The 47,842-nt window shown below is 71.1% G+C and carries 53 protein-coding genes; 35 read left to right on the forward strand and 18 right to left on the reverse strand.

What is annotated here, in order from left to right:
* Positions 1-320, forward strand: a 320-nt coding sequence (locus ABD207_RS28090; protein WP_344016008.1) for a tyrosine-type recombinase/integrase, incomplete at its 5' end; no start/stop codon positions are given.
* Positions 321-386: 66 nt separating this feature from the next.
* Here the strand turns inward: ABD207_RS28090 and ABD207_RS28095 are convergent.
* Positions 387-1,052, reverse strand: coding sequence for a hypothetical protein (locus ABD207_RS28095; RefSeq protein WP_344016009.1), 666 nt, complete (start codon positions 1,050-1,052; stop codon positions 387-389).
* Positions 1,053-1,508: 456 nt separating this feature from the next.
* Here ABD207_RS28095 and hemL point away from each other — a divergent pair, with 456 nt between their 5' ends.
* The 8 genes from hemL to ccsB all read left to right on the forward strand — a co-directional run bounded on the left by hemL (position 1,509) and on the right by ccsB (position 10,123).
* Positions 1,509-2,825, forward strand: coding sequence for a glutamate-1-semialdehyde 2,1-aminomutase (gene hemL / locus ABD207_RS28100; RefSeq protein WP_344016010.1), 1,317 nt, complete (start codon positions 1,509-1,511; stop codon positions 2,823-2,825).
* A 50-nt stretch (positions 2,826-2,875) separates the two neighbouring features.
* A complete protein-coding gene (locus ABD207_RS28105) occupies positions 2,876-3,529 on the forward strand; it encodes a histidine phosphatase family protein (RefSeq protein ID WP_344016055.1) in 654 nt (217 codons plus the stop codon).
* Positions 3,530-3,835: 306 nt separating this feature from the next.
* Entirely contained in the window at positions 3,836-5,068 is a 1,233-nt protein-coding gene (locus tag ABD207_RS28110; protein ID WP_344016056.1) for a polysaccharide deacetylase family protein, read from the forward strand.
* 99 nt (positions 5,069-5,167) lie between these two features.
* On the forward strand, positions 5,168-5,590 hold the full coding sequence (locus ABD207_RS28115; protein WP_344016011.1) for a hypothetical protein: 423 nt from the start codon (positions 5,168-5,170) through the stop codon (positions 5,588-5,590).
* Positions 5,591-5,709: 119 nt separating this feature from the next.
* The gene (locus ABD207_RS28120; RefSeq protein WP_344016012.1) at positions 5,710-6,363 is read left to right on the forward strand and encodes a TlpA family protein disulfide reductase; all 654 of its coding nucleotides are present in this window, start codon (positions 5,710-5,712) and stop codon (positions 6,361-6,363) included.
* A 1-nt stretch (position 6,364) separates the two neighbouring features.
* Positions 6,365-7,138, forward strand: a complete 774-nt coding sequence (locus ABD207_RS28125) for a cytochrome c biogenesis CcdA family protein (RefSeq protein WP_344016013.1) — start codon at positions 6,365-6,367, stop codon at positions 7,136-7,138.
* A gap of 4 nt (positions 7,139-7,142) precedes the next feature.
* Entirely contained in the window at positions 7,143-9,017 is a 1,875-nt protein-coding gene (gene resB / locus ABD207_RS28130; RefSeq protein ID WP_344016014.1) for a cytochrome c biogenesis protein ResB, read from the forward strand.
* Complete coding sequence (ccsB, locus tag ABD207_RS28135) at positions 9,014-10,123, forward strand: c-type cytochrome biogenesis protein CcsB (RefSeq protein ID WP_344016015.1); 1,110 nt, start codon at positions 9,014-9,016, stop codon at positions 10,121-10,123. Before resB ends, ccsB begins: the two co-directional genes overlap by 4 nt.
* Positions 10,124-10,185: 62 nt before the next feature.
* On the opposite strand, the gene ABD207_RS28140 is transcribed toward ccsB, so the two are convergent.
* Positions 10,186-10,644, reverse strand: a complete 459-nt coding sequence (locus ABD207_RS28140; protein WP_344016057.1) for a nucleoside deaminase — start codon at positions 10,642-10,644, stop codon at positions 10,186-10,188.
* 364 nt (positions 10,645-11,008) lie between these two features.
* On the opposite strand from ABD207_RS28140, the gene ABD207_RS28145 reads away from it, so the two are divergent.
* From ABD207_RS28145 to ABD207_RS28155, 3 genes are read left to right on the forward strand one after another with little or no spacing between them, the layout of a single operon-like run.
* Entirely contained in the window at positions 11,009-11,971 is a 963-nt protein-coding gene (locus ABD207_RS28145) for a helix-turn-helix domain-containing protein (RefSeq protein ID WP_344016016.1), read from the forward strand.
* Positions 11,919-12,032 (forward strand): DUF397 domain-containing protein, encoded by a 114-nt coding sequence (locus ABD207_RS28150; protein WP_344016017.1) that lies wholly within the window; start codon positions 11,919-11,921, stop codon positions 12,030-12,032. Before ABD207_RS28145 ends, ABD207_RS28150 begins: the two co-directional genes overlap by 53 nt.
* A gap of 5 nt (positions 12,033-12,037) precedes the next feature.
* Positions 12,038-12,229: a DUF397 domain-containing protein gene (locus tag ABD207_RS28155; RefSeq protein WP_344016018.1), complete on the forward strand. Its 192-nt coding sequence runs from the start codon at positions 12,038-12,040 to the stop codon at positions 12,227-12,229.
* Positions 12,230-12,691: 462 nt separating this feature from the next.
* Here the strand turns inward: ABD207_RS28155 and ABD207_RS28165 are convergent, their stop codons facing one another.
* The gene (locus ABD207_RS28165; RefSeq protein ID WP_344016019.1) at positions 12,692-13,057 is read right to left on the reverse strand and encodes a PLD nuclease N-terminal domain-containing protein; all 366 of its coding nucleotides are present in this window, start codon (positions 13,055-13,057) and stop codon (positions 12,692-12,694) included.
* Between the two features lie 67 nt (positions 13,058-13,124).
* On the opposite strand from ABD207_RS28165, the gene ABD207_RS28170 reads away from it, so the two are divergent.
* The gene (locus ABD207_RS28170) at positions 13,125-14,576 is read left to right on the forward strand and encodes a menaquinone biosynthesis decarboxylase (protein WP_344016020.1); all 1,452 of its coding nucleotides are present in this window, start codon (positions 13,125-13,127) and stop codon (positions 14,574-14,576) included.
* Entirely contained in the window at positions 14,573-15,478 is a 906-nt protein-coding gene (gene mqnP, locus ABD207_RS28175; RefSeq protein WP_344016021.1) for a menaquinone biosynthesis prenyltransferase MqnP, read from the forward strand. Before ABD207_RS28170 ends, mqnP begins: the two co-directional genes overlap by 4 nt.
* A gap of 57 nt (positions 15,479-15,535) precedes the next feature.
* On the opposite strand, the gene ABD207_RS28180 is transcribed toward mqnP, so the two are convergent.
* A complete protein-coding gene (locus tag ABD207_RS28180; protein WP_344016022.1) occupies positions 15,536-15,817 on the reverse strand; it encodes a GntR family transcriptional regulator in 282 nt (93 codons plus the stop codon).
* Positions 15,818-16,296: 479 nt separating this feature from the next.
* Here ABD207_RS28180 and ABD207_RS28185 point away from each other — a divergent pair, with 479 nt between their 5' ends.
* On the forward strand, positions 16,297-16,584 hold the full coding sequence (locus tag ABD207_RS28185; protein WP_344016023.1) for a hypothetical protein: 288 nt from the start codon (positions 16,297-16,299) through the stop codon (positions 16,582-16,584).
* A gap of 18 nt (positions 16,585-16,602) precedes the next feature.
* On the opposite strand, the gene ABD207_RS28190 is transcribed toward ABD207_RS28185, so the two are convergent.
* Both ABD207_RS28190 and ABD207_RS28195 read right to left on the reverse strand, forming a co-directional pair.
* Complete coding sequence (locus ABD207_RS28190; protein WP_343998192.1) at positions 16,603-16,947, reverse strand: hypothetical protein; 345 nt, start codon at positions 16,945-16,947, stop codon at positions 16,603-16,605.
* A complete protein-coding gene (locus ABD207_RS28195) occupies positions 16,944-17,537 on the reverse strand; it encodes a rhomboid family intramembrane serine protease (protein ID WP_344016024.1) in 594 nt (197 codons plus the stop codon). Before ABD207_RS28195 ends, ABD207_RS28190 begins: the two co-directional genes overlap by 4 nt.
* Positions 17,538-17,626: 89 nt before the next feature.
* On the opposite strand from ABD207_RS28195, the gene ABD207_RS28200 reads away from it, so the two are divergent.
* From ABD207_RS28200 to ABD207_RS28240, 9 genes are all read left to right on the forward strand, one after another.
* Positions 17,627-18,316, forward strand: coding sequence for a UbiX family flavin prenyltransferase (locus ABD207_RS28200; protein ID WP_344016026.1), 690 nt, complete (start codon positions 17,627-17,629; stop codon positions 18,314-18,316).
* 74 nt (positions 18,317-18,390) lie between these two features.
* The gene (locus tag ABD207_RS28205; protein ID WP_343998195.1) at positions 18,391-18,849 is read left to right on the forward strand and encodes an Lrp/AsnC family transcriptional regulator; all 459 of its coding nucleotides are present in this window, start codon (positions 18,391-18,393) and stop codon (positions 18,847-18,849) included.
* 48 nt (positions 18,850-18,897) lie between these two features.
* Positions 18,898-20,061 carry an aminofutalosine synthase MqnE gene (gene mqnE, locus ABD207_RS28210; protein ID WP_344016027.1) on the forward strand — a complete coding sequence of 388 codons (1,164 nt, stop codon included), beginning with the start codon at positions 18,898-18,900 and terminating at the stop codon, positions 20,059-20,061.
* A gap of 258 nt (positions 20,062-20,319) precedes the next feature.
* Positions 20,320-20,970, forward strand: coding sequence for a UdgX family uracil-DNA binding protein (locus ABD207_RS28215; RefSeq protein WP_344016028.1), 651 nt, complete (start codon positions 20,320-20,322; stop codon positions 20,968-20,970).
* Positions 20,971-20,986: 16 nt separating this feature from the next.
* Positions 20,987-21,511 (forward strand): GNAT family N-acetyltransferase, encoded by a 525-nt coding sequence (locus ABD207_RS28220; protein ID WP_344016029.1) that lies wholly within the window; start codon positions 20,987-20,989, stop codon positions 21,509-21,511.
* 164 nt (positions 21,512-21,675) lie between these two features.
* Complete coding sequence (locus ABD207_RS28225; RefSeq protein WP_344016030.1) at positions 21,676-22,041, forward strand: DUF4229 domain-containing protein; 366 nt, start codon at positions 21,676-21,678, stop codon at positions 22,039-22,041.
* A gap of 165 nt (positions 22,042-22,206) precedes the next feature.
* On the forward strand, positions 22,207-22,293 hold the full coding sequence (locus ABD207_RS28230; RefSeq protein WP_344016058.1) for a putative leader peptide: 87 nt from the start codon (positions 22,207-22,209) through the stop codon (positions 22,291-22,293).
* 88 nt (positions 22,294-22,381) lie between these two features.
* On the forward strand, positions 22,382-23,704 hold the full coding sequence (locus ABD207_RS28235) for a dicarboxylate/amino acid:cation symporter (protein WP_344016032.1): 1,323 nt from the start codon (positions 22,382-22,384) through the stop codon (positions 23,702-23,704).
* Between the two features lie 327 nt (positions 23,705-24,031).
* Entirely contained in the window at positions 24,032-24,715 is a 684-nt protein-coding gene (locus ABD207_RS28240; RefSeq protein ID WP_344016033.1) for a TetR/AcrR family transcriptional regulator, read from the forward strand.
* On the opposite strand, the gene ABD207_RS28245 is transcribed toward ABD207_RS28240, so the two are convergent.
* Both ABD207_RS28245 and ABD207_RS28250 read right to left on the reverse strand, forming a co-directional pair.
* Entirely contained in the window at positions 24,685-25,530 is an 846-nt protein-coding gene (locus tag ABD207_RS28245; protein WP_344016034.1) for a MaoC family dehydratase, read from the reverse strand. The genes ABD207_RS28240 and ABD207_RS28245 overlap by 31 nt on opposite strands.
* A 4-nt stretch (positions 25,531-25,534) precedes the next feature.
* Entirely contained in the window at positions 25,535-26,836 is a 1,302-nt protein-coding gene (locus tag ABD207_RS28250; RefSeq protein ID WP_344016036.1) for a 3-oxoacyl-ACP reductase, read from the reverse strand.
* 92 nt (positions 26,837-26,928) lie between these two features.
* Here ABD207_RS28250 and ABD207_RS28255 point away from each other — a divergent pair, with 92 nt between their 5' ends.
* Together ABD207_RS28255 and ABD207_RS28260 are read left to right on the forward strand one after the other, a co-directional pair.
* The gene (locus ABD207_RS28255) at positions 26,929-28,215 is read left to right on the forward strand and encodes an acetyl-CoA C-acetyltransferase (RefSeq protein WP_344016037.1); all 1,287 of its coding nucleotides are present in this window, start codon (positions 26,929-26,931) and stop codon (positions 28,213-28,215) included.
* Between the two features lie 254 nt (positions 28,216-28,469).
* Positions 28,470-30,398, forward strand: coding sequence for an AMP-dependent synthetase/ligase (locus ABD207_RS28260; RefSeq protein ID WP_344016038.1), 1,929 nt, complete (start codon positions 28,470-28,472; stop codon positions 30,396-30,398).
* Between the two features lie 66 nt (positions 30,399-30,464).
* Here ABD207_RS28260 and ABD207_RS28265 read toward each other — a convergent pair whose 3' ends face one another.
* From ABD207_RS28265 to ABD207_RS28280, 4 genes are all read right to left on the reverse strand, one after another.
* Positions 30,465-31,376, reverse strand: a complete 912-nt coding sequence (locus tag ABD207_RS28265; protein ID WP_344016039.1) for a LysR family transcriptional regulator — start codon at positions 31,374-31,376, stop codon at positions 30,465-30,467.
* Between the two features lie 180 nt (positions 31,377-31,556).
* Entirely contained in the window at positions 31,557-32,252 is a 696-nt protein-coding gene (locus ABD207_RS28270; protein ID WP_344016040.1) for a class I SAM-dependent methyltransferase, read from the reverse strand.
* A gap of 44 nt (positions 32,253-32,296) precedes the next feature.
* Entirely contained in the window at positions 32,297-32,611 is a 315-nt protein-coding gene (locus tag ABD207_RS28275) for an AzlD domain-containing protein (protein WP_344016042.1), read from the reverse strand.
* Positions 32,608-33,291, reverse strand: coding sequence for an AzlC family ABC transporter permease (locus tag ABD207_RS28280; RefSeq protein ID WP_344016043.1), 684 nt, complete (start codon positions 33,289-33,291; stop codon positions 32,608-32,610). The genes ABD207_RS28275 and ABD207_RS28280 overlap by 4 nt, the downstream gene beginning before the upstream one ends.
* A gap of 68 nt (positions 33,292-33,359) precedes the next feature.
* Between ABD207_RS28280 and ABD207_RS28285 the strand changes: the two genes are divergently transcribed.
* Positions 33,360-33,935 carry a helix-turn-helix domain-containing protein gene (locus tag ABD207_RS28285; protein WP_344016044.1) on the forward strand — a complete coding sequence of 192 codons (576 nt, stop codon included), beginning with the start codon at positions 33,360-33,362 and terminating at the stop codon, positions 33,933-33,935.
* Positions 33,936-34,284: 349 nt separating this feature from the next.
* On the opposite strand, the gene ABD207_RS28290 is transcribed toward ABD207_RS28285, so the two are convergent.
* A complete protein-coding gene (locus ABD207_RS28290; RefSeq protein WP_004984723.1) occupies positions 34,285-34,488 on the reverse strand; it encodes a cold-shock protein in 204 nt (67 codons plus the stop codon).
* A 321-nt stretch (positions 34,489-34,809) separates the two neighbouring features.
* On the opposite strand from ABD207_RS28290, the gene ABD207_RS28295 reads away from it, so the two are divergent.
* Both ABD207_RS28295 and ABD207_RS28300 read left to right on the forward strand, forming a co-directional pair.
* A complete protein-coding gene (locus ABD207_RS28295; protein WP_344016045.1) occupies positions 34,810-35,658 on the forward strand; it encodes a menaquinone biosynthetic enzyme MqnA/MqnD family protein in 849 nt (282 codons plus the stop codon).
* A 98-nt stretch (positions 35,659-35,756) separates the two neighbouring features.
* Positions 35,757-37,616, forward strand: a complete 1,860-nt coding sequence (locus ABD207_RS28300) for a serine/threonine-protein kinase (protein ID WP_344016046.1) — start codon at positions 35,757-35,759, stop codon at positions 37,614-37,616.
* On the opposite strand, the gene ABD207_RS28305 is transcribed toward ABD207_RS28300, so the two are convergent.
* Positions 37,609-38,196, reverse strand: coding sequence for a hypothetical protein (locus ABD207_RS28305; protein ID WP_344016047.1), 588 nt, complete (start codon positions 38,194-38,196; stop codon positions 37,609-37,611). The genes ABD207_RS28300 and ABD207_RS28305 overlap by 8 nt on opposite strands.
* A gap of 387 nt (positions 38,197-38,583) precedes the next feature.
* Between ABD207_RS28305 and ABD207_RS28310 the strand changes: the two genes are divergently transcribed.
* The 4 genes from ABD207_RS28310 to ABD207_RS28325 all read left to right on the forward strand — a co-directional run bounded on the left by ABD207_RS28310 (position 38,584) and on the right by ABD207_RS28325 (position 41,866).
* Positions 38,584-38,817 (forward strand): hypothetical protein, encoded by a 234-nt coding sequence (locus ABD207_RS28310; protein ID WP_344016048.1) that lies wholly within the window; start codon positions 38,584-38,586, stop codon positions 38,815-38,817.
* A 207-nt stretch (positions 38,818-39,024) separates the two neighbouring features.
* Entirely contained in the window at positions 39,025-39,837 is an 813-nt protein-coding gene (locus ABD207_RS28315) for a prepilin peptidase (RefSeq protein ID WP_344016049.1), read from the forward strand.
* Positions 39,838-39,993: 156 nt separating this feature from the next.
* Positions 39,994-41,193, forward strand: coding sequence for a cyclic dehypoxanthinyl futalosine synthase (mqnC, locus tag ABD207_RS28320; RefSeq protein ID WP_343998209.1), 1,200 nt, complete (start codon positions 39,994-39,996; stop codon positions 41,191-41,193).
* A 7-nt stretch (positions 41,194-41,200) separates the two neighbouring features.
* A complete protein-coding gene (locus tag ABD207_RS28325) occupies positions 41,201-41,866 on the forward strand; it encodes an imidazolonepropionase-like domain-containing protein (protein ID WP_344016050.1) in 666 nt (221 codons plus the stop codon).
* A gap of 19 nt (positions 41,867-41,885) precedes the next feature.
* Here ABD207_RS28325 and ABD207_RS28330 read toward each other — a convergent pair whose 3' ends face one another.
* Positions 41,886-42,902 (reverse strand): chitinase, encoded by a 1,017-nt coding sequence (locus tag ABD207_RS28330; RefSeq protein ID WP_344016051.1) that lies wholly within the window; start codon positions 42,900-42,902, stop codon positions 41,886-41,888.
* A 290-nt stretch (positions 42,903-43,192) separates the two neighbouring features.
* On the opposite strand from ABD207_RS28330, the gene ABD207_RS28335 reads away from it, so the two are divergent.
* A complete protein-coding gene (locus tag ABD207_RS28335; protein WP_343998212.1) occupies positions 43,193-43,888 on the forward strand; it encodes a demethylmenaquinone methyltransferase in 696 nt (231 codons plus the stop codon).
* Between the two features lie 39 nt (positions 43,889-43,927).
* Here the strand turns inward: ABD207_RS28335 and ABD207_RS28340 are convergent, their stop codons facing one another.
* Both ABD207_RS28340 and ABD207_RS28345 read right to left on the reverse strand, forming a co-directional pair.
* On the reverse strand, positions 43,928-44,272 hold the full coding sequence (locus ABD207_RS28340; protein WP_344016060.1) for a PASTA domain-containing protein: 345 nt from the start codon (positions 44,270-44,272) through the stop codon (positions 43,928-43,930).
* A 120-nt stretch (positions 44,273-44,392) separates the two neighbouring features.
* On the reverse strand, positions 44,393-44,899 hold the full coding sequence (locus tag ABD207_RS28345; protein ID WP_344016052.1) for a GNAT family N-acetyltransferase: 507 nt from the start codon (positions 44,897-44,899) through the stop codon (positions 44,393-44,395).
* Positions 44,900-44,946: 47 nt separating this feature from the next.
* On the opposite strand from ABD207_RS28345, the gene ABD207_RS28350 reads away from it, so the two are divergent.
* Positions 44,947-46,281 carry a geranylgeranyl reductase family protein gene (locus ABD207_RS28350; protein WP_344016053.1) on the forward strand — a complete coding sequence of 445 codons (1,335 nt, stop codon included), beginning with the start codon at positions 44,947-44,949 and terminating at the stop codon, positions 46,279-46,281.
* Between the two features lie 575 nt (positions 46,282-46,856).
* Here the strand turns inward: ABD207_RS28350 and ABD207_RS28355 are convergent.
* The gene (locus ABD207_RS28355) at positions 46,857-47,681 is read right to left on the reverse strand and encodes a C40 family peptidase (protein ID WP_344016054.1); all 825 of its coding nucleotides are present in this window, start codon (positions 47,679-47,681) and stop codon (positions 46,857-46,859) included.
* Positions 47,682-47,842: the final 161 nt, after the last annotated feature.

The following is a 47,842-nucleotide window of genomic DNA, read 5'->3' on the forward strand; positions in this document are numbered from 1 at the left end:
CCGCCGGCGTGATCCCTCCCCGCGAGCGCGGCGCGAGGTACCTCCAGGCGGCCCGGGAGGAGGGGATGCACGCCCTCCGGCACGCCTACGCCTCCGTGCTCCTGGACGCGGGGGAGAGCATCAAGGCGCTCTCGGAGTACCTCGGCCACTCGGACCCGGGCTTCACGCTGCGGACGTACACGCACCTGCTGCCGTCCAGCGAGACCCGTACCCGCAAGGCGATAGACGACGCCTTCACCGAGGCCCCGGCAGCAGAGGCTCAGGGCACATCAGTGCCTCCGAAGAAACCCATGTGCCCTCAATGTGCCCTGGCCGCCTGACGGCCTCCCTCGGACACTAGCGAGGGCGGGGTCCGAAAACCCCACCTGACCCTGCGAAACCCCAGGTCAGGGCCACACCAGGCAATACGGCTGATGCCCCGCCTCATGCAGCCGATGCGAGAAGTCCTGCCACTCGTGCAGCAGCTGGTAGACGTTGAAGGCGTCGCGGGGGCCGCCGCGGTCCGGGACCGTGGACCAGATGAAGGCCGCCGCGCCGACCGCCTCCTCGCCGATGCCGCGCAGCGGGTCGACGACCGTCATGGGCAGCTTGACCACCGCGTAGTCGGGGTGCAGCACGACCAGCTCCAGCGGGGGCACCTTGTGCAGGGGCACGCCCTCGATGCCGGTCAGCACCATGGCCGCCATGGTCTCCGGCTTGATCTTGGTGAACATGCCGCCCATGCCGAGCTCGTCGCCGCCGAGTTCCTCGGGACGCATCGAGATCGGGACGCGGGCTGCCGTGGCGCCGTCCGGCGCGCCGAAGTACTTGTACGTCACCCCCACCCGACCACCATTCCTGCTCCCCGGTCCCAGCCGATCGATCCGTCCGTGTATACGTCCGTCGAGCCGCTCGGGTTCGCTCGGAACTCCATGTGTCTGACGGGACTCGTTCGTGCCTGCCGCGTTCGCCGCCTCGTCCGCGTGCTGGGTCTCGCGCCGGTGCCTTCCCCGCCGGGCACGTCGAGGACCCAGGTCATCAGTCCCCTCGCCCAGTCCGCCACCGCGATGCATATCTCCACCCGACTGCTTTTCTAGGACGCGCGGCCCCCGCCGCGCAACCCGATCATCGTGTCAGTGACCTCCCCCACGGCCGCCCGCCGAAACGTGCGGTGAAACATCAGTCCGCGGGATCTTCGCGGCCCGCGGCCGCACCGGGCCGTGTGAGCTGCGTATATCAGACGCCAGTTTCGCAGATCACACGGCGGTGGTGGGGGTTGGAGGCCGCAGAGATCCGCGCGGTGGCCGAGAACGATCGGTGCGGTCGCTCTCCGCAGTCGCACGGCCGGCTCCGTCCGGGCCCGCCCCCGGCCACGCGCCTGCCACGCGCCTGCCACGCGCCCTCCCCTGAGCGCCCCTGGACCCTCTCTCCAGCGCCCCTGGCCTACCCTGAACAACGTCCCTCGCACTCGGCACCGGAGCCCTCCGAGAGCCCGAGAAGTCGACAGAAGGTCGGAGAAGTCGCAGGTCATGAGCGAACTGCCATATGCATACGAAGCCCCCGCCTCGCAGGCGCTGTTCGATCGGGCCGCGGCCGTCACTCCCGGTGGCGTCAACTCACCGGTGCGTGCCTTCCGTGCCGTCGGCGGTACGCCCCGGTTCATGGTGTCCGGAAACGGGCCGTATCTGACCGACGCCGACGGGCGTGAGTACGTCGACCTCGTCTGCTCCTGGGGTCCGATGATCCTGGGGCACGCGCACCCCGAGGTGATCGCCGCCGTGCAGGAGGCCGTCGCCCGCGGCACGTCGTTCGGCACGCCCGGCGAGGGCGAGGTCGCGCTCGCCGAGGAGATGGTCGCCCGGATCGAGCCGCTGGAGCAGGTGCGGCTGGTCTCCAGCGGCACCGAGGCCACCATGTCGGCGATCCGTCTGGCCCGCGGCTTCACGCAGCGCAGCAAGGTGATCAAGTTCGCCGGCTGCTACCACGGGCACGTCGACTCGCTGCTCGCCTCCGCCGGCAGCGGTGTGGCGACCTTCGCGCTCCCCGACACCCCGGGCGTCACCGGCGCCCAGGCCGGCGACACCATCGTGCTGCCGTACAACGACCTCGAGGCCGTGCACGCGGCGTTCGCCGCCCACCCCGGCGAGATCGCCTGTGTGATCACCGAGGCCTCGCCGGGCAACATGGGCGTGGTGCCGCCGCTGCCCGGGTTCAACCAGGGGTTGAAGGACGCCTGCGAGAAGAACGGCGCGCTGTACATCTCCGACGAGGTGATGACCGGCTTCCGTACCAGCCGGGCCGGCTGGTACGGCGTCGACGGTGTACGCCCGGACCTGATGACCTTCGGCAAGGTGATGGGCGGCGGCTTCCCGGCCGCGGCGTTCGGCGGGCGGGCCGACGTCATGGCGCACCTGGCCCCCGCCGGGCCCGTCTACCAGGCCGGCACCCTCTCCGGTAACCCGGTGGCCACCGCCGCCGGACTCGCCCAGCTGCGGCTGCTGGACGACGCGGCCTACCGGAAGATCGACGCCGTCTCGGCGCAGATCCAGTCCCTCGTCAGCGAGGCGCTCACCAAGGAGGGCGTGGCGCACACGCTGCAGAACGCCTCCAACATGTTCTCCGTCTTCTTCACCGACCGGCCGGTGCGCAACTACGAGGACGCCAAGGCGCAGGAGTCCTTCCGCTTCACCGCCTTCTTCCACGCGATGCTGGAGAACGGCGTGTATCTGCCGCCGTCGTCCTTCGAGTCGTGGTTCGTGTCCACCGCGCACGACGAGCAGGCCGTCCAGCGGATCGCCGACGCCCTGCCGGCGGCGGCCCGAGCGGCAGCGGAGGCCACCGCGTGAGCGCCGAGCAGAAGAAGGACCTGGGCGCCGACGTCACCGTCGTCCACCTGATGCGGCACGGCGAGGTCGAGAACCCGACCGGCGTGCTCTACGGGCGGCTGCCCGGCTATCACCTCTCGGAGCTGGGCCGGCGCATGGCCGACCGGGTCGCCGAGCACCTGTCCGGCCGCGACATCGTCCATGTCGGGGCCTCCCCGCTGGAGCGGGCGCAGGAGACGGCCGAGCCGATCGCCAAGGCGCACGGGCTGGACATCGTCACCGACGAGCGGCTGATCGAGGCGGCGAACGTCTTCCAGGGCAAGACCTTCGGGGTCGGCGACGGCGCCCTGCGCCGGCCGGAGAACTGGAAGCACCTGGTCAACCCGTTCAAGCCGTCCTGGGGCGAGCCGTATGTCGACCAGGTGATCCGGATGATGGGCGCGCTCAACGCGGCGAAGGACGCGGCCCGCGGCCACGAGGCGGTGCTGGTCAGCCACCAGCTGCCGATCTGGATCGTGCGGTCCTACGTCGAGCGGCGGCGCCTGTGGCACGACCCGCGCAAGCGCCAGTGCACTCTCGCCTCGCTGACGAGCTTCACCTTCCAGGGCGACAAGATCGTCTCCGTCGGCTACGGCGAACCGGCTCGCGACCTCGTCCCCCCGCACCTCCTCGCCGGCGCAAAGCGCCCGAAGGGCGGAGGCGGCGGCAAGGCATTCGGCGCGTAGCGCCCACCGCAGGCCAGGGTCGCACCTGCCGCTTCGGGGCCCGGCGGACCTTGCGCCCGCCGGGCCTCCGCTTCCGCCACGGGCCGTGTGTCCTGCGGACTGACCGGGAGGGCGTGGCGGCGGGTCCAATCGGGCGTAGCTCCCCTACTTGCCGCAAGTGCGGCGACTCAAGGTCGCCGCACGCCCCGTTCGTTGCAAAATCTCCCCAATTGAGTGGAACCTCCACCTCTGTCACGGCCTCTGACTGAGTGACCAGCAGATGATGTGACGAACGGGGAGGCCATGCGCACTCTCACCCGCAGGGGAATGCTCGGGCTCGGCGCGGGCGCCGTGGCCGCAGCCTCGTTGGCCGGTTGCGGAGGCCTCACCGGCTCGGACGGTTCGACCCACGCCGGCGGTTCCCGCGGCGGCGACGAAGGGCCGGGCGCCGCGCCCGAACCCTCCAGAACCGCCCGCCCGATCGGCGACGGCTCCACCTCCTTCACCGGCCGGCAGCCCCATCAGCCGGAGAAGCCCGTGCCGCTGGAGCCGGGTCAGGCCCCGCCCCAGTTCGTCGTGTTCTCCTGGGACGGCGCCGGCGAGGTCGGCAACGGTCTCTTCCCCCGCTTCCTGGATCTCGCCAAGGAGCACGGCGCGTCCATGACCTTCTTCCTCTCCGGCCTGTATCTGCTGCCCGAGTCGAAGAAGCGCCTCTACGACCCGCCGAACAACCCGCGCGGCGCCTCCGACATCGGCTACCTCACCGACGACCACATCAAGGACACGCTGAAGAACATCCGCCGTGCCTGGCTCGAGGGCCATGAGATCGGCACCCACTTCAACGGCCACTTCTGCGCCGGCACCGGCAGCGTCGCCAACTGGACGCCGAAGCAGTGGCGCAGCGAGATCGACCAGGCGAAGTCCTTCGTCAAGCAGTGGCGGACCAACACTGGCTGGACCGACCTGCCGTCCCTGCCCTTCGACTACGACAAGGAGCTGGTCGGCGGCCGTACGCCCTGCCTGCTCGGCCAGGAGAACCTGCTGCCCGTCGCCCGCGAGCTGGGCTGGCGCTACGACGCCTCCTCGCCCGGCGGCCGCCAGACCTGGCCGGTGAAGAAACAGGGCATATGGGACCTGCCGCTGCAGCAGATACCGTTCCCGGGCCGCTCCTTCGAGGTCCTGTCGATGGACTACAACATGCTCGCCAACCAGTCCCTCAACTCGACCAAGGCACCCGCACACAACTACCCGGGCTGGCGGAAGCAGGCCGCCCAGGCGTACATATCCGGCTTCAAACGGGCATACGAGACAAACCGCGCACCCCTCTTCATAGGCAACCACTTCGAGGAGTGGAACGGCGGCATCTACATGGACGCCGTGGAGGAGGCCCTGAAGCACATGGCGCGGGAGAAGGAGAAGGGCGGCGACGTGAGGCTCGTCTCCTTCCGCCAGTTCGTCGACTGGCTCGACGTGCAGAAGCCCGAGGTGCTCGGGCAACTCCGCAAGCTGGAGGTCGGTCAAGCGCCGGCCGGCGGCTGGAGCAACCTGGCTGAGCTGTAAGGCTCTCCGTCCGAAATCCTCTCGATCTTGGTCGCCGACTCACGTAAGGTGATCAATGACCATCAAACACTTGATCGAGGGGGGAATATGCGCACTTCCATGCGTAAGCGCACCGCCGCCGTCTTCACAGCCACCGGCATCCTGGCCGCAGGCGCTCTGACCGCAGGCGCAGGCACAGCCGCGGCGGCGAGTCCGACCGACGTCGACTTCTGGGTGTCCGACATGGACAGCAGCGGGTCCCGCTCCGTGCTCGTCGTCCACAAGGGCCGTGCTGTCGGGGCGGCCTACTGGGAGGCCGACGGGGACCGGTTGAAGGCCGTTGACACGCATGCCGACGGCTACGGCGTCGCCGCGTACCTGGGCACCAGCCCGGTGCGGGAGGCCAGCACTTACGGGCACAAGTCCCCGTACACGGCCACAAAGGGTGGCAACCTGCAGGAAGGCAAGACGTACACATTCTGGGTCTGCTTCGGCGGCAACTCAGGGCAGCTCTGTTCCAAGGTGTACAAGGTCAAGTCGTAGCGAGCCGGAGCCGCTGGGGCACCGTCCTGCAGATCGGCTAGAAGGCCGGTCCGTTTAGGTCGAATCCCGGGCAAGGGGGGTGCGCAAGATCGCCGGAACGGCCATGCGAAACTTTTCACATGAGTTCCGCCAGTCGCGCCCCCCAGCGCCCGAGCCGCGCCGCCCGCGTCGGCCGTGACCGCCGTGCGAGCGTCCGCCGCCGTGTCGCCCTGACCGCCGGTGCCGCCGTGGCCGCACTGCTCGTCACCGCGTGCGGCGAGGGCGGAACCTCCGGCGGAGGCGGCGACACCAACTTCGTCACCGGCACCGACGGCATCTCCACCGCCGCCAAGGGCGAGCGCGCCGCGGCCCCCGAGCTGTCCGGCGAGACCGTCGACGGCAAGCAACTCGACGTCGCCGACTACAAGGGCAAGGTCGTCGTGCTGAACGTCTGGGGCTCCTGGTGCAACCCGTGCCGGGCGGAGGCCAAGTACTTCACCAAGGTCGCCAACGACTACGCCGGCAAGGGCGTGCAGTTCGTCGGCATCAACACCCGCGACACCAACATCCGGGCGGCCCGGGCCTTCGAGGAGGACTTCGACGTCCCCTATCCGAGCCTGTACGACCCCACGGGCAAGCTGATGCTCCGCTTCCCGAAGGGCACGCTCAACCCGCAGACCGTCCCGTCCACCCTCGTCCTGGACCGGGACGGCAAGATCGCCGCCCGCTCCCTGTCCCCGCTCAGCGAGGAACGGCTGCTGAAGATGCTCAAGCCGGTCGTCGCGGAGAAGTGACGTGACGTCCCTGCACACGCTCGCCGCCGCGGTGGATCCCAACACCACCGTGCTCAACGGTGCCCTGCTGGTGGCGCTGCCGATCGCCCTGCTCGCGGGACTGGTCTCCTTCTTCTCCCCCTGCGTGCTCCCCCTCGTCCCCGGCTACCTCTCCTACGTCACGGGTGTGTCCGGCACCGACCTGGGCGAGGCCCGGCGCGGCCGGATGGTCGCCGGCGCCTCCCTGTTCGTGCTCGGCTTCACCGCCGTGTTCGTCTCCGGCGGGGCGTTCTTCGGCTACTTCGGGTACACGCTCCAGGAGCAGAAGGGCGTCCTGACGAAGGTCCTCGGCGTCCTCATGATCCTCATGGGTGCCTTCTTCATGGGCCTGATGCCCTGGATCACGCAGCGGGAGTTCCGTTTCCACAAGCGCCCCGCGGCCGGTCTCGTCGGGGCCCCCGTCCTGGGCGCGCTGTTCGGCATCGGCTGGGCACCCTGCACCGGTCCGGCCCTCGCTTCCGTACTGACCCTCTCCGCCCAGCAGGAGAGCGCCGGGCGGGGCGCCATACTGACCGTCGCGTACTGTCTGGGACTGGGCGTGCCCTTCGTGCTCACCGCCGTCGCCTTCCGCAAGGCGCTCGGCGCGTTCGCCTGGGTCAAGCGGCACTACGTGTGGGTCATGCGCATCGGCGGCAGCATGATGATCGTCACCGGTGTGCTGCTGCTGACCGGCGCGTGGGACAGCCTCGTGGCGCAGATGCAGACCTGGTCCAACGGCTTCACTGTGGGGATCTGACCCGATGAGCAACACCACGACGGACGACACCACGAAGGCCGGTGACGACCAGGACCTGGGCGCGGCCGGCGCCCAGCTGTCCACCGCCCCCGACGAGGAGGCGCCGAACCTGCCCTCCCTGGGCGTGATCGGCTGGGCCCGCTGGTTCTGGCGGCAGCTCACGTCCATGCGGGTCGCCCTGCTGCTGCTCCTGCTGCTCTCGCTCGGCGCGATCCCCGGCTCGCTGATCCCGCAGACCGGGATCGACGAGACCAAGGTCGCCGACTTCCGTGAGCGGCACGAGGTCCTCGCCCCGATCTACGACAAGCTCGGGCTCTTCCACGTCTACAGCTCGGTGTGGTTCTCCGCGATCTACATCCTGCTGTTCGTCTCCCTGATCGGCTGCATCGTCCCGCGCACCTGGCAGTTCATCGGCCAGCTGCGCGGCCGTCCGCCGGGCGCGCCCCGGCGGCTGACCCGGCTGCCCGCCCACACCACCTGGCGCACCGAGGCCGACCCGGAGCAGGTCCGCGAGGCCGCCCTCGCCCTGCTGAAGAAGCGCGGCTTCCGCGCCCATCTCTCCGGTGACGCGGTCGCCGCCGAGAAGGGCTATCTGCGCGAGGTCGGCAACCTCGCCTTCCACATCGCGCTGATCGTGATGCTGATCGCCTTCGCCTGGGGCCAGCTGTTCAAGTCCGAGGGCAACAAGCTGATCGTCGAGGGCCACGGCTTCGCCAACACGCTCACCCAGTACGACGACTTCAAATCCGGCAGCCTCTTCACCACCGACGACCTCGAACCCTTCAGCTTCGACCTGAAGGACTTCAAGGGCACCTACGAGCGCACCGGCCCCAACAAGGGCACCCCGCGCACCTACGAGGCCGACCTCACCTACAGCGAGGGCGCCTACGGCAAGCAGAAGAAGACCACCGTCAAGGTCAACGAACCTCTGAAGATCGGCGGCGCCAAGGTCTACCTGGTCAGCCACGGCTACGCGCCGGTCGTCACGGTCCGCGACGGCAAGGGGAAGATCGTCTTCCAGGACGCGGTGCCGCTGCTGCCGCTCGACGCCAATGTCACCTCCTCCGGAGTGGTCAAGGTCCTCGACGGCTACCGCAACCCCGAGGGCAAGAAGGAGCAGCTCGGCTTCCAGGCCTTCTTCGTGCCGACCTTCGGCGGCTCGGCGACCGGCACGATGCTCTCCCAGTTCCCGGCCCTGGACTATCCGGTCCTCGCGCTCAACGCCTACCACGGCGACCTGAAGGCCGACTCCGGCATTCCGCAGAGCGTGTACCAGATGGACAAGTCCAAGATGAAGGAGTTCAAGGGCCCCGACGGGAAGCTGCTGAAGAAGCTGCTGCGTCCCGGCGAGACCATGAAGCTCCCGAACGGTGCGGGCTCGGTCACCTTCGAGAAGGACATCAAGGAGTGGGCCGGCTTCCAGGTCGTCCAGGAGCCCGGCGGCGGCTGGGCCCTCGGCGGCGCCATCGTCGCCATCGGCGGCCTCGCCGCGTCCCTGTTCATCCAGCGCCGCCGTGTCTGGGTGCGGGCCGCCGAGGGCGCCGACGGGGTGACCGTCGTCGAGATGGCGGGCCTCGGCCGCAGCGAGTCCGCGAAGGTGCCGGAGGAACTCGGCGACCTCGCCGAGGCCCTCTACGCACAGGCCCCGGGTGCCCCCGACTCCGAGGACCGCGACACGGACGAGCCCGAGGACCGTGACACGGATGAGTCCACGGACGGCGCCACGGACGCCGCCTCGACCCCCGACACCGACAGCGACCCTGACCCCGGCCCCGCTCCCGATCCCGACCCCGCAACCGCTCCCGGACCGGACGACGCATCAGCGAAGACACCCGACAACCGCAACCCTGCATCTGCCGAAGGGGCTGAGCAGCAGTGACTCTCGCCGCCGCGACCAACGAGAGCCTCGCGGAGATGAGCAATGTGCTCATCTACTCCGCGATGGCCGTCTACACCCTGGCCTTCTTCGCATACATCGCCGAATGGCTCTTCGGCAGCCGCAGCAAGGTCGCCCGCACGGCCGCCGCGCTCACCCCGGGCGCGGAGTCCAAGAAGGCGCCCGCGGTGACGGTGAAGCAGGCGGGCGGCACTGCCGTACTGGAGCGGCCCAAGGTCGTCGTCCGCGCCACGGCCGGCACCCGGGACGTACCGGACGGCCCCGGCGCCCACGGCGGTGACGAGCAGGGCGACCTCTACGGCCGTATCGCCGTGTCCCTCACCGTGCTCGGCTTCCTGCTGGCCTTCGGCGGGGTGCTCACCCGGGCGCTGTCCGTGCAGCGGGCGCCCTGGGGCAACATGTACGAGTTCAACATCACGTTCTCCACCGTCGCCGTCGGCGTGTACCTCATGCTGCTGGCGCTGAAGAAGAACGTGCGCTGGATCGGGCTGTTCCTGATCACCTCGGTCCTCCTCGACCTCGGCCTCGCTGTCACTGTCTTGTACACCGCCAGCGACCAGTTGGTTCCCGCCCTCCACTCGTACTGGCTCTACATCCACGTCTCCACGGCGATCCTGTGCGGCGCGGTCTTCTACCTGGGCGCGGTCACCACGATCCTCTACCTCTTCAAGGACTCCTACGAGAGCAAGCTGGCCGGCGGCGGCAAGCCCGGCAGCTTCGCCACCAGCGTCCTGGAGCGCCTGCCCGCCTCCGCCTCGCTCGACAAGTTCGCCTACCGCGTCAACGCGGCCGTCTTCCCGCTGTGGACGTTCACGATCATCGCGGGCGCGATCTGGGCGGGCGACGCCTGGGGCCGCTACTGGGGCTGGGACCCCAAGGAGGTCTGGTCCTTCATCACCTGGGTCGCCTACGCCTGCTACCTGCACGCCCGCGCCACCGCCGGCTGGAAGGGCCGCAAGGCCGCGTACCTGGCCCTGCTGGCCTTCGGCTGCTGGCTGTTCAACTACTACGGCGTCAACATCTTCGTCTCCGGCAAGCACTCCTACGCGGACGTCGGCCTCGGCGCGCTGACCGCCGCCGGCTTCTGAGCCGTACGGCCCCTCCGGGACGGGACGAACGACACCGAGGACATCGGGAAGCGGTCACGGCCTCACTTCCCGATGTCCTCGTTCCACACCTGTGGATGACGCTCGACGAACTCCCGCATCATCGCGATGCACTCCGGATCGTCCAGCAGTACGAACTGCACCCCGTGCTCGGCCAGCCACTCGTGCCCGCCGTGAAAGGTGACCGCCTCACCGATCACCACCCGCGAGATCCCGAACTGCCGGACCAGACCCGAGCAGTACCAGCACGGCGACAGCGTGGTCACCATCGTCGTCCCCCGATACGACCGCTGCCGCCCCGCCGCCCGGAAAGCAGCAGTCTCCGCATGCATCGACGGATCCCCGTCCTGCACCCGCCGATTCCGCCCACGCCCCAGCAGCACCCCGTCCGCCCCGTACAGCGCGGCCCCGATCGGAATCCCACCCTCGGCAAGCCCCGCCCGTGCCTCCTCCAGCGCGACACCGAGCCAGGAACGGGCGGTGGCCGTGTCGATCGTGTCCATGGGGTCAGTCTTCCCCGGCCGAAGGGCTAAGGGCTCATGGACCCGGCGCTGGTGGCGTCTGAGCAGGACGTCCGCGTCCGTTTCCGCGCTGCCGTCGTCCGCCGCCCGCGCCCTGCTCCGCCGCGCGGCCAGCTCGGCGCACTCGCCGCAGCCGGGGACCGGCTCCGGGGGCGGGCTCACCGGGACCAGCGGGTGAGCCATCAACAGGCGGTTGACGGAACGGCGGTTGGCCTCGCGGACCTCGGCGCTCAGATCCATCGGCGCTTCCCTTCGTCACTCTCGGTGTGTCGAGCGTGGCGTAGTGGAATCGTGGGCATCAATGCATGACGCGTGACACTGGACCACTGTCACGGAGGGGGACGCCGTGAGCCGACGCAATGCCGGGGGGAGTACGGGGGCGACCACGGCCGCTGTGTTCGGTGAGGTGCTGAGGCACTTCCGGGAGGCGGCGGGGCTGACGCAGGAGGGGTTGGCGGGGCGCATCCCCTGCGACCGGTCGCATGTGGCACGGGTGGAGGCGGGCACGCGGGTGCCGACGGACACGTTCGCGAAGACGTGCGACGAACTGCTCGGCACGGGCGGGGTGTTGGGTCGGCTGTGGGGGAGGATCGACTGGTATCCGCAGGTGGAGCATCCGGACTGGTTCCGGCGCCGGGCGGAGATGGATGCGGTGGCTGTGACGCTGCGTGAGTATCAAGTGCAGGTAGTGCCGGGGCTGTTGCAGACAGAGGCATACGCGAGGGCGCTGTTCGCGCGTGTCACCAGCGGTGAGGAAGTCGAGGAGCGGGTTCGCGCTCGGCTGAGCCGCCAGCGGCGGTTTCTCGCGAACGGAGGCCCCTTCTACGCGGTGGTCCTCGACGAAAGCTGTCTTCGCAACGTGGTCGGCGGACCGACCGTCATGCGTGAGCAGTGTGCGCACCTGCTCGACGTCGCCCGTCGTCCCAACATCCACATACAGGTAGCGCCGGCCGACCGCGCCGAACTTGTTCGCCCCAACGCCTCGATGTCGTTGATCGAGCTGCCCGACGGGCACAAGTGGGTCTACTCGGAGTCACTGGATCGAGGCCACTTCAACGACAATCCGGCCGCCTACGGACGGCACCTGCAGACCTATGATGTGCTCAGGGCGGATGCTCCGTCAGCTCTCGAGTCCGCCGCTCTGATCAACGAGGCGATGGAGAGGTACGAGCAAGATGAACAGCGACGAGTTCAGCTCGGCCACAACTTGGATCAAGAGCAGCTACAGCGGCGACAACGGCGGCAACTGCGTCGAGGTGGCCCCCGGATTTCCCGGCGTCGTTCCCGTCCGCGACGGCAAGGACCCTGACGGCCCGGTGCTGATGGTGGGCCGGAGCGCGTGGGCCGCTTTCACCGCAACTCTGCGCTGAGAACCATGGCCAGCCACGAAGTCAGCGCGATCACCTGGGTCAAGAGCAGCTACAGCGGCGAAAACGGCGGCAACTGCGTCGAAGTGGCCCCCGACTTTCCCGGCGCCGTGCCCGTCCGCGACAGCAAGAAGCCTGACGGCCCGGTGCTGATGATGAGTCGGGGCGCATGGGCCGACTTCATCGCGACGCTGCGCTGAGAACGCGCCGCTCAACAACCTCCCCACCCAGTAAGCTCATTCGCTCCGCAGGAACGGTGAGCGAGGAGAGCGAGTGAGCGGGGGCGGCGGTTTTGAACTCAGGGGCAGCGGTGCCGACCCGCTGGAGGAGGGCGACCCGTTACGGATCGGCCCCATCCCGCTGATCGGCCGCCTCGGCGCCGGCGGCATGGGCCCCGCCGTTCGGGGAGGGCTCCGGACCTCCGGTGCTGTACCGCATCGTGCACGAGGCGCCCGACATCGACGCCCTGCGGGAGCTGGACACCGAGCTGGCCGAGGTCGTGGCCTGCTGCCTCGACAAGGACTACGAGGGCCGCCCCACCGCCGCCGAACTCGTGCGGCTCGCCGACCGGCACGGCCCCTTCACGCCGCCGCTCTGGCCCGAGGGCATCACGGAAGAGCTATCCGAACGCGCCGCCTTCGCGGCTCGCGGGGCCCCTGACGTCAGTCGGTCCTGGGGTCCTCGTCCGGGTCCTTGTCCCGCTCGCGGTCCTCGCTGCGCTCCCGGTCCTTGCCGGCATCTCGGTCCCGGTCCCGCTCGCGAGGCTTGTTCTCGTCGAGGGACTTCAGGAAGTCGGGGTTGTCATCCGGGGCCACCCACTGGCCGCGTCCCATCCCCCGCGTGACCGGGTGCCGCTGCTTGCCGGCGATGATCCACGAGATGGAGCCGGCCAGCGGGAACAGCAGCACCAGGATCGCCCACAGCGGCTTGGGCATGTGACGGACGTCCTCGTCGCTCGTGCTGATGCAGTCGATGAACGCGTAGATGCTCAGTGCCAGCGGCACGAGAAACATCAGCACCCGAAGCATGGGGCCTCTCCAGCGGAAGCGGTGGGTGGTACACGGCCAGGGTATCCGCTCGGGGATACTTGACCGCATGGCTTACGACGATCTTCGCTCCCTGCTCAGGGCGCTGGAGCGCGAGGGCGACCTCAAGCGCATCAAGGCCGAGGTCGACCCGTATCTGGAGGTCGGTGAGATCGTCGACCGGGTGCAGAAAGCCGGCGGCCCGGCGCTGCTCTTCGAGAACGTGCGCGGCTCCAGCATGCCGCTCGCCATGAACGTGTACGGCACCGACCGGCGCCTGCTGAAGGCGCTCGGCCTGAAGTCGTACAGCGAGATCAGCGACAAGATCGCCGGACTGCTCAAGCCGGAGCTGCCGCATGGCTTCGTCGGCATCCGCGAGGCCTTCGGCAAGCTCGGCGCGATGACCCACGTGCCGCCGAAGAAGGTGAAGGACGCGCCGGTCCAGGAGGTCGTGCTCACCGGCGACGACGTGGACCTGGAGAAGCTGCCCGCCCTGTTCACCTGGCCCAAGGACGGCGGCTCCTTCTTCAACCTCGGGCTCACCCACACCAAGGACCCGGAGACGGGCATCCGCAATCTGGGCCTGTACCGGCTGCAGCGCCACGACAGGCGCACCATCGGCATGCACTGGCAGATCCACAAGGACAGCCGCAACCACTACCAGGTGGCGGCCCGCCGGGGTGAGCGGCTGCCGGTCGCCATCGCCTTCGGCTGCCCGCCCGCCGTGACCTACGCCGCCACCGCGCCGCTGCCCGGCGACATCGACGAGTACCTGTTCGCCGGGTTCGTGCAGGGCAAGCGGATCGAGATGGTGGACTGCAAGACCGTGCCCTTGCAGGTACCGGCGAACGCCGAGGTCGTGCTGGAGGGGTGGCTGGAGCCGGGCGAGATGCTGCCCGAGGGGCCCTTCGGCGACCACACCGGCTTCTACACCCCGCAGGAGCCCTTCCCCGCGCTGAAGATCGACTGCGTGACGATGCGGAAGCGCCCGCTGCTGCAGTCGATCGTGGTCGGCCGCCCGCCGACCGAGGACGGGCCGCTGGGGCGGGCGACGGAACGCTTCTTCCTGCCCCTGCTGAAGATCATCGTCCCGGACATCGTGGACTACCACCTGCCCGAGGCCGGCGGCTTCCACAACTGCGCCATCGTCTCGATCGACAAGAAGTACCCCAAGCACGCGCAGAAGGTCATGCACGCCATCTGGGGCGCGCACATGATGTCGCTGACCAAGCTGATCGTGGTCGTCGACGCCGACTGCGACGTGCACGACCTGCACGAGGTCGCCTGGCGGGCGCTCGGCAACACGGACTACGCGCGTGACCTCACCGTCGTCGAGGGCCCGGTCGACCATCTCGACCACGCCTCGTACCAGCAGTTCTGGGGCGGCAAGGCCGGCATCGACGCGACGAAGAAGTGGCCCGAGGAGGGGTATACGCGCGACGGCGGCTGGCCCGACATGGTCGAGTCCGACCCGGAGACCGCCGCCAAGGTGGACCGCCGCTGGAAGGAGTACGGACTGTGACCTCGGCCTCCGCAGCGCTGCCGCAGCAGCCGGGACGCACCAGGGCCTTCCTGCGCCTGGTGATGATCGAGCACTCGGTCTTCGCCCTGCCCTTCGCCTACATCGCCTCCCTCACCGCGATGTACCAGTGGGACAAGAACATCCACTGGGGCCGGCTGCTGCTGGTGACGCTCGCCATGGTCGGGCTGCGCACCTTCGCCATGGCCGCCAACCGGATCATCGACCGCGAGATCGACGCCCGGAACCCGCGCACCGCGCACCGCGAGCTGGTCACCGGTGCGATGACCGTGCGGCACGCCTGGACCGGCGCGCTCATCGCGCTCGTCGTCTTCCTGGGCGCGGCGGCCCTGCTCAACCCGCTGTGCCTGGCCCTCGCGCCCGTCGCGGTGATCCCGATGGTGGTCTATCCCTACGGCAAGCGGTTCACCGACTTCCCGCAGGCCATCCTCGGGCTCGCCCAGGCCATGGGCCCGGTCGGCGGCTGGCTGGCGATCACCGGCACCTGGTCCTGGGACGCGGTCGTCCTCGGTCTCGCCGTGGGCATCTGGATCGGCGGCTTCGACCTGATCTACGCCTGCCAGGACGTGGAGGCCGACCGCAGGATCGGCGTGCGCTCGGTCCCGGCCCGCTTCGGCGTCCCGGCCGCCATCTGGGGTGCCCGCGGCTGCCACCTCGTCACCACGGCCCTGTTCGCCTGGTACGCCGTGCTCACCGGCGCCGGTGCCTTCTTCTGGCTGGGCCTGCTGATCGTGGCCGCCGCCTTCGTCTACGAGCACACCATCGTCCGCCCCCACGACCTGTCCCGCCTGAACCGCGCGTTCTTCTCCGTCAACGGCTTCATCGGCATCGCCCTCTTCGTCTGCGCGCTGCTGGACCTGCTGGTCCGGGGGCTGACGGTCTGAAACAGGTGGCCGAGGCCCCGGCGCCAGGGGACGCGCCCTGGCGCCGGGGCCTCGCGGCTACTCCGTAGCTTCCGCTTCGGCTGCCGCGCGGGCCTTGCGCAGGATCTCCGGGGCGTCGGGGGAGACGAAGGAGCCGAGGCCGGGTTCGGTGTAGACGAGGCCTTCCTTTCTCAGGCCGGCGCTGACCTTTCCGGCCGTCGCCGTAGCGACACCAAACTCCGCCACGAGCTGTTGTACCGATGGGATACGTCCGCGCGGCGGGTAGGTGCCGTCCTCGATACGGCACCGGATGACCGATGCGATCTGCCGCCAGCGGGGGATATCGGGCTGAAACTCCATCACCCTCTCATACTGTGACTCGCACAGGTGCCTAATCGAGCTGTAGTTCCCCTAGGTCGGTATAGGTTACCTGGGCTACTCTGCTCACGAGAAAGCCTCGGCGACGGCTGCCACCGCCCCGAGGCACGGCACCAGCTGAAACGGAGCTGACGCATGTCCGACGCTATCCCCTCTCTCATCTCCTGTGCCGCCCTCTTCCTCGCGTCCCTGGTGATCCTTCTGAGGCTGGCCCGAATGCTTCTGTCCGTTCCCGTCCCGTCGGCCGGACACCTCGCCCCGCCTCCCCTCCACGTCACACCGCCCTTCATCCGCACCCGATCGCGTCCGCGTCACGCTCAGCCTCTCTCCGGGGAGGAGACCCGCGCCGTACGCCCTTACGTCATCGCCGCCGAGCAGGCGGCTCGGCGGTGGGAGCCGGAGCCGGCGGAGCTGGGGCTCGACGGGCCCGGGCCGTACGTGATCCATGGGGTGGAGGTCGCATGAGGTCCGAGCCGGATTCCGAGGAGAGTTGCCGTCCGCGCCGCCTGCCGTGGTCCCGCGCGGACGGCAAGACCGCCTACGTCATCGCCGACCCGGAGCGCCCCGGCCGCGTCTCCCGCCTTGCCGACGCGGCGGAGGACGTACAGCTCGAGATGGCGGGCGTCCTGCTGGGGCACGCCCGGCAGTTGGCGGACGAGGCGGGGCCGCAGGAGCTGCGGTACCTCGTGGCGGAGTTGACCCGGTCGCTGAGCGACATCCTGCGCATCGCCCAGAGGGTGAAGCGCTGAACGGACAATGTGACGGTGTCAGGGGAGGCGTTGGCCCAGCCTGGCCGAGCGGCGGTTGTGGCCCTTGGTGTCCCACCACTCCTCCAGCAGGGCGCGCATCAGGTGCACGAGCTGCCGCAGCCGTTCGGACTCCGGGGACGGTGAGTCGAAGACGTCCGTGAAGGACCGGTCCTCCCAGGGGAGGGAGACGGCCCATCGCTCGGCCTCCGCCCCCGGACGCTCCACGCGCAGGCGGTAGGCGAGGAGGAGGTGGCCCCGGGGAAGCCGGTCCACCGACAGGTCTTCGACAACGAAGCGCACACTGCCGTCACCGGTCGTACAGGACTGGGCCAGGGCCTGCTCCGCCGGTGTCCGTGGCGTCATGCGACCGGTGCCGGGCGGCGGCGGAAAAGGAAGGCCGCGGCGATGCCCGATATCAGGCCGACCAGGTGGCCCTGCCAGCTGACGCCCGTCTGGGTGGGGGCTATGCCCGCGAGGATGGAGCCGCCCCAGACGGCGGCGATCAGGACGGCGACCAGGATGCCGTGGGGGCGGCGCTCGACGAAGCCGGTGGCCAGCAGGTAGCCGAAGAGGCCGAAGACCAGGCCGGAGGCGCCCGCCGTGTTGCTGTGCGCCGGGGAGAGCAACCACACACCCAGTCCGTCCGCCACGATGATCAGCGCGCAGACGGCGGCGAACCGGCGCAGGCCGCCCAGCGCCGCCAGGAAGCCCAGGACCAGCAGCGGGACGCTGTTGGCGGCGACATGGTCGAAGCCGAAGTGCAGGAAGGCGGCCGGGACGATGTCCGTGAGCTCGGCGGGGTCCCGGGGGACGATCCCGAAGTCGTCCAGGGCGTGACCGGTGGCCACATCGACCGCTTCCAGCAGCCACAGCAGCGCCACCCAGCCCACCATCAGCTGGGCCGCGGCCCTCACGCGGTCGCCGCGCGACCACTCGCCTCGCACACCGGACATGGCAGCCCCCGCTTCAGTCGTCCCGTCCGGGGAACGCTCGGGCACCCTGGGCCGGTTCCCACCCTGCGGAGCCGGATAGGCTCGGGGGTGTGAACCCGCTCAAGCCAGGAGAGACGGCGCGTACGCCTTGGATCGTAGGGGTGTCCGGCGCGTCCGGCACGCCTTATGCGGCCGCCGTGCTGCGTGCGCTGCTTGCCGCCGGCGAGAGCGTCGACCTGGTCGTCTCCCGTGCCTCGCGGCTCACCCTGCTGGACGAGACCGGGATCTCATTCCGGGACGCCCACTGGCGGGACGACCTGCGCGCCTGGCTGTCCCGGGGCGCCGACGGCAAGCCGGACACGTTCACCGTGAACGTGGACGCCGACGCCGTGCGGTACTGGCCCGCGGGCGACCTGGCGGCCGGCCCGTCCTCGGGGTCGTACCCGACGAAGGGCATGCTGATCGTGCCCGCCTCCACGGCCAGCGTGGCCGGGGTCGCGCTCGGGCTGTCCAAGGACCTGCTGCAGCGCGCGGCGAGCGTCACCCTGAAGGAGCGGCGCACACTGGTCGTGGCCGTGCGGGAGACCCCGCTGAACGGCCAGACCCTGCGGCACCTGGTCAGCCTCGACGACGCGGGCGCGACCGTGGTCCCCGCCTCACCGGCCTTCTACGCGGGCGCGACGCACATCCAGGACCTGGTGGACTTCGTCGCCGGACGCGTACTGGACGCGGCGGGTGTCCAGCACCGGCTCTACCGCCGCTGGCAGGGAGAGCTGGGCGGCGGTGACCGGCCGCTCTGAGCACGACCGGACTTCTCAGTCACGACTTTTCACTCACGACTCCTCAGACCTCTTCACTGGAAGGCTTCGATTCGATGGACGCGGTGGACAGGCAGCTCATCCAGGCCCTCCGGGAGAACGGCCGGGCCTCCTACGCGGAGCTGGGGCGCCTCGTCGGTCTGTCCGGACCCAGTGTCACCGACCGCATCAACCGGCTCGAGGCGGCCGGTGTCATCACCGGCTACCGGGCCACCGTGAACGCCGCCTCGCTCGGTCTCGGCGTCACCGCCCTGATCGGCATCTCGCTCTCCGACGCCGCCGACCACGAGGACGTGGCCCAGCGGCTGCGGGACCTGCAGGAGATCGAGGACTGCTGGTTCATCGCCGGCGACGACTCGTTCATGCTCAAGGTGCGCGCGACCGACGTGGACGGCCTGGAGAAGATCATCCGCCGGCTCTCCGGCACCAAGGGCGTCTCCCGTACCCGGACCACCATCGTGCTCTCCACGAAGTGGGAGAACCGGGTGGGCGAGCTGCCCGAAGAGGTCCACTGACCGGGGCGTACGGTGGTCGGGTCTGTCTTCTGGGAGAGAGGTAACGGCATGGACGTCGGGCTCAAGCGCGAGCTGGAGGAGAAGGTCCGCTCCGGTGAGCGGCTGACCCGCGAGGACGGCATCGCGCTCTACGAGTCGGACGACCTGGCCTGGCTCGGCGGGCTGGCCCACGAGGTGCGCACCCGGCTCAACGGCGACGTGGTGCACTTCAACGTCAACCGGCACCTCAACATGACCAACGTGTGCACGGCGTCGTGCGCGTACTGCTCCTTCCAGCGCAAGCCGGGGGAGAAGGACGCGTACACCATGCGCATCGAGGAGGCGGTCCGGCTCGCCAAGGAGATGGAGCCGGAGAACCTCACCGAGCTGCACATCGTCAACGGGCTCCACCCCAACCTGCCGTGGCGCTACTACCCGCGGTCGCTGCGCGAACTGAAGGCCGCGCTGCCGGACGTGTCGCTGAAGGCGTTCACGGCGACGGAGATCCATCACTTCGAGAAGATCTCCGGGCTGCCGGCCTCGGAGATCCTGGACGAGCTGATCGACGCGGGCCTGGAGTCCCTGACCGGGGGCGGCGCCGAGATCTTCGACTGGGAGGTCCGGCAGCACATCGTGGACCACGGTACCCACTGGGAGGACTGGTCCCGGATCCACCGGCTGGCGCACGAGAAGGGTCTGAAGACCCCGTGCACCATGCTCTACGGGCACATCGAGGAGCCCCGCCACCGGGTCGACCATGTGCTGCGGTTGCGCGAGCTGCAGGACGAGACCGGCGGCTTCCAGGTCTTCATCCCGCTGCGCTACCAGCACGACTTCGTCGACATGAAGGACGGCAAGGTCCGCAACCGGCTCCAGGCGCGGACGCAGATGGCGACGGGGGCGGAGGTGCTGAAGACCTTCGCGGTGTCGCGGCTGCTGTTCGACAACGTGCCGCACGTGAAGGTGTTCTGGGTGATGCACGGGCTGCAGACGGCGCAGCTGGCGCTGCAGCACGGGGCGGACGACATGGACGGGTCGGTCGTCGAGTACAAGATCACGCACGATGCGGACAACTTCGGGACGCCGGACAAGCTGACGCGTGAGGATCTGCTGGAGCTGATCCGGGACGCCGGGTTCCGGCCGGTGGAGCGGAACACGCGGTACGAGATCATCCGGGAGTACGAGGGGCCGGATCCGGAGCGGCGGGAGGCGCCGCAGCCGATGCGGGTGTGATGGCGCGGGGCGCCGTTTTGAGTGCGGGCGCCTTGAGGGGGCGCTTGTGAGGGCGGGTGCCTTAGGGGTGGGGGCGTTCTGTGCGCCGGCGGGTGCGGGTTTCGTGTGGCTGGGCGCGCAGTTCCCCGCGCCCCTTTGGGGTCGGTGCAGCGGGCCTGCGTGTTCGGGTACTCGGGGTGTATGGGCGCCCGAGGATGCGTACAGCGCGCCCCTTTGGGGTTGGTGCAGCGGGCCTGCGTGTTCGGGTACTCGGGGTGTATGGGTGCGCCCGAGGATGCGTACAGCGCCGAGCCGTTTGTGCCGGAGGAGCTGACTCTTGGTGCGTTGCGGGAGGCTGCGGCCGGGTGCCGCGGGTGTCCGCTGCACCGGGATGCCACGCAGACCGTCTTCGGTGCCGGTGATGCGGACGCCCGGGTGATGCTGCTGGGTGAGCAGCCCGGTGACCAGGAGGACCGGCTGGGCCGGCCCTTCGTCGGTCCCGCGGGAAGGCTGCTCGACCGGGCGCTGGAGGAGGCCGGGCTCGATCCGGCGGACGCGTATGTCACCAACGCGGTGAAGCACTTCAAGTTCACCCGCGCCGAGCCGCGCAAGCGCCGTATCCACAAGGCGCCGACGCTGCGGGAGATGACGGCCTGCGGGCCGTGGCTGGCGGCCGAACTGGCCGTCGTGGAGCCCGAGCTGATCGTGATGCTCGGAGCCACCGCGGGCAAGGCGCTGTTCGGCTCCTCGTTCCGGGTCGGTGAGGCGCGCGGGGCACTGCTGGAGCGGGAGATCCACGGGCGGCCGGAGAAGCTGGTGGCCACCGTGCACCCCTCGTCGGTGCTGCGGGCGCGGGACGAGGAGGAGCGGGCGGCTGCGTACGAGGGGCTGGTGGCCGACCTGAAAGTGGCTGCGGAGGCGCTTGGGTAAGGGGTAGGGTCGGTCTATGCCTCTTACGTTTGTGGTGGATCCGCCCGTGACCCGTGAGCTGCGGGACGGGCTGCTGGAGCTGTGGGTCGATGTCAGTAACGCGGGTGGTGCGGTGGGGTTCGTGCCGCCGGTGGACCGGGAGGAGGTCCGGCCGGAGCTGGTGCGGCAGTTCGCCGCCATGGCGGAGGAGCGGTCGCGGCTGCTCGTCGGGTACGACGAGGAGGGGCGGGTGGCGGCCACGGCGTTCCTCACGCGGAACACGCATCGGCTGATGACGCACTGGATCTGGCTCTACACGGTGATGGTGCACCCCAGGCATCAGGGCAAGGGGTACGGACGGGAGCTGCTGGCGGCGGCGGAGCGGGCCGCGCGGGACATGGAGGGGGTCGAGGCGATCCGGCTCGCCTGCCGGGGTGGGCTGGGGCTGGAGCGGTTCTATGCGGGGTGCGGGTACAAGGAGGTCGGGCGCGTTCCGGGGGCGATCCGGGTGGCGCCGGGGGACGACCGGGATGACGTGATCATGTTGTTGGAGCTGGGGTGAGCTGATCAGAGCTGAGCCGAGCTGAGCCGAGCCGAGCCGAAGCTGAGCCGGGCCGAGCCGAAGCTGAGCCGTGAGGCTGCTTCGTACCCCCGTGAAAGATCGGTGTCCCGGCATGCTTCACTGGACGGTGCCTCTTTGTGCCAGAAACGGAAGAGTGGATTGAGATGCTCCGCTACACGCTGATGCGCCTCGGGATCTTCGTGGGCTGCCTCGTGGTCGTCTGGGGTCTCGTCTACTCCGGCCTCGCCCCGCGTGGCCTGGGCCGGTCCAACAGCCTGTGGATCGTGCTGCTCGCGCTGGTGATCTCCGCGCCGATCAGCTTTGTCGCGCTGCGCAAGGAGCGGGACCGTGCCTCGGAGCAGCTCGTGCGGCGGGTGGACCAGGTGAAGGCGAACCTGGAGGCCAGCCGCAAGGCGGAGGACGGCGCGGACGAGGCGGCGCGGGCGCAGGGTGCGGAGAAGAAGCCGGAGCCCGTCCAGGGATCGGCTCAGGGATCGGCTCAGCAGCCGGCGCAGGGGCAGGCTTCGTAAGGTCTGTCACACCAGACAAGGCGTGATCGGCGCCCCGGCTTCCGAAAACCCCGGAAACCGGGGCGCTTTGTGATGTGTGGGTATTTTTCGCCTCCCGCCTGTCAAAGCAAGGCTTGGAGCATCCCAAAGCTTCAGTGTTAGGGTCGTTGGGTGAAGTCAGCAGCCGTGTTCTCCACGCCCCGGAGTGTTCCGCTCGTGGCGCGCCTGCACGTGGATCTCTGCCGGGTCGCCTCCGCGAGCTGTCGTCCCTGAACCGCGGGCGACGATCTCGCCGCGCGCTCAACGCACCGCAAGACCACCACGTCACTGTCCTTACGCGTCCCCTCAACGGAGCTGGTCCGTGTCCACGAACACGAAATCCTTCTCGCTGCCCTTCAGGGCGCCCTTCTGGGCCCAGATACTCGCCGGTCTCGTCCTGGGCGTGCTGCTCGGCTGGCTCGCCCGCAGCCAGGACGTCTCCTGGCTGGTCACCACGCTGGAGAAGATCGGCGGTACGTTCGTCGGTCTGCTGAAGCTGGCCGTCGCGCCGCTGGTCTTCTTCGCGATCCTGGTGTCGATCACCAATCTGCGGAAGGTCAACAACGCGGCGCGGCTGGCGTCGCGGACGCTGATCTGGTTCATGATCACGTCGCTGATCGCGGTGGCGATCGGCCTGGTCATCGGCCTGGTCACCAACCCGGGCTCGGGTACGGGGCTCACCCCGCAGGACGGGGCGAAGCCGGAGAGCACCGGGTCCTGGATCGACTTCCTGACCGGGATCATCCCGACGGACGTCATCACGCCGTTCACCGAGCTGAACGTGCTGCAGATCGTCTTCATGGCGGCGGTCGCCGGTATCGCCGCGCTGAAGCTCGGTGAGAAGGCTCAGCCGATCCTCACGCTGAGCGAGTCCGTGCTGGAGCTGCTGCAGAAGGCGCTGTGGTGGGTCATCCGGCTGGCGCCGCTGGGCACCATGGGCCTGATCGGCAACGCGATCGCCACGTACGGCTGGGACCTGATCGGCAAGTACGCGACGTTCACGGCCGACATCTACGTGGGCTGCCTGATCGTTCTGTTCGGTGTGTACCCGGCGCTGCTGGCCGGTGTGGCCAAGGCCAACCCGCTGCAGTTCTTCAAGGGCGCCTGGCCGGCGATCCAGCTGGCGTTCGTGTCGCGGTCGTCGGTGGGCACGATGCCGGTGACGCAGAAGGTCACCGAGCGGCTGGGTGTGCCGCGGGAGTACGCGTCGTTCGCGGTGCCGTTCGGGGCGACGACGAAGATGGATGGCTGCGCCGCCATTTATCCGGCTATTGCGGCGATCTTCGTCGCGCAGATCTTCGACGTTCAGCTGGGCGTCACGGACTACCTGCTGATCGCGTTCGTGTCGGTGGTCGGCTCGGCGGCGACGGCGGGGCTGACCGGGGCGACGGTGATGCTCACGCTGACGCTGTCCACGCTGGGGCTGCCGATGGAGGGCGTGGGTCTGCTCCTCGCCATCGACCCCATCCTCGACATGATCCGCACCGCGACGAACGTCGCCGGCCAGGCCCTGGTCCCGGTCCTCGTCTCGGCTCGCGAGAAGCTCCTCGACCGCGACGCCTACAACTCCGTCCACGGCTCCCTGGTCGACGAGCCCCCGGCGGCCGCCTCGGAAACCCGCGAACCGGCCCCCGCGACCGCCTGACCCCCCACGCCCCACAGCCCCGCCCGCACACCCGCCGGGTGGGGCTGCGGCATTTCCCGCCCGTGCGGCCCGGTGGGGGTGCGCGTCTGATGCCTGCGGCGCAACCGCGGCTCCGGTGGGGGTACGCGTAGCGCCCACGGTGGGTGGGTGAGTCGGGGCCGCCCCCGGCCGGCACCCACCCCGGGTGCCAAGCCGAGCGAAGGGCACCCTGCGAGTCGGCAAGCTCACCGCACGTTGAACGAAAACCCTGGTCAGCGGCCGCGTCCGAAATCCAGCACCCCCCGAGCTGCCGCTCGCCCCGTTACCCCGCCCCGTACTCTGAAAGGTATGCCTGCCGTCAAGACCAAGCGGATGCCGCGCGCGGTGCGGGAACAGCAGATGCTGGACGCCGCCGTACAGACCTTCGGCCGGCGGGGCTACATGGCCGCGTCCATGGACGAGATCGCCGAACTGGCCGGTGTCTCCAAGCCGTTGGTCTACCTCTACCTGAACTCCAAGGAGGACCTGTTCAGCGCCTGCATCCGCCGTGAGGCAAAGGCCCTCGTCGACGCCGTGCGGGCCGGCGCCCGCCCGGACCTCCCCGCCGACCGCCAGCTCTGGTCCGGCCTGACCGCCTTCTTCACGCACACCGCCCGCAACCCCGACGGCTGGTCCGTCCTGCACCTCCAGGCCCGCACCCACGGCGAGGTCTTCGCCGGCGAGGTCGCCGCCATGCGCGCCGAGATCGTCGCCTTCGTGACCCAGCTGATCCTCGCCGCCGCCCGCGACGCGCACCGCGATCCCGACCTCCCGGCGGCCGAGGTCGCCGGCCTCGCCGAGGCCCTCGTCGGCGCCGCCGAGTCGCTGGCCGACTGGGCCAACGCCACTCCCGGCGTCACCGCCCGCCAGGCCGCGGCCACCCTGATGAACTTCGCCTGGGCAGGACTCGGCGATCTGATGCACGGGCGCCGGTGGGTGCCCCCGGCCGACGACGAGGGTGATCAGCAGGGGAGTACTTCGCCGGTGAGGTGAAGGCGGCGTCCGCCTTCGCCGCTCCTCAGCTCGAAGCGTCCGTCCCGTGCGCTGTAGGTGACCGTGCCCGGCAGCAGGACCGGTGCCTTGAAGTCCGCTCGTATCGTCGCCGCCGGAGGCACCCCGTGGGCGGCCAGGCAGCGGGCCACCGTCCACATGCCGTGCGCGATGGCGCGGGGGAAACCGAAGAGGCGCGCGGTGAGCGGGTGCAGGTGGATCGGGTTGCGGTCGCCGGACGCGGCGCCGTAGCGGCGGCCCAGGCCGGCGGGCAGGCGCCATTCGGAGAGCGTGGGGAGGGGGTCCGGAGTCTTGCGTTCGGGGGATGGCCGAGTGTCGGTGCGGTGGCGGGCCAGATACGTGCTGCGGGATTCCCAGGCGACGGAGCCGTCGGTGTGGAGTTCGGTGACGACGGTCGCCTCGGTGCCGCGCCGGTGGGGGGTCAGGTCGGCGATGTGGACGTGGAGTTCGTACGCGCCGGTGGCGGGGAGGGGGCGGTGCCGGGTGATGGCGATGGACGTGTGGACCAGGCCGAGGAGCGGGAGCGGGAAGGCGCGGTCGCTCATCAGGCGCATGGCGAGGGGGAAGCCCAGCACGTGCGGGTAGGTGACCGGCAGGTCGTCCTCGCCGGTGGGGAAGCCGCAGACCCGCTCGTAGGCGGCGAGGCGGGCCAGGTCGACGCGCAGGCCGGGGAGGACCAGGCGGGTGCGCGGGAAGGGCGCGTCGGGGCGGGGGCGCTTGAGGGGGGAGAGCAGGGCGCCCCGGGCGAGGAGGGGGGTCAGGGACGGGGGTGCGGTGAGGATGTGGCGGGGCTGCACGGGCTCACGCTCCCAGCAGGCTCTGGCCGCAGACCCGTACGACCTGGCCGTTGACCGCGCCGGAGGCGGGGTGGGCGAGCCAGGCGGTGGTCTCGGCGACGTCGATGGGCTGGCCGCCCTGGGCGAGGGAGTTCATGCGGCGGCCGGCTTCGCGGATGAGGAGGGGGATGGCCGCGGTCATTTTCGTTTCGATGAAGCCGGGGGCGACGGCGTTCACGGTGACGTCGTGGTCGGCCAGGGCGCGGGGGGCGAGGGAGCGGACCAGGCCGATGATGCCTGCCTTGCTGGCGCCGTAGTTGGTCTGGCCGGCGTTTCCGGCGATGCCCGCGATGGAGGCGGTGGCGACGATGCGGCCGCCCGGCTTGAGGGTGCCGGAGGTGAGGAGGAAGTCGGTGGTGCGCAGCACGCTCGCCAGGTTGACCTCCAGGACCTGGATCCAGCGTTCGGCGGGCATGTTGACCAGGCGGCGGTCGCGGGTGATGCCGGCGTTGTGGATGAGGATGTCGAGGCCGTCGGGGAGGGCCTCGGCGATACGGGCGCCGGCGTCGGCGGCGGTGATGTCGAGGGGGAGGGCCGTGCCGCCGAGGCGGTCGGCGACGCGGCGGGCGTCCGCCTCTGCCTGCGGCACGTCGAGGACGACGACCTTGGCACCGTCGCGGGCCAGGGTCTCGGCTACCGCCTCGCCGATGCCGCGTGCGGCGCCGGTGATCAGGGCGGTGCGGCCGGCCAGGGGGCGGTTCCAGTCGGCGGGGGTGGTGACCGGCGCGGTGCCGACCTCGACGACCTGGCCGCTGACGTAGGCGGACTTGGGGGAGAGGAGGAAGCGGAGGGTGGACTCGGCGGCCTCGGCGTCGGTGAGGCGGACCAGGTTGACGGTCCTGCCGCGGCCGATCTCCTTGCCGAGGGAGCGGGTGAAGCCCTCCAGGGCCTGCTGGGCGGCGGCCTGGTGGTGGTCGGCGGGGTCGAGCGGGGCGCCGAGGACGACGACTCTGCCGCTGGGGGTGATGGAGCGGAGGACGGGGTGCAGGGCGGAGTGGACTTCGGACAGGTCCTCGATGGTGCGGATGCCGGTGGCGTCGAGGACGACGGCCGCGGGGTCGGTGTCGGTGACGGGGAGGTTGGTGCGGGCGAGGACCGGGGCGAGGCCGAGGTCGGACTTGCCGGCGGTGAGGTGCAGCAGGCCGCCCGCCAGATCCGGCTGCTCGGGCGAGTGGCGCTTCAGCGCCGCGGGCTGGGGGAGGCCCAGGCGGCGGGTGAGGAAGCGGCCGGGCGCGGTGCCGGTGAAGCTCAGATAGCGGTCGGCCATGTGCGACTCCCAGCGGGTGTGAAGGGCTCACGTCGGTGCTTACTCTGGAGTAAGGTTACCGGAGGTAAGCCCACGGTGAGGAGCAGGTCGAGATGAGTCCCCTGGAACCGGCGGCCGTGCGCCGCGTCGCGATCATCGGCGGCAGCCGCATCCCGTTCGCCCGCTCCGACGGCCCCTACGCCACCGCCTCCAATCAGGAGATGCTCACGGCGGCTCTGAACGGTCTCGTCGAGCGGTACCGGCTGCAAGGGCGGGGTGCGGTCGGCGAGTTCGTCGCGGGGGCCGTGCTCAAGCACAGCCGGGACTTCAACCTCGCCCGGGAGACCGTGCTCGGCTCGGCGCTGGACCCCCGCACCCCCGCCTACGACATCCAGCAGGCCTGCGGCACCGGACTCCAGGCCGTGATCGCCGCCGCCAACAAGATCGCCCTCGGGCAGACCGAGTCCGCGATCGCGGGCGGCGCGGACACCGCGAGCGACGCGCCCCTCGGCGTCAACGACACCCTGCGCAAGGTGCTGCTGGAGGCCCGGCGCGCCAAGTCGCTGGGGGCGCGGCTGAAGGCGCTGGCCAAGGTCCGGCCGGGGCATCTGGTGCCGGACATCCCGCGCAACGCCGAGCCGCGCACCGGGCTGTCCATGGGCGAGCACGCGGCCGTCACCGCCCGTGCGTGGGGCATCAGCCGCCGGGCGCAGGACGAGCTGGCGGCCACCAGTCACCAGCGGCTGGCAGCGGCCTATGAACGCGGGTTCTTCCAGGACTTGGTGGTGCCGTTCCGGGGGCTGGCCCGTGACCAGAATCTGCGTCCGGGATCGACCGTGGAGAAACTGGCGGAACTGAAGCCGGTGTTCGGGCTGGACGGGCCCGAGCCGACGATGACGGCCGGCAATTCGACGCCGCTGACGGACGGGGCCGCGGTGGTGCTGCTGGCCAGTGAGGAGTGGGCCGAGGAGCGGGGGCTGGAGCCGCTGGCCTACCTCAGCGCGTACGAGACGGCCGCGGTGGACTTCGTGGCGGGCGATGTCGCGGGCGGCGAGGACGGGCTGCTGATGGCACCGGCGTATGCGGTGCCGCGGATGCTGGAGCGGGCCGGGCTGGGCATCGAGGACTTCGATCTCGTGGAGGTGCACGAGGCCTTCGCCTCCCAGGTGCTCGCCACCCTGGCCGCCTGGGAGAAGCAGGGGCTGGCGCCGGTGGACCGGGCGCGGCTGAACGTGGCCGGGTCCTCGCTGGCGACCGGACACCCCTTCGCCGCGACCGGCGCCCGGATCGTCGCCACCCTGGCGAAGCTGCTCGCCGAACGGGACGCCCCGGCACGCGGGTTGATCTCGGTGTGCGCGGCGGGCGGCCAGGGGGTGACGGCGATCCTGGAACGCGCCTGACCTGCGAGGCCGGCGCGGCCGAGCCGGGTCCCGCACAGAAGATGAACGACCCTCACATACCCGCCGAGATTGCACATGCCCGGCTCCGGATCATCCCCGGACCCGCACAAACCCCCCACGCCAGGGCCGTACGATCCCCAGACTGACCGGCGGTAACCCCTCACCCCCCGGGGGTGCCGCCCTGAGTGCCGCCAGCTGCGCGACCCGTACCTGACTGAGAGCCGGCACACCGCTGCACGTCCCAGGAGCCGCCCGTGTCCACTGCGTATTCCTCCGCCACCGGCGACGAGTACGGCGCCCCCGTGCTGGTCGAGCCCGAGCTCCGGAGGCTGGACGGCATCGTGCGGGAAGCCGCCGTCCCGCCGCTCGTCCGGCCGGTACGGCACGGCTCGCTCGCCGACCTGCCCTTCGACAACGCCCACGCGGTCCCGCAGTCCGTGGTGCTCAGCCGCAAGACGGTGGACGGCCGCTGGGCCGATGTGACGGCCGCTGAGTTCGCCGAGCAGGTGCAGGCGGTCGCCAAGGGGCTCATCGCCGAGGGGCTGATGCCGGGCGACCGGATCGCCGTGATGGCCCGCACCATCTACGAGTGGACCCTGATCGACTTCGCCGCCTGGGCGGCCGGGCTGGTCACCGTCCCCATCTACCCGACCTCCTCCGTCTACCAGGCCTGCTGGATCCTGCACGACTCCGGAGCGGTCGCCCTGATCACGGAGACCGCCGGGCAGGCCGCCGCCCTCGGCCCCGAACTGGGGCGGCTGCCCGGCCTGCGGCATGTGTGGGTGGTGGAGAAGGACCACGTCGAGCTGCTGGCCGAGTCGGGAGCGCACGTGCCCGACTCGGAGGTGGAGGTCCGCCGGGGCATGCTCGTGCCGGACACCATCGCCACCCTCGTCTACACCTCCGGCACCACCGGACGCCCCAAGGGCTGCGCCCTCACCCACGGCAACTTCTTCGCCGGGATCGACAACGCCATCGAGCTGCTCTACCCGGTCTTCAAGGCAGAGACGAGTGAAGATGCCTCCGTGCTCCTCTTCCTGCCGATGTCGCACGTCTTCGGGCGGATGGTCGCCGTCGCCTGCGTGCGCGCCCGGGTGCGGTTCGGGCACGCGCCCAGCCTCAGCCCCGAGGACCTGCTGCCCGACCTGGCGAGCTTCCGGCCCACCTGCCTGCTGACCATCCCCTACATGCTGGAGAAGGTTTACAACAGCGCCCGCGCCAAGGCGGAGTCGGGCGGGCGGGCGTCCACCTTCGACCGCGCCGCTGCGGTCGCCATCCGCTACGGCGAGGCACTCGAGGCGAGACAGGCCGGCACCGGGCCCGGCCCCGGCCGCTCCCTGAAGGCCGCCCGGGCGATGTACGACCCGCTCGTCTACCGCCGCATCCGCAACGCCATGGGCGGCAGGGTCCGTTACGCCATCTGCGGCGGCTCCCCGCTGGGCCGCCGGCTCGCCGCGTTCTACGCCGGCGCCGGCATCGAGATCTTCGAGGGCTACGGCCTGACCGAGACCACCGGCGCGACCACGGTCACACCCCCGCTCAAGCCCCGGCTCGGCACGGTCGGCCGGCCGATGCCCGGCACCCGGGTCCGCATCGCCGCCGACGGGGAGATCCTGATCTCCGGCGATCATGTGCTGCGCGGCTACTGGGACGCCCAGGCCGGCGGAGTCGTCCCGGCCGCCCGCGACGGCTGGTTCGCCACCGGCGACCTCGGCGAGCTGGACGACGAGGGGTACCTGACCATCACCGGCCGCAAGAAGGAGATCCTGATCACGGCGGGCGGCAAGAGCGTCGCACCGGCCCCGCTGGAGAACTGGCTGCGCTCCCACCCCCTGATCTCGCAGTGCATGCTCGTCGGCGACGGCCGCCCCTATGTGGCGGCGCTGATCACCCTCGACCCCGACGGCATCACCCACTGGCGCCGCATGAACGGCAAGCACCCGGTGCCGCCGGAACTCCTCGTCGACGACGAGGAGTTGCAGGGCGTGATCCAGCGCGCCCTGGACGAGGCGAACAAGACGCTCTCCCGCCCGGAGTCGATCCGGCGCTTCATGATCCTGCCGGTGGACTTCACGGAGGAGGCAGGGCATCTGACCCCGTCGATGAAGCTGCGCAGGGACGTGATCCTGAAGGACTTCGCGGCGGAGGTGGAGGCGCTGTACGAGGGGAGGGCGGGGGCCTGAGGGGGCAGCCCCGTTGCCGGGGCGGGCACAGAAAGCCGGGTGGGCTCGGGCGACGGCTGGGGCTGATCAGGCGGCGGGCGCTGGGGCGTTGCGCCGGCAGCTGTCGACCACCGTGTCGGCGAAGGCGCGGGCGAGCGGACTGAGCGCGTCCCACTGACGGACCGCCCAGCCCACCGACAGCGGGCGCAGGGCGCGGATCGGGACGAGGCGCAGCGGACCCTCGTCGCCCGGTATGGAGTGCCCCGGCAGCGCGGGCACCACCGCACGGCCCAGGCCCAGTCCGGCCAGCAGCAGCGCGGTGTCCCAGTCGGCGACGCTGGTGTCGAAGGAGAACCGCACCCCCACCTCGGCGCAGGCGGCGTCCAGATGGGCCGCCGAGGTGGAGTTGGGCGGCAGCCGGATCAGGCGCAGCCCCCGCAGCTCCTCCGGTTCCACGTACGGGCGGGAGGCCAGCGGGTCGTCCACCCGGAGCGCGAGCACCCACGGCAGATCCATCACCGGGCGCTGCTCGATGCCGCGCACGGGCCCGCCCAGGGTGATCCAGGCCAGGTCCAGCCCGCGGTCGGCCAGGGCCTCGAAGCAGCCCCGGCTGGAACTCTCGGTACGGAACTCCAGGCGGACGTCGGGGTGACGCTGCCGGAAGGCGACGACCGCCTCCGACATGAAGTGCCGTACGGTCGTGGCGCCCGTGGCCACCCGCACCGAGCCGGTCTCCCCGTCGGCCATCTCCCGCAGGCGCCGCAGCGCCAGGTCGAGCCCGGTGATGCCCTCGGAGGCGGCGGCCTCCAGGAGCCGGCCCGCCTGGGTCGGCACCACCCCGCGCGGCTGCCGCTCCAGGAGGCTGACCCCGGTCTCCCGTTCCAGCCGCTTCACATGCTGGCTCACCGCCGACTGCGTGCACGACAGATCGCGGGCCACCGCACTGAGGCTGCCGGCCCGGCACACGGCCACGAACACCCGCAGGTCGTCCAGGGTCATAACGCCAAGCTACAGCTTGGGTGTTGAGCAGGAAACCCAAGGATTGACTGCCCTTCGGAGGTCCGGGACGATCCATCACAGGGCCCAGGGCGGCAACCCGCTCCCGCCCCGCCGAGGTCCGGACCCAGGCGCGGGGACGGCGGGCGGGTGCCGACCCATTCGCTCCGCCGGCCGCTGCGTCTAACGCGGCTTACGGGCCATCAGATACGCCTGCGGAGTGGTCTCTCCGAGCTCCTCGTCCGGCCCGCGCACGGACTGCAGAACCATGCGGAACCCGGCCGCCTCCAGCAGCCCGGCCATCCGGTCCGGGCGGCGACGGCGGAAGTCGAGGGAGACCGGGCGGCCGAAGGGGTGCTCGTGCCGCCGGGGCTCGTCGCCGACCTGGAAGGCGAGCAGTGCGTGCCCGCCGGGTGCGAGGACGCGGTAGAACTCGGCGAAGGCGGCGGGCAGTTCCTCGTCGGGCAGGTGGATCGTCGAGTACAGGGACACCACACCCGCGAGGGCCCCGTCCGGGACGTCCAGCCGCAGCAGGGAGCCGTGCACGAACCGCAGGCCGGGGTGCTCGCGGCGGGCGATGGCGAGCATCGCCTCCGACAGGTCGAGTCCGAAGACGTTCAGACCCAGCGAGGCGAGATGCGCCGTGCCCCGGCCCGGCCCGCAGCCGGCATCGGCCACCTCCCCGCCCGCCCCGACCAGTTCGGCGTATCCGGCCAGCAGCGCCCGGTCCAGCGGCTTGGCGTCGAGCCAGTCACGGAAGAGCTCGGTGTACTCCTCGGCGATGGCGTCGTAGAAGGCGCGGGTGGTGTGCAGGTGGTGGGAGTGGTCCGCGTCGGTGTGGGTGGCGGGGTGGTCGGCGTCGGTGTGGGCGTCCGTCATGCGGGGCGACGTTACCCGGGGGTGCCGACAGTGGCCCCGGACGCTCAGGGCACCCCGGCCGCCCGCAGGACCGCCGCCGTGCCGGCCGCTGCCAGGACGACCACCGCGAACGGGGCCCGGCGCCAGGCCAGGACCCCGCCCGCCAGGACGCCGGCCGGGCGCGCCCAGCCCGCGAAGCCACCGGACTCGGTGAGGGCGCCGGTCGCCAGCAGGGCCGCCAGCAGGACCATCGCGCCGGCGGAGAGCAGCTCCTGCACCCGGGACGGCAGCTCCACCCGGCCCTGGAGGAGCGGTCCGGCCAGGCGGAAGGCGTACGTTCCGGCGGCCAGGACCAGGATCAGTGCGATCTCGCCGTTCATGCCGGCCGCCTCCCGCCCCCGCGCAGCACCAGCCCGGCCAGGGCCAGCAGGACCGGCACCCCGGCCGGGACGACCGGTGTCGCCGCGAGCGCCAGTGCCCCTCCCGGCAGGGCGGCCCGGCGGAGCCCCGCGTCCTCGCGCAGTGCGGGCAGCACCAGGGCGGCGAGCACGGCCGGGAAGGCGGCGTCCAGCCCGAAGCGGGCCGTGTCGCCGAGCGCGGAGCCGGCCAGCGCGCCCGCCGCCACGCCCGCGTTCCACACGGCGAACAGGCCGAGCCCGGAGAGCCAGAACGCGGCGCGGCGCCGTGCCGGATCGGGCTGGGCCAGGGTGAAGGCGGCCGTCTCGTCGGTCACCAGATGCGCGCCGACCAGCCGGGCGAGCCGCCCGGAGCCCATGTGTTCGGCGACGGCGAGGCTGAAGGCCGCCGTGCGCGAGTTGAGCAGCAGCCCGGTCGCCGCAGCGGCCACCGGCCCGCCCCCGGCGAGCAGGATTCCGACCGCGCTGAACTGGGCCGACCCCGCGAACACCAGCAGCGACATGGCGACCGGCACCCACACCGGAAGCCCGCCGGCCACGGCGATCGCCCCGAACGACACGCCCACGATGCCGCCCGCCAGGCAGACCAGGGAGACATCACGGACCAGGTCGGCCTCTATCCTTGTTCGCTGTACCGAACGCATGTTTTCCACGATGGACAATGCGCAGGCTGTTCGTCAAGACGAACAGTCGGACCGCTGGAGCGAACGACATGGCCGAAGGCACACCGGGCGTCCCGCCCCGCCTCCCCCTGGACTGGATCGCCGCCGCCCTGCGCCGCGAGCGCACCCGTGCCGGGCTCTCCCTCTCCGAGCTGGCCAAACGCGCGGGCATCGCCAAATCCACGCTGTCCCAGCTGGAGGCGGCGAGCGGCAACCCGAGCATGGAGACCATCTGGGCGCTGGCGGTGGCACTCGGCGTGCCGTTCGCCGCGCTGGTGGAGCCTCCGGTGTCCGCCGTCCAGGTCATCCGGGCCGGTGAGGGGCCGGCCGTCCACTCCGAGCAGTCGAGCTATCTGGCCACCCTGCTGTCGGCGAGCCCGCCGGGGGCCCGCCGCGACATCTACGCCGTCACCCTGGAGCCCGGCACGGTGCGCGACTCCGACCCGCACCTTCCGGGAACGATGGAGCACCTGGTGGTGGGCGCCGGGAGGGTCAAGGCGGGGCCGGCGGGGGAGAGCGTCGAACTCGGGCCGGGGGACTACATGGCGTACCGCGGGGACGTACCGCATGCGTACGAGGCGCTGGAGCCCGGCACGAGATTCGTTCTGATCATGCAGCATGTGTGAGGCCGGGATCCTGCGGCACGGAAGTGGCTTGATCCCGCCGCAGGTACGAGTCCGGGTCATGGCTGCGCGCAGGAGCCGCGCCGGGGAGAAATTCACCCGGAATTCACGCGGGAAACGGCCGGAGGAGTGACGGGCGGCGGGGCGGGGAGTGCCGGCGCCGGCGGGCGGAGGGTGTACCGCCGAACGGGCCGGACGAGGGCGGAAGTCGGCCGAAAGGGTGGCTCACCCGGACCCGGGCGACCGGGAGTACAGGATGCCGGCTGCCGCCGGAAAGGCAGGAGCCCCGTCGCCTGACGGCGCGGGGCTCCTTGGGTACTGCTAGTCGTTCCCGATCAGAGGAATCCGAAGATCAGACCGGCGTGACGTTCTCCGCCTGCGGGCCCTTCGGGCCCTGCGTGACGTCGAACGACACCTGCTGGTTCTCCTCGAGGGACCGGAAGCCGGTCGCGTTGATCGCGGAGTAGTGGACGAAGACGTCGGGGCCGCCGCCCTCCTGGGCGATGAATCCGAAGCCCTTTTCGGCGTTGAACCACTTCACGGTTCCGGTAGCCATAAGCCCTCCTTGGGCCCAAAGGGTTGCCCTGCTCCAGAACCAGCAAGTGTGAAGACGCGAATTCCGCACAACTGCATATGTCTGAGAACGACGAGAGCCCGCGGTCACATGCTCCGCAGGCTCTGTACTGCAAGGGAAACCAAACTGCAACTTGCCGATGAGCGTAGCACGCGGGGGCCCGAAAGCAAGAGAGGGAAAGATCACGTCACCCGAATGTTTGAACGTTTCCCCCGGGTGCGGTATCGGGGCCCGTGTCACAAGGCCTCCACAACGGGCGGGGCCGGGGGCCGCGCCGTGAGAGCCGAGGGCTAGCCTCACGATGTGGACAATCCTCGCACCCGGCCGCGCGTCGGCCACATCCAGTTCCTGAACTGCCTGCCCCTGTACTGGGGGCTTGCGAGAACGGGCACGCTCCTCGACTTCGAGCTGACGAAGGACACCCCCGAGAAGCTCAGCGAGCAACTGGTGCAGGGCGACCTCGACATCGGGCCGATCACCCTGGTCGAGTTCCTCAAGCACGCGGACGACCTGGTCGCCTTCCCCGACATCGCCGTCGGCTGCGACGGACCGGTGATGAGCTGCGTGATCGTCTCGCAGGTCCCGCTGGAACGGCTGGACGGAGCCCGGGTCGCCCTCGGGTCGACCTCGCGCACCTCCGTACGCCTCGCCCAGCTGCTGCTCGCCGAGCGGTACGGCGTACAGCCCGACTACTACACCTGCCCGCCCGACCTGAGCCTGATGATGCGGGAGGCCGAGGCGGCCGTCCTCATCGGCGACGCGGCGCTGCGCGCCAACATGCTCGACGGGCCCCGCTACGGGCTCGACGTGCACGACCTGGGCGCGCTGTGGAAGGAGTGGACGGGCCTGCCGTTCGTCTTCGCGGTGTGGGCGGCGCGCCGGGACTACCTGGAGCGCGAACCGGTCATCACCCGCAGGGTGCACGAGGCGTTCCTCGCCTCCCGCAACCTCTCCCTGGAGGAGGTCGACAAGGTCGCCGAGCAGGCGGCCCGCTGGGAGGCCTTCGACGAGCGGACCCTGGCCCAGTACTTCACCACCCTCGACTTCAGCTTCGGCCCGCCGCAGCTGGAGGCGGTCGCGGAGTTCGCCCGGCGCGTCGGCCCGACGACGGGCTTCGCGGCGGACGTGAAGGTGGATCTGCTGCAGCCGTGAGACGGCGGCCGGCGGTGAGCAGGAACGCGTGAGGCTCCGGGGGCGGCCCACTACCCTGCTGGAAGTTTCCGGCACTACGGGGGAGGGGTGGAACGCGCATGCGGCCGCTCGAAGCGGACGAACCCACGGTCGTGGGGCCCTACCGGCTGCTCGGCCGGCTCGGCTCGGGCGGCATGGGCCGGGTCTACCTGGGGCGCAGCGCGGGCGGCCGCACGGTGGCGGTGAAGGTCGTGCACCCGCACTTCGCGCTGGACGACGAGTTCCGGGCCCGCTTCCGGCGCGAGGTCGAGGCCGCCCGCCGGGTGGGCGGGGCCTGGACCGCCCCCGTCCTGGACGCCGACCCCGGGGCCCGGATCCCCTGGGTGGCCACCGCCTACGCCGCCGGCCCGTCCCTCGCGGCAGCGGTCCAGGAGCACGGCCGGCTGCCCGGGGCGACGGTACGGGCGCTGGGCGCGGGCCTGGCCGAGGCGCTCACGGCGGTGCACGGGCTGGGCCTGGTGCACCGGGACGTGAAGCCGTCCAACATCCTGCTCACCCTCGACGGCCCTCTGCTCATCGACTTCGGCATCGCCCGCGCCCTGGACGCCACGGCCTCCCTGACCTCGTCCGGCGTCTCCATCGGATCGCCCGGCTACATGTCCCCCGAGCAGATCCTCGGCAAGGGCGTCACCGGCGCGGCCGACGTCTTCTCCCTGGGCGCGGTGCTGACCTACGCGGCGACGGGCGCGTCGCCCTTCCCGGGGGACTCCTCGGCGGCGCTGCTCTACAAGGTCGTCCACGAGCCGCCGGAACTGGGCGACCTGGACGGCGAGTTGCGTGAACTGGCCGAGGCCTGCCTCGACAAGGACCCCGCCGCCCGCCCGGCCCCGGCCGAGGTGGCCCGCCGCCTCGCACCCGAGGGTGCGGCCCGCCTGGTCACGGGCGGCTGGCTGCCGGGCCCGCTGGTGGAGGAGGTGAGCCGGGCGGCGGTGCGGCTGCTGAACCTGGAGGCGGGGGAGGCACCGGCCGACCCCGCGTCGGGACCGGTGGCCTTCACCAACCCGGCGGTGCCGGGGGACGGGGAGGCCGGGCCGGGCGGTGCGGATGCTCCGGCTGCTCCGGCTGCCTCCGAGGGTGCCGCAGTCGCGCCGGGCGCCCTGGGGGCGGCCGGAGGGGCGGCCGCCGCTGCGGCCGGGTCCGGGGCCGGATCCGGGCTCACCTCCGGTCCCGCGAGTTTCGGTCCCGCACCGGTGATGCCGGCCGGCGGGCCGCCGCCGCCCGCGCAGCCGCCTGTGCCGCAGCCGCGGGAGCCGCATCCGCCCACCGAGCCTGCCGTGTCCGGCAGGCCCCCGGCACCGGGGACGCCCCCCGGCACCTCCGCCGCGGCCACCGGGAAGTCTCCCGGCGGGCTCTCCCTCTCCGTGACGGCAACCTCCGTGCCGGAGACCGGAGTTCAGGGCGGGCGTGGCCGGCGGGTGAGCTGCACGGTGGTCCTCGCCGTGGCGGGCGCGCTGGCCGCGGTGACCGTCGGCTCCGTCTTCGTGTTCGACCTGCTGCCGGGCAAGTCCGCGGACGGCGGCGCCAGTTCGGGCGGCGACACGGCTGCCTCCAAGCCACCGGCCCCCACGGTTCCCGCGGCCTACGTCGGCACCTGGGAGGGCCAGGCCAACGCCCGCGACAGCATCTCCATCCCGCTGGGGACCTTCCGGGTGACGGTCAGGAAGGCGGCGGTGGGCGAGAAGCTGGGCACCGTCCGCCACACCGACTTCTTCGGCGGCACCTGCGACGACGTCCTCACTCTGAAGCAGATCACCAAGAAGCAGATCATCGCCGACGCCGTGGGAGCGAAGAACAACCGCAACGTCTGCGAACAGGCCCTGCACACGGTCCGTCTCACCCCCACCGGCGACGACCTGGTCTACGAGTCCGACAGCGAGGGCTCGGGCCGGCCCAAGGGACGGCTGTCGAGGATCAAGTAGGGCTCATGTCACGCGCGTGGTGAGGGCGGCGGAGGAAGTACCGGATGAGGAGGGCGAGGGTGGCGAGGCTGGAGAGGAGGCCGACGGCCCAGAGCCAGGGGTAGCGGGAGAAGACCCAGCTCGGGGGAGTCGGTTCGCCCTTGCCCCACTTGCCCGAGTCCTGGGCGTTGAAGACCAGGATCACGTAGGGGAGAAGGGCGGCCGTGGAGGCGGTGCCGAGGGCGGTGTGGGTGAGGGTGCGGGCCCGGTGCTGCTTCCAGGTCTTCCAGTGCATGCGGCTCAGTGAGTAGACCGCGAGGACGGCCAGGCAGGGGCCGAGGATTCCGACGAGCACCGCGAAGCCGTAGGCACCGCCCGGCCAGCTCTCGGCCGCCCACTGCCAGACGTCGTCGCCGTACAGCATGTCGAGGGTGGCCATCAGGACCATGAGGCCCGCCAGGAGGAGGAAGACGAGACAGCCGAAGACGCTCTCCCTCTTCTTCCCCTTGACTTCGGCCAGTCCGGGCCTGCCGCGCTGCCGGTCGTACTGCAGTGCCGGTGCTGCCGCTCTGCGGCGCCGCGGTTTGGCGGAGCTTCCCATGGTGCGTTCCAGTCCCTGACGTCTTCCGGTGGTCCGGCCGGGGCGGACCTGGCCGGTTTGTGCCGACCCTCGTGGAACATTTCACGGATCTGCACAGTGCTCACGCGTGGACGCTCCGCGTTCAGGCGAAGGCAACCTCCGGTCCAACTCGGGCCGTGGGCAAGGAGGCCCGGGAGATGGCCGCCCGGAACCGGCAACCCCCTGGGGCGGGGCATCGCGTGAAGATATGGGGCCGATCGGTGACCGCGATCCCACAGCCGTGAACGATGCAGGTGACAGCCGTGCCCGCAGGCTCCTGAGCGGCTGGTCGCCCCCTGAGGGGCGTGTTTTCATCGGGGCTCCGAATCTCGCTCTCGCCCAGTGCACGCACGAAGGGACACAAGCGCCATGAACCTCGCTCCCCAGGTCGAAACCGCCGAACTCACCGACGCCGACCTGGAGTCCGTCTCCGGCGGTCAGGCGGGCGTCAGCGCCGGCCTCGCCGTCGGCGTCCACGCCGAGCCGGGTGCCCTGGGCGCCCACATCGAGGCGGGCCCCCTCGGCATCACCGCGGGCGGTGGCGTGACCGCCTCCCTCCAGGGCGTCTCCGCCGACGGCCACCTGAGCGCGACGCTGTACTGAGCGGCGGCGCCGACAGGCAGCAGCGGGGCGGGAGTTCGACTCCCGCCCCGCTTCTCCGTGCCGGAGGAAGGTTCTCCTCCGTGCCGGAGCGAGGTTCTCCGCAGCGGGTGCGGCCGGGCCCCTTCGGCTGCGGCCCGCGAGTCACTAGGATCCCGGTGGCTCCCGGGGACCCGGAGCAGCCCACGAGACCGCGGCGGTGGGGGTGACATGAGCACCGGTCTGCTGGCGACCGTCGCCGCGCTGTGGGGCGCGGCGGCCGGAGCGCTGCTGCCGCGGGCGGCATACCGCTTCTCCGCCCCGTCGGGGGAGGGGTGGCTGGCGGCCTGCCCGGCGGGACATCCGGTACGGGGCTGGCTCGGCCGGGCCCACTGCGCCCACTGCACGGAGACAGGAGCGGCCACAGGGCGGACGAGAACGGCAACGGGGCCAGGAACGGCAACGGGCACGGGGCAGGCGACGGGAACGAGGACCACCGGCGCCTACGGCTCCACGGCCCCCGCGCTGCTCGCCACCGCCCTGGTCTGCGCCGCCCTCGCCGCGGCCACCGGGACCCGCCCCGAGCTTGCCGTCTGGCTGCTGCTCGCGCCCGTCGGCGTGCTGCTGGCGATCGTCGACTTCCGGGTGCAGCGGCTGCCCGACCCGCTCACCCTGCCCTTCGCCGCCGCCGCGCTGCTCCTGCTCGGCCTGGTCTCCCTGGTCCCCGAGCACGCGGGGGAGTGGACCACCGCACTGCTGGGCGCCCTCGCCCTCGGCGGCGGATACTTCGTGCTGTTCCTCATCAACCCGGCCGGCATGGGCTTCGGCGATGTGAAGCTGGCCCTCGGCGCGGGAGCCGTGCTCGGCTGGTACGGCTGGCCCACCCTGATGCTGGGCACCCTCGCCGGGTTCCTGTCGGGGGCGCTCTACGGCGGCGCCCTGGTCGTCGCCCGGCGGGCGGGGCGCAAGACGGCCATCCCGTTCGGCCCGTTCCTGATCACCGGCGCCTTCGCGGGGCTCCTGGCCGGCGCGTACACCGCCTGACCGCGGGCGCCGACCGCGGGCGCGTGCGCCGACCGCGGGCGCGTGCGCGGCCCGGCGCCGGACGCGGACACGGCCTGACGTCGGCCCCTCGGACCCCCTGGCGTACGCTGGGCAAGTCCGCCCACCCGTCTCCCACCACCACGAAAGGGACGCCCGGTGACCGAGAAGGCCGACCTTCAGCCCATCCTCGACCGTGCAGCCGCCGGTGGACGGATCACCCCGGAAGAGGCGCTCGAGCTCTACCGCCACGCCCCGCTGCACGCGCTGGGCGCCGCCGCCGACGCGGCGCGCAGGCGCAAGTTCGCCGGTACGGAGCACATCGCGACGTACATCATCGAGCGGAACATCAACTACACCAACGTGTGTGTCACGGCCTGCCGCTTCTGCGCCTTCTACGCCGCTCCGAAGGACACGGAGAAGGGCTGGACCCGCGACCTCGACGACATCCTGCGCCGCTGCGCGGAGACGGTCGAGCTGGGCGGCACGCAGATCATGTTCCAGGGCGGCCACCACCCGGACTACGGCGTCGAGTACTACGAGAAGCACTTCGCCGCGATCAAGAAGGAGTTCCCGCAGCTCGTCATCCACAGCCTGGGGGCGAGCGAGGTGGAGCACATGGCCCGGATCTCCGGCGTCCCGGTCGAGGAGGCGATCCGGCGCATCCACGCCGCCGGTCTGGACTCCTTCGCCGGTGCCGGCGCCGAGCTGCTGCCGGAGCGCCCGCGCAAGGCCATCGCCCCGCTGAAGGAGTCCGGCGAGCGCTGGCTGGAGATCATGGAGATCGCCCACAACCTGGGCGTCGAGTCCACCTCCACCATGCTCATGGGGACCGGCGAGACCAACGCCGAGCGGATCGAGCACCTGCGGATGATCCGGGACGTCCAGGACCGCACGGGCGGCTTCCGCGCCTTCATCCCGTACACCTACCAGCCGGAGAACAACCACCTGAAGGGCCGCACCCAGGCCACCGTCTTCGAGTACCTGCGGATGATCGCCATCGCCCGCCTGTTCCTCGACAACGTGGCCCACATCCAGGGCTCGTGGCTGACCACCGGCAAGGAGGTCGGCCAGCTCTCCCTGCACTACGGCGCGGACGACCTGGGCTCGATCATGCTGGAGGAGAACGTGGTCTCCTCGGCCGGCGCCAAGCACCGCTCCAACCGGCTGGAGATCATCGACCTGATCCGCAAGGCGGACCGGGTCCCGGCGCAGCGCTCCACGACGTACGAGCACCTGGTGGTGCACGACGACCCGGCGAACGACCCGGTCGACGACCGGGTGGTCTCGCACATCTCGTCCACCGCCATCGAGGGCGGCACGGCCCACCCCGAGCTGAAGCTGCTGGCCTCCAACTGACGCTGCCGTGCTGACGATTCACGCGGCCGACCTGCTCGTCCCCGGGGACCGGCGGCCTGCGCTGCCGGACGGCGCCGTGCTGGTGCGCGACCGGCGGCTGGCGGCAATCGGCCCCCTCGGGACACTGACGGCCGCCCATCCCGCCGCCCGCGTCCGCCGCTGGCCGGGCCTGCTCACGCCGGGGCTGGTCAACCCGTACGGCCCCGAACTGCTGGAGCACGCCTACCACCCGGACCCGCGCGAGGCCGGCGAACTCGGCACGGAGCCGCTCACCGGTGAGGCCCTGGCGGCGCTCGCGTTGACCGAGGCCCGCCGGGGCGGGAGCGCGCGGCGCGGGGTGCAGCGGCTGCTGGCGCACGGGGTCGTGGCGGTGGCGGGCGAGCTGCCCACTCCGGCCGTACGGGACGCCGTGCACCGGGCCGGCCTTGGCGTGCTGCCGCGCCCGGCGGCGCCCGACGGTCCCGCGGTGCTCGACCCGCTGCGGGGGAGGAGCCTGGCGGAGGCGATCGCCGGCCCCCTGCCGCCGGAGGGCGAGCAGCCGGAGGACGGCGGCGGACCCGAGGCGACGTTCGCGGTCTTCGACGTCCCCGACGAGGCCGCGCTCACCGGACGCGGGGCCGGAACGTGCGTGGCGACGGTCGTGGCCGGCCGGCTGCTGTACCGCCAACGCTAGTCATTCGGGGACGGCAGCCTCAGCTCTTCGCGGCCCGCCCCGCCAGCGCCCTGCCGAAGGCCCCGTCCTCCTGCTCCACTCCGCTGCACTCGGTCAGCTCGTCGTCCGCGGACGCCTCGCACTGCCGGTCCCGGAACGTCGACCACATCGACACCCAGGCGATCCCCTGCCGTTCCGCGAAGTCCCGCACCTGCCCGGCGTCCTCGAGGGTGAACGTCTCGCCCTTCACATCGTTCACCCCGATCATCGAGGTCAGCGCCATCCCGCGCCACGCCTTCGCGTCCGGCAGCTTGAAGATGTCCCGGAGCTGCTGGTGCGCCGCCTTCGCCGCGGTGACGGCGTAGTCCCCCATGTCGCCGTCGAGGGACTCGCCGTAGTTCATGGTCATGATGTTGACCGTCCCGACCTTCACCCCGTGGTCGTTGGCCGACTCCAGCAGCGCCACGGTGTCCTTGTCGAGCCCCGACGGCATGACCGGGACGGTGTAGGACGCCTCCAGGCCGGGCCGCTCCTTCTGCAGCAGCGCGATCGCCTCCGACCGCAGGGCCACCGAGTCCGGGTCGGTCAGCTCGTCGCCCTCGATGTCGAAGTCGGCGCGCTGCGCGCCGGCGGCGTCCAGCGCCTTCCCGTACGCCCGCGCCAGCTCCTTCGCGCTGCCGCAGGTCGTCGCCAGCTCCTTGCCGTCCGCACCGCCGAAGGAGACACGGACCTTGGCGCCGGAGGCGGTGAGCTTGCCGATGCGCGCGGTCGCCGACTCGTCGTCGACCGCCTGCACACCGTGCCAGGCCGGGGTGCAGCCCTGGCCGGAGGAGATCACGAACGCCAGGTTGTACACGTCGGGGGAGCCCGCCGCGTCGTTGGGATCGGCGGACGTGGCGTTGACGTAGGGGGCGTACCCGGTGACGGCCGGCGGTGGCGCGCCCTTCTCCGCGGGCGCCGCCGCGTCGCTGCCGCCGTCCGGCGACGAACAGCCCGCGGTGGCGGCCAGGACCAGCAGACCGCCGATCCCGGCAACGGATTTCATCGGACCGCGCATCGAGCTCGCTCCCGTTCCTCGGATCCCTCGTAAGACCCGATGACTTTCACAGACCACGTTTCCCTGATGACGCGAACCTCGCATACGGGGTTGCACCTCATCCGCATACGGAGTTGCACCTCGTACGGGCTCGCACCTCATGCGGGGGTGCGCCCCACCTGAGGATGTACGTCCCGGTTCGGGGATGTTCTCAACCGGACCCCGGCCGATTCCCGGCCGCTTCCCGGCCGATTCCCGAGTGTTGCCCGTCCGGACGGGGTGCCGGACGGCCGGGCTGCAAGAATGAGCCCGTGACCCGCGCATCCCTGGACAAGCAGCCGCACGAAGTCGCCTCGATGTTCGACGACGTGGCGGAACGGTACGACCTGACCAACGACGTGCTGTCCCTGGGCCAGGACCGCAGATGGCGCAAGGAGGTCGCGAAGGCGGTCGACGCGCGCCCCGCGCAGAAGATCCTGGACCTGGCGGCCGGCACCGGCACCTCGTCGCTGCCCTTCGCGCGCACCGGCGCCTATGTGGTGCCGTGCGACTTCTCCCTCGGCATGCTCGCCGTCGGCAAGCGGCAGCACTCCTGGCTGCCGTACACCGCCGGTGACGCGACGCGGCTGCCGTTCCGGGACGACGTGTTCGACGCCGTCACCATCTCCTTCGGGCTGCGCAATGTGCAGGACTTCGACGCCGCGCTGCGCGAGATGCACCGGGTGACCCGGCCCGGCGGGCGCCTCGTGATCTGCGAGTTCTCCCAGCCGGTCTGGGCGCCGTTCCGCACCGTCTACACCGAGTACCTGATGCGGGCGCTGCCGCCGGTGGCCCGCGCGGTGTCGTCCAACCCGGACGCGTACGTCTACCTCGCCGAGTCCATCCGCGCCTGGCCCGACCAGCCGGCGCTGGCCGAGCGGCTCAAGGGCGCGGGCTGGTCCCGGGTGGCCTGGCGCAATCTCACCGGCGGCGTGGTCGCACTGCACCGGGGCTTCAAGGACAGCTGAGCCTCAGGGGCAGCGAGCCTCCTGAGACGGCTGAGCCCCTCACGGGCAGGCGAGCGGGGCCGTGCCGGGAGTGTGCGGCTCGGACAGCTCCCGCCGGAGCCCGCCCGGCAGCGGCAGCGGACCGCGCGGCTCGCGCACGCCGCCCCCGCCGTCGCCCTCACCGAGGTCGAACCACACGTAGATCATCGACTCCCGCGGCACCTCGGCACCGGGCTCCGGGTACTGGCGTACGACGTAGTCGACGACGGCGAGGCGGAGGTCCGGCCGGTCCGGCGAGGTCAGCGACAGCCCGTGCGCCCGGGCCGACTCCCGTGCGTCCACGGCCATCAGGCCGACCAGGCGCGGTACCCGCACCTCCGGCGTCCGGAATCCTCTGGGTGGCATGCGCACGGACATCACCCCCTGCGGTACGGGCAGGGTAGACCCGCCCGCGCCCCCGCAGGAAGCATCGCGTGGCATTCCGTGACATTCCGTCACCCAGAGTGAGAGCGCCGGAGGGGACGCTCAGAGATCCAGCCGGTAGCAGTGGGCCTCGGCCTTGCGGACCGGGGTCGTGAACGTCTCGGCCAGGCGCATCCCGAGCCGCCGGGTGACCGCTATCGAGCGGGAGTTGCGGGCGTCGACCATCGCCACCACGCTTCGCACGCCGGCCGCCCGCACCCGCTCGAGCGTCTGCCGCGCCGCCGCCGTCACATAGCCCTTGCCCCAGTGCTCGCGCCCAAGGCGCCAGCCGATCTCTATCTCGCCGGTGGGCCCCCAGTCCCGCGGCCAGGGCTGGGCGCCGGTGAAGCCGAGGACGCGGCCGGAGTCGTCGAGCACGGACCACAGACAGAAGCCGAGTTCGGCGTCGTGCCGCCGCTGGCGGGCGGTGAGCTCCTCGTAGACCGAAAGTTCCGCGGACTTGCCGCCGAAGAACTCCATGACGTCCGGGTCGTCGAAGAGACGGTGCCAGAGATGAGCGTCCTCGTCGGTGGGGACGCGCAGCGTTACGGCGGGGAGAGCTCGGTTCACGTGGACAGCCCTTCAGCCGGTGATCGATTGTGCTGCATAGACTGCCCATGTCCAGTGCCGGTCGGCACGCAGATTTCGAACCTTGGGGAGATCCCGCCGTGACCGAGCCCCTCTCCGACAACACTGCCGATGTGATCGTCGTGGGCGCGGGGCCAGCCGGCTCCACCACCGCCTACCACCTGGCCCGGGCCGGACTCGACGTGCTGCTGCTGGAGAAGACCGAGTTCCCGCGGGAGAAGGTCTGCGGCGACGGTCTGACCCCGCGCGCGGTGAAGCAGCTCGTGGCCATGGGCATCGACATCTCCGAGGAGGCCGGCTGGCTGCGCAACAAGGGCCTGCGCATCATCGGCGGCGGGGTCCGCCTCCAGCTGGACTGGCCGGATCTCGCCTCCTTCCCGGACTACGGTCTGGTCCGCAAGCGTGACGACTTCGACGAGCAGCTGGCCCGGCAGGCGCAGAAGGCGGGCGCCCGGCTGTACGAGCGCTGCAACGTGAACGCCCCGGTCGTCGACGACCGCACCGGCCGCATCACCGGCGTCAGGGCCAAGCTGGGCGAGGACAAGCGGGAGGTCACCTTCCACGCCCCGCTGGTGGTGGCCGCCGACGGCAACTCCACCCGGCTGTCCCTGGCGATGGGGCTGCACCGCCGCGAGGACCGCCCGATGGGCGTCGCGGTGCGCACGTACTTCACCTCGCCCCGCCACGACGACGACTACCTGGAGTCCTGGCTGGAGCTGTGGGACCGGCGCGGCCCCCAGGACCGGCTGCTGCCCGGCTACGGCTGGATCTTCGGCATGGGCGACGGCACCTCCAACGTGGGCCTGGGCGTCCTGAACACCTCCGAGGCGTTCAAGGAGCTCGACTGGCGCGAGGTGCTCAAGGCCTGGTGCGCCTCGATGCCCGAGGACTGGGGCTACACCCCCGAGAACATGACCGGCCCGATCCGCGGCGCCGCCCTCCCCATGGCCTTCAACCGCCAGCCGCACTACACGCGCGGCCTGCTGCTCGTCGGCGACGCGGGCGGCCTGGTGAACCCGTTCAACGGCGAGGGCATCGCCTACGCCATGGAATCCGGCCAGATCGCCGCCGACGTCATCGTCCAGGCGCAGGCGCGGGTTACCCCGGCCCAGCGGGAGATCGCCCTCCAGCGCTACCCGCGCATCCTGAAGGACACCTACGGCGGCTACTACACGCTGGGCCGCGCCTTCGTGAAGCTCATCGGCAACCCGAAGATCATGCAGATCGCCGCGCAGCGCGGCCTGACCCACCCGATGCTGATGAGGTTCACCCTCAAGCTCCTCGCCAACCTCACCGACCCGACGGGCGGCGACGCGATGGACCGCATCATCAACGGCCTGAGCAAGGTGGTCCCGAAGGCCTGAGCGCCCCGAACCTGCGCATCTGTGGGCGGCTGGGGTACCGGAAAGCGGGACCTCAGCCGCCTTCAATGTCTCCGGAAGCCGTGAGGGGCCGTGTCGCCGTCCCGCCCCGGGTAGGAGCGAGTCGGGGCATCGGCTGCAGAACCACCCAACAGACGCACTTGGCGCACTCCGTGTGCGGTGACCTGAAACGGCCTCAACCGCGCGAAGGGGGCGACGAGGCCGAGCGCGGCGGGACGCCTGAGCGTCTCTGTGGGCGGCCGGAGTTCCGTAGCCGGGCCTCGGGCCCGTTCGGTGCCGTCGAGACGCTGTGAGGGGCCGTTGCGGGGGCGGACGCCGGGAGGGGTGGCCGCGGGGGAGCGTCAAGCCGCCTGCGGCGGGGGACGATTCGGGCATTCCGGGGATCTTGACCTCCCCTGGTGCCCGCGGCCGTGACGGACAAGGGTCGTCACCCCCGAGCGGCGACGACCCTTCGGTCCGTTATGAGCGCGAAGCGCTGTTTGGGAGTGCCCTGTTGGAGAACGCCCGGAGAATGCCCGGTTTCAGGGCATCCGGTGCAGAGCACCCGTATCCGGCTGTCAGAGCACCCGCACCGCACCCGAGGCCGGGTAGCCGGAGAGGTCCTGGATGACGACGCCCTTGGAGGGGTTCGCGGCGTCCAGGTACTGGCCGTTCCCGATGTAGACACCCACGTGGTACGCGGAGCCCTTGCCGCCCCAGTAGAGGATGTCCCCGACCTGGATCTGGGACAGCGGGATGTCGGTGCCCACCATCGACTGGTCCTGGGAGACGCGCGGGAGGTCGATGCCGACCTGGCGGAACGCGGCCTGCACCAGGCTGGAGCAGTCCCAGGCGTTGGGGCCGCTGGCGCCCATGACGTAGGCGTCGCCGACCTGGGCCTTGAGGAAGGAGATGACCGTCGCGACGCTGCCGCTGGCCGGCGCGGAGGCGGTCGTGGTGCTCTCGAGGGAGGGGCGCTCGGCGTTGCGCGCCGCGCGCTCGGCGGCGGCCTTGCGGGCCTCCTCCGCCGCCTTCTTGCGGGCCTCGGCCTTCTTCTTGGCCTCGGCGAGGTCCGCCTTGGCCTCCTTGGCGGCCTTGGCGGCGGCCGCGTCACGCTCGGCCTTCAGCTGGTAGTCCGCGGCGGCCTGCTGGGTGACCTCGGCGGACTGGGCGACCTGAGCGGCCAGGTCGGCCGTCAGGGTGGGCAGTTCGATGGTCTGCGTCACGGGCTCGGCGGCGTTGGCCGAGCTGGACGCACCGGCGACTGCCAGGGTGCTGAGGACGCCACCGGCAACTCCGGCCCGCATCGCGATCGTGGAGGTCGCGGTGCGGCGGGGCTTCCGGTGGCTGCGTATGTGAGCGGTGTGGGACATGGGAACAACCGGTACCAGGGGCTCCTTCATATCTTCAAGAAACGTGGTCTGCGCCACAGTTGTTCAAAGTGACCTTCAAACACCGGTCCCGCGACTGCCTATTGACGTCGTAACGGACATTGCGGACGCCCCGCTTCGGGGCTGGATGGCGTCCCGCCAGGTGGTGTAGCCGATCAGTGTTGAGGTGTGCG

This window comes from Streptomyces thermospinosisporus (genome assembly GCF_039526425.1).
GTDB classification, from domain to species: domain Bacteria; phylum Actinomycetota; class Actinomycetes; order Streptomycetales; family Streptomycetaceae; genus Streptomyces; species Streptomyces thermocarboxydovorans.

What these genes read in the sequence shown, in the direction of transcription:
- ABD207_RS28220 (WP_344016029.1), top strand. Translation starts at nt 20,987, where the DNA reads ATGCCTCTTACGTTTGTGGTGGATCCGCCCGTGACCCGTGAGCTGCGG.
- ABD207_RS28315 (WP_344016049.1), top strand. Translation starts at nt 39,025, where the DNA reads ATGAGCACCGGTCTGCTGGCGACCGTCGCCGCGCTGTGGGGCGCGGCG.
- ABD207_RS28195 (WP_344016024.1), bottom strand. Translation starts at nt 17,537, where the DNA reads ATGTCCGGTGTGCGAGGCGAGTGGTCGCGCGGCGACCGCGTGAGGGCC.
- ABD207_RS28275 (WP_344016042.1), bottom strand. Translation starts at nt 32,611, where the DNA reads ATGAACGGCGAGATCGCACTGATCCTGGTCCTGGCCGCCGGAACGTAC.
- ABD207_RS28225 (WP_344016030.1), top strand. Translation starts at nt 21,676, where the DNA reads ATGCTCCGCTACACGCTGATGCGCCTCGGGATCTTCGTGGGCTGCCTC.
- ABD207_RS28290 (WP_004984723.1), bottom strand. Translation starts at nt 34,488, where the DNA reads ATGGCTACCGGAACCGTGAAGTGGTTCAACGCCGAAAAGGGCTTCGGA.
- ABD207_RS28155 (WP_344016018.1), top strand. Translation starts at nt 12,038, where the DNA reads ATGGCCAGCCACGAAGTCAGCGCGATCACCTGGGTCAAGAGCAGCTAC.
- ABD207_RS28180 (WP_344016022.1), bottom strand. Translation starts at nt 15,817, where the DNA reads ATGGAGTTTCAGCCCGATATCCCCCGCTGGCGGCAGATCGCATCGGTC.
- ABD207_RS28255 (WP_344016037.1), top strand. Translation starts at nt 26,929, where the DNA reads ATGAGTCCCCTGGAACCGGCGGCCGTGCGCCGCGTCGCGATCATCGGC.
- ABD207_RS28095 (WP_344016009.1), bottom strand. Translation starts at nt 1,052, where the DNA reads ATGCATCGCGGTGGCGGACTGGGCGAGGGGACTGATGACCTGGGTCCT.
- hemL (WP_344016010.1), top strand. Translation starts at nt 1,509, where the DNA reads ATGAGCGAACTGCCATATGCATACGAAGCCCCCGCCTCGCAGGCGCTG.
- ABD207_RS28310 (WP_344016048.1), top strand. Translation starts at nt 38,584, where the DNA reads ATGAACCTCGCTCCCCAGGTCGAAACCGCCGAACTCACCGACGCCGAC.
- ABD207_RS28240 (WP_344016033.1), top strand. Translation starts at nt 24,032, where the DNA reads ATGCCTGCCGTCAAGACCAAGCGGATGCCGCGCGCGGTGCGGGAACAG.
- mqnE (WP_344016027.1), top strand. Translation starts at nt 18,898, where the DNA reads ATGGACGTCGGGCTCAAGCGCGAGCTGGAGGAGAAGGTCCGCTCCGGT.
- ABD207_RS28300 (WP_344016046.1), top strand. Translation starts at nt 35,757, where the DNA reads ATGCGGCCGCTCGAAGCGGACGAACCCACGGTCGTGGGGCCCTACCGG.
- ABD207_RS28105 (WP_344016055.1), top strand. Translation starts at nt 2,876, where the DNA reads ATGCGGCACGGCGAGGTCGAGAACCCGACCGGCGTGCTCTACGGGCGG.
- ABD207_RS28140 (WP_344016057.1), bottom strand. Translation starts at nt 10,644, where the DNA reads ATGGACACGATCGACACGGCCACCGCCCGTTCCTGGCTCGGTGTCGCG.
- ABD207_RS28215 (WP_344016028.1), top strand. Translation starts at nt 20,320, where the DNA reads ATGGGTGCGCCCGAGGATGCGTACAGCGCCGAGCCGTTTGTGCCGGAG.
- resB (WP_344016014.1), top strand. Translation starts at nt 7,143, where the DNA reads ATGAGCAACACCACGACGGACGACACCACGAAGGCCGGTGACGACCAG.
- ABD207_RS28110 (WP_344016056.1), top strand. Translation starts at nt 3,836, where the DNA reads ATGCTCGGGCTCGGCGCGGGCGCCGTGGCCGCAGCCTCGTTGGCCGGT.
- ABD207_RS28270 (WP_344016040.1), bottom strand. Translation starts at nt 32,252, where the DNA reads ATGACGGACGCCCACACCGACGCCGACCACCCCGCCACCCACACCGAC.
- ABD207_RS28115 (WP_344016011.1), top strand. Translation starts at nt 5,168, where the DNA reads ATGCGTAAGCGCACCGCCGCCGTCTTCACAGCCACCGGCATCCTGGCC.
- ABD207_RS28330 (WP_344016051.1), bottom strand. Translation starts at nt 42,902, where the DNA reads ATGCGCGGTCCGATGAAATCCGTTGCCGGGATCGGCGGTCTGCTGGTC.
- ABD207_RS28285 (WP_344016044.1), top strand. Translation starts at nt 33,360, where the DNA reads ATGGCCGAAGGCACACCGGGCGTCCCGCCCCGCCTCCCCCTGGACTGG.
- ABD207_RS28170 (WP_344016020.1), top strand. Translation starts at nt 13,125, where the DNA reads ATGGCTTACGACGATCTTCGCTCCCTGCTCAGGGCGCTGGAGCGCGAG.
- ABD207_RS28190 (WP_343998192.1), bottom strand. Translation starts at nt 16,947, where the DNA reads ATGACGCCACGGACACCGGCGGAGCAGGCCCTGGCCCAGTCCTGTACG.
- ABD207_RS28280 (WP_344016043.1), bottom strand. Translation starts at nt 33,291, where the DNA reads ATGCGTTCGGTACAGCGAACAAGGATAGAGGCCGACCTGGTCCGTGAT.
- ABD207_RS28205 (WP_343998195.1), top strand. Translation starts at nt 18,391, where the DNA reads ATGGACGCGGTGGACAGGCAGCTCATCCAGGCCCTCCGGGAGAACGGC.
- ABD207_RS28350 (WP_344016053.1), top strand. Translation starts at nt 44,947, where the DNA reads ATGTCCAGTGCCGGTCGGCACGCAGATTTCGAACCTTGGGGAGATCCC.
- ABD207_RS28305 (WP_344016047.1), bottom strand. Translation starts at nt 38,196, where the DNA reads ATGGGAAGCTCCGCCAAACCGCGGCGCCGCAGAGCGGCAGCACCGGCA.
- ABD207_RS28250 (WP_344016036.1), bottom strand. Translation starts at nt 26,836, where the DNA reads ATGGCCGACCGCTATCTGAGCTTCACCGGCACCGCGCCCGGCCGCTTC.
- ABD207_RS28185 (WP_344016023.1), top strand. Translation starts at nt 16,297, where the DNA reads ATGAGGTCCGAGCCGGATTCCGAGGAGAGTTGCCGTCCGCGCCGCCTG.
- ABD207_RS28340 (WP_344016060.1), bottom strand. Translation starts at nt 44,272, where the DNA reads ATGCCACCCAGAGGATTCCGGACGCCGGAGGTGCGGGTACCGCGCCTG.
- ABD207_RS28265 (WP_344016039.1), bottom strand. Translation starts at nt 31,376, where the DNA reads ATGACCCTGGACGACCTGCGGGTGTTCGTGGCCGTGTGCCGGGCCGGC.
- ABD207_RS28120 (WP_344016012.1), top strand. Translation starts at nt 5,710, where the DNA reads ATGAGTTCCGCCAGTCGCGCCCCCCAGCGCCCGAGCCGCGCCGCCCGC.
- ABD207_RS28165 (WP_344016019.1), bottom strand. Translation starts at nt 13,057, where the DNA reads ATGCTTCGGGTGCTGATGTTTCTCGTGCCGCTGGCACTGAGCATCTAC.
- ABD207_RS28355 (WP_344016054.1), bottom strand. Translation starts at nt 47,681, where the DNA reads ATGAAGGAGCCCCTGGTACCGGTTGTTCCCATGTCCCACACCGCTCAC.